The 57,671-nt window shown below is 42.0% G+C and carries 42 protein-coding genes (1 of these 42 cut by a window edge); 11 read left to right on the top strand and 31 right to left on the bottom strand.

The window, feature by feature from the left end:
• The 9 genes from HDC90_RS10400 to HDC90_RS10360 form a co-directional block, all read right to left on the bottom strand.
• A protein-coding gene (locus HDC90_RS10400; protein ID WP_184466040.1) for a hypothetical protein crosses the window boundary here: on the bottom strand, nt 1-201 show its 5' portion. 69 nt of this gene lie to the left of the window's left edge; only the first 201 of its 270 coding nucleotides appear in the window; its start codon is at nt 199-201; its stop codon lies off the left edge, out of view.
• 168 nt (nt 202-369) lie between these two features.
• The gene (locus HDC90_RS10395; RefSeq protein ID WP_184466038.1) at nt 370-984 is read right to left on the bottom strand and encodes a hypothetical protein; all 615 of its coding nucleotides are present in this window, start codon (nt 982-984) and stop codon (nt 370-372) included.
• The gene (locus tag HDC90_RS10390) at nt 978-7,616 is read right to left on the bottom strand and encodes a polymorphic toxin type 23 domain-containing protein (RefSeq protein ID WP_184466036.1); all 6,639 of its coding nucleotides are present in this window, start codon (nt 7,614-7,616) and stop codon (nt 978-980) included. The genes HDC90_RS10395 and HDC90_RS10390 overlap by 7 nt, the downstream gene beginning before the upstream one ends.
• 27 nt (nt 7,617-7,643) lie before the next feature.
• A complete protein-coding gene (locus tag HDC90_RS10385) occupies nt 7,644-7,961 on the bottom strand; it encodes a T9SS type A sorting domain-containing protein (RefSeq protein ID WP_184466034.1) in 318 nt (105 codons plus the stop codon).
• A 503-nt stretch (nt 7,962-8,464) separates the two neighbouring features.
• Nucleotides 8,465-8,980 carry a hypothetical protein gene (locus tag HDC90_RS10380; protein ID WP_184466032.1) on the bottom strand — a complete coding sequence of 172 codons (516 nt, stop codon included), beginning with the start codon at nt 8,978-8,980 and terminating at the stop codon, nt 8,465-8,467.
• Complete coding sequence (locus HDC90_RS10375; protein ID WP_255497585.1) at nt 8,937-9,500, bottom strand: peptidoglycan-binding protein; 564 nt, start codon at nt 9,498-9,500, stop codon at nt 8,937-8,939. Before HDC90_RS10375 ends, HDC90_RS10380 begins: the two co-directional genes overlap by 44 nt.
• Nucleotides 9,419-9,793, bottom strand: a complete 375-nt coding sequence (locus tag HDC90_RS10370) for a hypothetical protein (protein ID WP_184466030.1) — start codon at nt 9,791-9,793, stop codon at nt 9,419-9,421. The genes HDC90_RS10375 and HDC90_RS10370 overlap by 82 nt, the downstream gene beginning before the upstream one ends.
• A gap of 65 nt (nt 9,794-9,858) precedes the next feature.
• The gene (locus tag HDC90_RS10365; protein WP_184466028.1) at nt 9,859-10,497 is read right to left on the bottom strand and encodes a DUF6266 family protein; all 639 of its coding nucleotides are present in this window, start codon (nt 10,495-10,497) and stop codon (nt 9,859-9,861) included.
• Nucleotides 10,498-10,878: 381 nt separating this feature from the next.
• Nucleotides 10,879-11,157 carry a helix-turn-helix domain-containing protein gene (locus HDC90_RS10360; RefSeq protein WP_184466026.1) on the bottom strand — a complete coding sequence of 93 codons (279 nt, stop codon included), beginning with the start codon at nt 11,155-11,157 and terminating at the stop codon, nt 10,879-10,881.
• Between the two features lie 661 nt (nt 11,158-11,818).
• On the opposite strand from HDC90_RS10360, the gene HDC90_RS10355 reads away from it, so the two are divergent.
• From HDC90_RS10355 to HDC90_RS10345, 3 genes are all read left to right on the top strand, one after another.
• The gene (locus HDC90_RS10355) at nt 11,819-12,400 is read left to right on the top strand and encodes a Crp/Fnr family transcriptional regulator (protein ID WP_184466024.1); all 582 of its coding nucleotides are present in this window, start codon (nt 11,819-11,821) and stop codon (nt 12,398-12,400) included.
• Between the two features lie 102 nt (nt 12,401-12,502).
• Entirely contained in the window at nt 12,503-12,940 is a 438-nt protein-coding gene (locus tag HDC90_RS10350; protein ID WP_184466022.1) for a MauE/DoxX family redox-associated membrane protein, read from the top strand.
• 123 nt (nt 12,941-13,063) lie between these two features.
• Nucleotides 13,064-13,381, top strand: coding sequence for a hypothetical protein (locus tag HDC90_RS10345; RefSeq protein ID WP_184466020.1), 318 nt, complete (start codon nt 13,064-13,066; stop codon nt 13,379-13,381).
• 35 nt (nt 13,382-13,416) lie between these two features.
• Here the strand turns inward: HDC90_RS10345 and HDC90_RS10340 are convergent, their stop codons facing one another.
• The 7 genes from HDC90_RS10340 to HDC90_RS10310 all read right to left on the bottom strand — a co-directional run bounded on the left by HDC90_RS10340 (nt 13,417) and on the right by HDC90_RS10310 (nt 23,387).
• Nucleotides 13,417-14,772: a RagB/SusD family nutrient uptake outer membrane protein gene (locus tag HDC90_RS10340; protein ID WP_184466018.1), complete on the bottom strand. Its 1,356-nt coding sequence runs from the start codon at nt 14,770-14,772 to the stop codon at nt 13,417-13,419.
• A 15-nt stretch (nt 14,773-14,787) separates the two neighbouring features.
• The gene (locus HDC90_RS10335; protein WP_184466016.1) at nt 14,788-17,982 is read right to left on the bottom strand and encodes a SusC/RagA family TonB-linked outer membrane protein; all 3,195 of its coding nucleotides are present in this window, start codon (nt 17,980-17,982) and stop codon (nt 14,788-14,790) included.
• Nucleotide 17,983: 1 nt separating this feature from the next.
• The gene (locus HDC90_RS10330) at nt 17,984-19,237 is read right to left on the bottom strand and encodes a TlpA disulfide reductase family protein (protein ID WP_184466014.1); all 1,254 of its coding nucleotides are present in this window, start codon (nt 19,235-19,237) and stop codon (nt 17,984-17,986) included.
• Nucleotides 19,238-19,562: 325 nt separating this feature from the next.
• Nucleotides 19,563-19,862, bottom strand: a complete 300-nt coding sequence (locus HDC90_RS10325; RefSeq protein ID WP_184466012.1) for a hypothetical protein — start codon at nt 19,860-19,862, stop codon at nt 19,563-19,565.
• A gap of 1,279 nt (nt 19,863-21,141) precedes the next feature.
• Nucleotides 21,142-22,086 carry a nitrilase family protein gene (locus HDC90_RS10320; protein ID WP_184466010.1) on the bottom strand — a complete coding sequence of 315 codons (945 nt, stop codon included), beginning with the start codon at nt 22,084-22,086 and terminating at the stop codon, nt 21,142-21,144.
• Between the two features lie 100 nt (nt 22,087-22,186).
• Nucleotides 22,187-22,993, bottom strand: coding sequence for a helix-turn-helix domain-containing protein (locus HDC90_RS10315; protein ID WP_184466008.1), 807 nt, complete (start codon nt 22,991-22,993; stop codon nt 22,187-22,189).
• Between the two features lie 109 nt (nt 22,994-23,102).
• Nucleotides 23,103-23,387 carry a hypothetical protein gene (locus tag HDC90_RS10310; RefSeq protein WP_184466006.1) on the bottom strand — a complete coding sequence of 95 codons (285 nt, stop codon included), beginning with the start codon at nt 23,385-23,387 and terminating at the stop codon, nt 23,103-23,105.
• Between the two features lie 363 nt (nt 23,388-23,750).
• Between HDC90_RS10310 and HDC90_RS10305 the strand changes: the two genes are divergently transcribed.
• The gene (locus tag HDC90_RS10305) at nt 23,751-26,039 is read left to right on the top strand and encodes a glycoside hydrolase (RefSeq protein WP_184466004.1); all 2,289 of its coding nucleotides are present in this window, start codon (nt 23,751-23,753) and stop codon (nt 26,037-26,039) included.
• Between the two features lie 229 nt (nt 26,040-26,268).
• On the opposite strand, the gene HDC90_RS10300 is transcribed toward HDC90_RS10305, so the two are convergent.
• A complete protein-coding gene (locus tag HDC90_RS10300; RefSeq protein ID WP_221451829.1) occupies nt 26,269-26,670 on the bottom strand; it encodes a nuclear transport factor 2 family protein in 402 nt (133 codons plus the stop codon).
• Nucleotides 26,671-26,813: 143 nt separating this feature from the next.
• Here HDC90_RS10300 and HDC90_RS10295 point away from each other — a divergent pair, with 143 nt between their 5' ends.
• The 5 genes from HDC90_RS10295 to HDC90_RS10275 all read left to right on the top strand — a co-directional run bounded on the left by HDC90_RS10295 (nt 26,814) and on the right by HDC90_RS10275 (nt 32,909).
• Complete coding sequence (locus HDC90_RS10295; protein WP_184466002.1) at nt 26,814-27,827, top strand: AraC family transcriptional regulator; 1,014 nt, start codon at nt 26,814-26,816, stop codon at nt 27,825-27,827.
• A 364-nt stretch (nt 27,828-28,191) separates the two neighbouring features.
• Nucleotides 28,192-28,521, top strand: a complete 330-nt coding sequence (locus HDC90_RS10290; protein ID WP_184466000.1) for a hypothetical protein — start codon at nt 28,192-28,194, stop codon at nt 28,519-28,521.
• Between the two features lie 58 nt (nt 28,522-28,579).
• Nucleotides 28,580-29,419: a GLPGLI family protein gene (locus HDC90_RS10285; protein WP_184465999.1), complete on the top strand. Its 840-nt coding sequence runs from the start codon at nt 28,580-28,582 to the stop codon at nt 29,417-29,419.
• 9 nt (nt 29,420-29,428) lie between these two features.
• Nucleotides 29,429-32,089: a carboxypeptidase-like regulatory domain-containing protein gene (locus HDC90_RS10280; RefSeq protein WP_184465996.1), complete on the top strand. Its 2,661-nt coding sequence runs from the start codon at nt 29,429-29,431 to the stop codon at nt 32,087-32,089.
• A gap of 187 nt (nt 32,090-32,276) precedes the next feature.
• On the top strand, nt 32,277-32,909 hold the full coding sequence (locus HDC90_RS10275) for a TetR/AcrR family transcriptional regulator (RefSeq protein WP_184465994.1): 633 nt from the start codon (nt 32,277-32,279) through the stop codon (nt 32,907-32,909).
• Nucleotides 32,910-33,086: 177 nt separating this feature from the next.
• Here the strand turns inward: HDC90_RS10275 and HDC90_RS10270 are convergent, their stop codons facing one another.
• The 14 genes from HDC90_RS10270 to HDC90_RS10205 all read right to left on the bottom strand — a co-directional run bounded on the left by HDC90_RS10270 (nt 33,087) and on the right by HDC90_RS10205 (nt 56,692).
• Nucleotides 33,087-34,346, bottom strand: a complete 1,260-nt coding sequence (locus HDC90_RS10270; protein ID WP_184465992.1) for a DUF2264 domain-containing protein — start codon at nt 34,344-34,346, stop codon at nt 33,087-33,089.
• A gap of 8 nt (nt 34,347-34,354) precedes the next feature.
• Complete coding sequence (locus tag HDC90_RS10265) at nt 34,355-35,551, bottom strand: glycoside hydrolase family 88 protein (protein ID WP_221451828.1); 1,197 nt, start codon at nt 35,549-35,551, stop codon at nt 34,355-34,357.
• A gap of 325 nt (nt 35,552-35,876) precedes the next feature.
• Nucleotides 35,877-38,126, bottom strand: coding sequence for a hypothetical protein (locus HDC90_RS10260; RefSeq protein WP_184465989.1), 2,250 nt, complete (start codon nt 38,124-38,126; stop codon nt 35,877-35,879).
• A 94-nt stretch (nt 38,127-38,220) separates the two neighbouring features.
• Nucleotides 38,221-39,963 carry an alkaline phosphatase family protein gene (locus HDC90_RS10255; RefSeq protein WP_184465987.1) on the bottom strand — a complete coding sequence of 581 codons (1,743 nt, stop codon included), beginning with the start codon at nt 39,961-39,963 and terminating at the stop codon, nt 38,221-38,223.
• Between the two features lie 25 nt (nt 39,964-39,988).
• Complete coding sequence (locus tag HDC90_RS10250) at nt 39,989-41,488, bottom strand: M60 family metallopeptidase (RefSeq protein WP_184465986.1); 1,500 nt, start codon at nt 41,486-41,488, stop codon at nt 39,989-39,991.
• Between the two features lie 7 nt (nt 41,489-41,495).
• Nucleotides 41,496-43,223 (bottom strand): alkaline phosphatase family protein, encoded by a 1,728-nt coding sequence (locus tag HDC90_RS10245; protein ID WP_184465984.1) that lies wholly within the window; start codon nt 43,221-43,223, stop codon nt 41,496-41,498.
• A 26-nt stretch (nt 43,224-43,249) separates the two neighbouring features.
• Nucleotides 43,250-44,857: a DUF5008 domain-containing protein gene (locus HDC90_RS10240; RefSeq protein ID WP_184465982.1), complete on the bottom strand. Its 1,608-nt coding sequence runs from the start codon at nt 44,855-44,857 to the stop codon at nt 43,250-43,252.
• Between the two features lie 13 nt (nt 44,858-44,870).
• Nucleotides 44,871-45,611, bottom strand: a complete 741-nt coding sequence (locus HDC90_RS10235; RefSeq protein ID WP_184465980.1) for a fasciclin domain-containing protein — start codon at nt 45,609-45,611, stop codon at nt 44,871-44,873.
• Between the two features lie 22 nt (nt 45,612-45,633).
• Nucleotides 45,634-47,190, bottom strand: a complete 1,557-nt coding sequence (locus tag HDC90_RS10230; protein ID WP_184465978.1) for a RagB/SusD family nutrient uptake outer membrane protein — start codon at nt 47,188-47,190, stop codon at nt 45,634-45,636.
• Nucleotides 47,191-47,201: 11 nt separating this feature from the next.
• A complete protein-coding gene (locus tag HDC90_RS10225) occupies nt 47,202-50,396 on the bottom strand; it encodes a SusC/RagA family TonB-linked outer membrane protein (protein WP_184465976.1) in 3,195 nt (1,064 codons plus the stop codon).
• Nucleotides 50,397-50,417: 21 nt separating this feature from the next.
• Nucleotides 50,418-51,440 (bottom strand): DUF5007 domain-containing protein, encoded by a 1,023-nt coding sequence (locus HDC90_RS10220; protein ID WP_184465974.1) that lies wholly within the window; start codon nt 51,438-51,440, stop codon nt 50,418-50,420.
• 13 nt (nt 51,441-51,453) lie between these two features.
• Nucleotides 51,454-52,116 (bottom strand): hypothetical protein, encoded by a 663-nt coding sequence (locus tag HDC90_RS10215; protein WP_184465972.1) that lies wholly within the window; start codon nt 52,114-52,116, stop codon nt 51,454-51,456.
• A gap of 2 nt (nt 52,117-52,118) precedes the next feature.
• Complete coding sequence (locus tag HDC90_RS10210) at nt 52,119-53,657, bottom strand: RagB/SusD family nutrient uptake outer membrane protein (protein WP_255497583.1); 1,539 nt, start codon at nt 53,655-53,657, stop codon at nt 52,119-52,121.
• An 11-nt stretch (nt 53,658-53,668) separates the two neighbouring features.
• Nucleotides 53,669-56,692, bottom strand: coding sequence for a SusC/RagA family TonB-linked outer membrane protein (locus HDC90_RS10205; protein WP_184465970.1), 3,024 nt, complete (start codon nt 56,690-56,692; stop codon nt 53,669-53,671).
• A gap of 206 nt (nt 56,693-56,898) precedes the next feature.
• Here HDC90_RS10205 and HDC90_RS10200 point away from each other — a divergent pair, with 206 nt between their 5' ends.
• Entirely contained in the window at nt 56,899-57,102 is a 204-nt protein-coding gene (locus HDC90_RS10200) for a hypothetical protein (protein WP_184465968.1), read from the top strand.
• Between the two features lie 389 nt (nt 57,103-57,491).
• A partial coding sequence (locus tag HDC90_RS10195; protein ID WP_184465966.1) for a hypothetical protein occupies nt 57,492-57,671 on the top strand: 180 nt, incomplete at its 3' end.

The following is a 57,671-nucleotide window of genomic DNA, read 5'->3' as shown; positions in this document are numbered from 1 at the left end:
TAAACTCACCGCCTTAAGACGATAGTCAAACCTATAACAATCAGGTTCATCGTCTACAATTACCTTATAATGTTTAAGGTCAAATCCTCTTCTTTTCATTCGTTTATCAGCCAATATCTTTGCCTGATCTTTATTACAGTTTTCAATTTTTTTCTTATTCAGTGCGCAACCTTGAAAAAGAATTACATTGATAATCAACATTTTAATAAACCTCATAGCCTTAGAAAAAAAAGAAAGTAGTTAAACGATAAGGATTAAATAGCCTCGTGAAACGGCAGAAAATGCAACTCTTCCCACAGCGCTCAATGCAAATCTCCACCCCAAGCCTGCCAGGCGATCGTGTATCCTGCGCCAGGTCGTCAGTTATCTTCATCTTCTGAATACTTTGTTTTGCGGTACCTTATCTTGTATTAAATGGACATCGAAAATTTTAAAATTAAATATTCGGTTTACCTTTTCAACCTTATCCGTTCTATAATCCCGGATCTGAAGGATTCTGAAACTAGAAGGAGCCAGCCGTTCTCCCACCTCCTCCTTTAAATAGTAGTCCCCCTGGTGGTTGTAATATGTTTGTATTAAGATGGAGTCTTTTATTATTTTGTATTTTCCCCAGTTCCATATGTCCATGGTATTGATTTTTTTACTTTTGGGACTTTCAAGATAGGCTGTTAGCATTCTTTCGGACACGGAAATCTCACAGGATAAATCAACAACCTTTCCACACTCACTTCCATAACCATTCCGAACCGTGTATGTAAATCCATTTTCAAGGAAAATTTTCATATAAATTCCTTTACCCTGTTTACTATCCGTAATATTCGACCGATCATAGACAGAATAGTAATAGCCATTGCTGTTCAATATTTTTTCATCTCCATCATCCCAATTAGTCAGTCTCATTTTATTGTGTATAATTGGAGGAATGCAACTGTATGTTAATAGCAGTAACATTATCACAAGATGACCTTTTATGTATTTTACCATAACGTGTAGGGGTTAAATTTTCTATACTGGGCATAGGGAGCAACTGTTTTACTTAACATCCTGAAACCCGGCTGAGGAGAGACAATTTTATGAGCGAACCAGTTTTGAAATGCATCTCGTACGTATTCAGAATCTATGCCCATGTTAAAGCCTTTATGCCCGATTGATAAAATACCCAATCTGTATTTGTCTGCATCAGGATTGTTCCATAGCCCCAGCTTCGCTCCCTTTTTTGAGCGTCCGGCCTTATCATCAATACAATTCTCACAATTGCTACTTGAACCATTAGGCCCCGTAAACATATTTAGATTTAGGGTATAGTCGCCCACTCCGATAAAGGCGCCGTTTGTCCTGTACATATCGGTGTCGTTACTAAGTATTTTCTTAGGAAAATAACTAAATGGACTTCCATCATTTTCATATCCAAAAGAAAATTTCTTGTGTCCATAGACAAGCAAAGTTGAACGCTGATTGAACTCTTTCATATCATTTGTTCCTCTAAACCAGCTTGTACTTAAGCTGAATCGTGTAGTCCCGTCATTATAGCCTCCCATCAATGAGGCTCTTATTTCTTCGCCTGCTTTTCCAAATCCTTGGTAATTGCCGTAAGCCATAAAACCTAGCCCCCCACTAATGCTCCAATTACCAGTAGAATATCCAACACTAAAATTTGCACCAAAGCCAAATGATTTGCCAAAAGCTATCGACGGAGAAATACTGAAATTGAAATCACCTAGTGAAAAGTTTGCAGCAGGCATAAACCCGCCTACAAAAGCACTTGCAAACGTAGTCCCTAATGAACTGCTGACCAGTCCGGCGGGATTGACCCCACCCGTTACTCCTCCTATAACAGCTCCTGCAAGCATCGACATTCCGAGCCCACTCCAACTCCAGTCACCCGTCCTTATAGCCGATGCTACATAACTTACTCCGCCTGTCAATGCCCCAATTAAGGCTCCAACTGCAAAAAATGCCCAAATAAACTCCCCACTAGGATCCGTAAACATGAGCGGGTTGTTCATCGCATAACCATAGCGATTATAGTTCTGTGTATTGTAAAGATCCTGCACAAAATTATCGGGTGATAGGAACCGGTGCAGCTTAGGGTCATACAAACGTCCATTCATATGGATTAGTCCTACTCCAAGCAAATGCTCGTGGCTGGTATAACCTCTATCTAATACGACAAAGCCAGCCAAATCATTCCCGGCCCCATCTTGTATCTTTACAACATTGCCCCAGGCATCGAACTGGCGTTTCTCTACCACGGCACCTTGGTCATTGGTAATCATTACAATGCTGCCCAGATGGTCGCGGTGCAAGTAGTATAGGCTAGCGGCCTGGGCGGCTCCGCCCGAGTATTCTTCTTTCCATATTGCCGGCGCTGTATAGGCATCACCACCCAGGTAAAAAACAAAACAGGTTTTTCCGGTCTGCAAGTCATTGGTAATTTCCATCCCCCCATCCTCACTGTAATGCCGCCTGTAGCGGCGCAACAATTTATCAGCTTGCTCATCACCGTAGTACATGTGTGAGCGCCCAAGTGAAGCATTGTACTGAAAGCTGATGCGTTCCTTGCCTTGCTCTATAATCTCCACCGGACTTTTAAAAGCATTATAGCTGATCTGCTGTAGCGGGTGGTCATTTTGATAATATGGATTTGCGCCTACATTGAGCGTTAGTTCGCTTTGACGGTAAGTATTCCCGTCATAAGCGTAAGTTCCTAACTGGCTGTTGTCGGTTATCCTACCACGGTTATCATAGACCTGGCTATTATTGCCTGCATTATCATTAAAAGCCGTTAAGCGGTTCTGACTATCATAACTAAAGCTCTCGCTCCAGTTAAAGGCACTGTTACTTCGGCTGTTAAGTAAACCACGCTGTGCATCATAATTATACCCTAGGCTCATTAGAGTAGTAGGTGTAGCGGCTATATTTTCCAGAAGGTTTTGTTGTGGAAAACCATAGCCATCATACTGTATCGTGTTTTTTAACGCCGTTCCCTGCATCGCTTGTGTTAAATTCCCCTTACTATCAAGCGCATTCACCTTCCATAAGATTTGACCGGTACCTTGTAATGTAGTTTGCAGAAGCTCTCCATTCTGATATTGCATCTCTATAGTTTTAGTTGCAATGGTATTATTTGCTTTGTTTTTAGCTTCGTAACTTTGGGTATTAATGCGACCAAAGCCATCATAAGTATACCCTTTTACAAATCGGGCATGTACGTTATCTTCTACCGTGCTGCTGATTCTTTTGTCACCATCATAATTATAGGTATAAGTTGTATTATTGCCGTCGGCATTGCTCAAGGCCAAACTGGTCATTAATTTGGTCGTACCGTCATAAGTATAATCCAGCTGAATGTTGGTTTCATCACCAGTTAATTTTTTCTGCGTAATTTTTCCTGCATTATCATAGCTCATTTCTGTAACCCCTTTTGGTGTTATTTCTTTGATCAGTTGGCCCCAGCCATCATACTGGTACTCATATATCCCTGCAGATGGATCTGTCAGCTTCGTTTTCCGTCCCCAGCCATCCTGCTCAATACTCAGTATGATGCCCCCGTAATTCGCCATCTTCATATTCCCGTTAGCATAATAACTATAGTTGATCGTTCCTCCAGGGTCCTGCAAGCTTTCAATATGCCCCATCGCATTTTTAGTGGTAGTTACACTTTTAGTCCCATCGTTTACAGTAGTGCTTAAAGCACTATAAGTGATGTTAGTTACTTTGCCCGTGAAACTGGTAGTTTTCTTTACCCTCCCATATTCATCATAAGCCGTTTCGTTCCATTGACTGGCAGAACCTTGCGCGGCAGGTTCACTTTGGCGGAAGAGACGCCCATACACATCGTATTCTGTTTCGGTAGCCAGGTTGCCTCCCATAACGGTTTTAGTAACGTCACCGGTTTTCTGTCCCAAGGCATTATAGAAACTGGTTGTAATGTTTCCTTCATCATTGCTTCTGGTAATACTGGTACCACCTAGCGCTGTTGCAGCATATGTGGTAACGGTTGATTTGCCTAAATAATCAGTACTCGAAATTACCTTGCCCCAGGTGTCGTAACTATTGGTGGTTGTATGACCAAAAGGATTGGTATCAGTAAGCTGATTTCCTGTACTGTTATCATATGTACCTGAAGAAATCATCCCATCAATATCCGTCGAATTAATCATAAAGCGCCCGGTAGCATCATAACTCATTGCTACTGAATGTTGAGCACCTCCAGGTGCTGTGGTGGCTTTTTGGGTTACATTACCAAAACCGTCATAGGTCATATCTTCTATCGCCCAATCGGTACCGTTCCCTTTCTTTTTTAACCGGGTGAGTAGAAAACCATTATAAGTATATTCATCTTCTGTTATAAAAATCTCCGTTCCACTGCTCAAGGTTGCCTTACTGGATAATATTCTCCCGATGTAGTTACCCGAAGGATTGTTATCGTAAGTAATATCTGTTATTTTCGAGCCTTCGCCATTAAAATTCCCTGTGCTTTTGGTAACATTATAAAAACTGTCATATTCCATAGTCTGGGTACTGAAGGTTTCGGAGAGCATATCTTTGCTAACTATACCAACGGCTACATTGACAAAGACTTTGTTTGGCAGAAGCTGTGTATTGTAAACCTGGTCTGTTCTGCTAATATAATCGTTCAGCGAAGCACCGTCGCCAGTAACCAGCGGTGTTAGGCCCATATTTTTTATGCTGGGGTTGAGATAGGTAGATTTTGTATTAAAGCTTCTGATTGTAGCTCCTCGAAGCTGTGGATCAGAAATACTAATGCTGAAAATACGGTTGTTATCACTGCTGTTTACATGCCAGTTGCTCCGGATTACTTCGCCGAACCCCAAAAAACCAAGTCCCTGTGCATGGCTTACGGCTTTACCATAACCAAAGACCTGAATTACCACCCCAGATCCAAAATATCGATTGATCTTACTCACAAAGGACATACCAGGAATATTCTCCAAATCAACGTAGGGGTAGGTTTGCTCGTAACCGGCCTGGTAAATCGGAATATCAGTATATCCCTGGTTACCTACAAGTTGTTTGTACTCTATAGTATAAATTACACCATCCTGCTCAACTGCCTGTAACTGGGTTTCAGCCTTGACATCTCTATTGAATTTAAAGAGATTCACCGAGTTATCACTTAAAAACCCAAATTCAAGCCTGAAGTTTGGCCGGGTTGGATTAAGGAATATAGGAATAGCGTAATGCCTAAGATTTGCTCTCCTCCAATTCGAGGAAACGCTGAGGGTAAAATTTGGCTGTAGATCATACGATGCCCCAGAATTATTGTAAACAGAGACATAGAGCGTCCCCAGCGAACTTGAGTTATAGGTTGTAGTCTGCGCCGAGATGATATCGGTTTTTCCATCTCCATCAACATCATTGGCCAGTAGATAGTAAAGATTGAGTGTGCCAGGGCCGGTACCATCCCAGGTTGCCGGCGTATTAGTAAACGGCTGGTATTTCTCCTGTTTTTCAAATCCTTTTCCTGTAGACATAAAAGTGGTAAAAAGGGAATTATTTCCAGTAGAGAACATCACATCAGTCTTACCATCACCATTATAATCTCCCAACAGGATAACCTGGCCAAGAACGATTCTTGTATCAATTTTTTGCCAGAGCTGTTCCAGCATCTGATTGCTATTGAGGGTATAAACATACATTGCCCCATTCTTGATGTGGACAAAATCAGTTTTCCCATCCCCGTTAAAATCACCTGAATAAAGTTTTTCTCCAGTCTGATAGAATGGATACAGCCCGCCTAAAGGGGTAATATAATCTGAACTGAGCCTTCGGTCAAGATTCACAAAAGTAGCCTGTGAGCCAGATTCTGCATATTGTTGAATACAGCCCCCCATAGTACTCACAAGGAGTTCTTCCTCCCATGGAGCTGGCTGTCTCCAATCAGTATCGCCCCCACCATTTGGATCCATATACTCGTACACTACCACACTGGTTGACTTTCCAATGGCTATCACATCTGAAAGACCGTCACCGTTGAAATCCCCGGAAACGAAATCCATATCAGCAAACTCTCCCTCGTGGTATTGATTATCGCAGCCAGAATGGTAACCAGGATAACGAGGCAGGTCATTCCATATCTTATCGTACTGGTAATATACAGGTGCAGTAGTGCCAGATGAATAAACAGTGAACTTAACAGATCCCGGCCCGTTGTCTTTTGCGACGGCGATTCCCTGACCAGAAATTATCTTTTCATTATGTGTCAACCAAGTTACCGGGAAGATATCTTTAAAAACACCTGTGTTAATCTGATAGCCCATGTTAAAACTCTGGGGGTTTGTGTCCAGATCGAAGAATGTCCAAAACTTATCTTTTACTCCTTTGGGATAAACTAAAAAGTCCATCGACCCATCACCTGTAAAATCAGCGGTAACTATATCCGAGTTATTGCTTGCCAATCCAGAAAGCCCAAGATTGGAAACAAGCGTTGTAGACAGTATATCACCCGTAGCACCATATGTAAAGTTAATGGGCATAAAAGACTTGGTCTCATTGCCATCGAATTCCTGAACACTAGCGATACGTTGATAATTTAAGGGCGTAATAGCATTATGGGTAATTTTATAATTTCTGAAATTGTTCCCGTTGGCTATAACACTGACCTTCGTTAATATTTGGTCCCAATAAAAAGCCAGTCCCCCAACGTATGCCGTTTCGGCTCTGGTAGCATAAGCATAGCTAAAATTTACCTGGTTAATCGGACTGGCGTTACCTAGCGCCCCAAAAGACACCTGACTGATGTAAAGGACATTATTGGATTGGTTGTAGCTATAATTTATCCTCGCACCAATTGCGTTTTCACTATATGTTATCGAATACTGTGTTTGCGTTCTCGAATTGGTACTGCTCCCATAGAACGCTTTTGAACCATCAGGATATAATACCTCGAAATATTCAGGACCAAAAGAAGCGCCATATGGAGAAACCCCGCGTGAGAAGATTCTGATATTTGAGTAAACCTCTGTTTGGTACTCTGCACCATCTGCCCCATAGTTTCCACTTTTTAACAAAAGTCTTTGGCCATCAAGTGCAAAACGGTCATCTGCATCAAAGTTTATTCCCCTGATCTTGTTATCATGGAATATTGTGGTCGATAAGCGCGTTATAGATGATAGCCCTGTAATATTCCACCCAAATCCCGCGCTACCGTTTCCCGATTGCGCATTATACGATAGCCCGAGCTGGGGAACAGCATTGCCAAGACCTGGTGGGAGAAAAAATGGGATGTTGAAAACAGAGCCTCCACTTGGAGACACATCAATACTGGTAGTTGTCCGTCCCGCTTCGCTTGCTCCGGACGATCCCGGTCCTGTTGGTGGATCTCCCGGATCAACAGGATCCACAGGAGGTTTCTCAACTGGTGTTCCTAATGTATTGTTTTTTGCCACACCTGTTTTAGCCTCGCTTTTGGAAAACTGTGGAACTGCTTCTTTTACCACTTTAATCTCCCGGGAGATGATTGGTAATATCGTGCCAGTGGATTTGTTTAAGGTATCAGTCTGCTTGTTCGTACTATCTTTTTTATTCTGTGCCTCGCTTACTTGTATACCGAGTGCAAAAACTATTACGGAAAGAGTGGAAAGAATTTTCATTAGAGCGATATATTTCAGAATGTGAGGTTAATATTTAATAAGCTTTATAGTCTCAGTCTTTGAATCGGAGTACCGTCCAACCAGTAGATAAGTCCCGGGGGGTAGTTGCTGAAAAGTAATAGTAGCTTGCCGTTCGTCTGGCTTATAGGACATGCTAAAAACCCTGTTGCCACCAACACTATACACATCCAGGCTTTTGAGGAAGATTTTATCAGGCGAACCCCAGGAAACATTAAGCGTTTCCTTAAGCGGATTTGGATAGGCTTTGATACCACGTTCGGTAATAAGCCCATCAGTCCCCAGTTCACTCTGGGTAGTAATAAGGTTTTTGTTAGCCGTTGCCATCTGCCTCGCTGAAGGGCAATTTATACATATCCAACGTCGCTCTGTCTGATTCCCTGACGCGTCATAACTGAAGGCCAGTTTCTGCGCCGCAGAATTTTTTAAAAGGGCAAACGTAAATACGAAGAAGATAAGAGCGCATCTTTTCATTGTAGATAGTTTTTGTTTTCCGATAAAATCTGATGCTCAATATTACCTAAAAAATTAGGTTTACCAAACTTTTTTACATCAACCCTTTAATTTTCAGGACAAAACCTCTTTACTCTTACATGAATACTTTTTTATGACCGTACATTTTCTAAAGACATATATGGAAATCTACTGTGACGAAATGGTCTCTTTCGGCACCTCACCAGACAATCAGTTTTTGTTGTCTCGTTTTTTATTGATGTACTCACTATTAATTATTATTTACTCGATTACAATCGATGGGTGCAGGTAATGTTTTGAGCTGATTATGAAATAAATGCTCCCCTAACTTTGCTTAAAGGGAGCATTTTTAATCTTCAGGTAAATAGCCATTTCCGCGTTAACCAGCAGGCCAGGCCCAGTACCACTACCAGGCCTATACCTATCGTGCCAAAATTCGGCTTCCTGCTTTTATCCATGTGCAGCACCTCTGTTTTTAACGCGGTGCTTTCCACGCTATGCTTTTGGTATTGCAGCTGGTGGCCTATTTGCCTTTGCTGATGCATGACCTGCCTTTTACTGGCTTTTCCGCGTACCACAACCTTTTCGGCCATGCCTTCGAAACCATTTTCGGCGCTGTAGCGGAATTTCCCCACTGGAGTGATCTGCACCACATATTCGCTGTTACTGGTATCGAGCAGTAAGGTGTTTGCTGTTGCCCGGCTTTGCTCAAGGCGATGTGCCTGGCTAAGGCTGTTCGCCTGGAGGTTTTCCGTTTGCAGCGTCTTTTCGCTTTTTAAACTTCCGCAGGCCGAAATGATCAGGCAACAGGTGGTTAACAGGTTGAACTTATTTTTCATTACCCGCTCCTTTCCTATTGGTCCAATCGGCAAAATACCTGATGGCTTTTAGGGGCCGCCGTTTGCGGTATACCCCATCGCCTTCCCTGCTGCCCGCTATATTGGTATTCCCCTCAATGGTAATGAGCCAGTCGCCTTGCTGCCGCTCTACCAAACCACAATGGCCAATGCGTTTCAGGTGGCTAAAGTAAATGCCAAATACCGTTGCCGGATTGATCTGTGCGGTGCGTTTACCCTGTGGAAATAAAGCCGGGCTCCAGGGCGTACGTGGTGCGGCGTAGCCGGCCTGGCCAAAAACCCAGCTAACAAAAGCTGCACACCAGGGGCTGCCCTCTTCGGCACCTGCATAGTGCAGGTAGGCCACCACCCTTGGCCCATCGTTATGGCCCGAAACTTCGTGCACGCCAATTTCGTTTTTTGCAATTTGCAACAGCTTTTCCCTATCGGCCATTGCCCTACCCGGCCCCGGCTTTATAGTACTGTGGCCAGGCAGGCTATTCCTGCTAAAAAAAGCAAAGCAAACGATGCCCAAAAAAACCTTAACTGTTGCCATGAGTTTAGCTGTTTAAATTGTAAAACCATATCTGTTAATTTAAGCAGGCCCAGGCCAAGCCAGAAACGGTATAAAAGCCACCAGGCAATTTGTAACAGGGCCATATAACACAAAATGCCGAGCAAAAGCAGCTGCCAGATGCCTGCATCGAGCAGCGCTGCAGTAGGTTCGAACGTTTTTAATAAATTAGGTAGTGTAAGCCAGCCTAAAATCAAGATGGTGGCCAGCATTAATTTTTCGAGTAATTGCCTCGCGGGCATGAGCGCCGTTAAAGCCAGTTTTAAAGTTTTCATATCTTTTCTTTTTAAAAAGCCCAAACCTGCGGTTCTGCAAGGCTTGGGCGGGGTTAAATAATAAACTAAGGAATGGTAAAACTGCCCAGGTACTGGCTGCCAGATACTGAAGTGGCATCGCGCTTAACTGCAAAGGCCCATCCATGAAAAACATCGCCCGTAAAGCCCGGGCCGATTACCGCAGTGTAGGTAAGTGCACCACGCTGTGCTTCTTCGTATATCAGGTACATCTTTTTGGTATCGTTAAAAAGTACTACCGTAAGCAGGTCATCGGTAAAGGCATTGTAGCGGTTTAAAACACCCTGCCAGTTCAGTACTATATCGGCACCCTGCAGGCTGGCGTTAAGGCCATGAAAAACCGAGAGCGAACCTTTGCTCAGTAGCACCTGCGAAAAATCGATTACGAAATCGGGATAATCGCCGCTGATCGCCTGGTTTAAAAAGATTTTTACGGCTGCATTGTAGCCTGTAAGTTTATTGAGCTGTTTATCTTTAAAGCCAATATTTAAAATATCTTTAATGGGGCTCAGGTAGAGCGGCGCCAGGGCAAATTTGCTGCGCTGTGCCAGCTGTGGTTCTGTACTAGGCTTACTGCTTTTTTTGGGCAGGCCCTTCAGGTAATCGATGCTGCGCCAGTTGCTGCCAATTACACTGCCTACTTTGCCAGAGAATGCGCCGTTTGCGCCTTTTGAATACGTTGCCATAATTTTTGTTTCTTTAAGTGAAAAAATGTTTGTTTAAAAAAAGGATCTCTATTTATACCGGTATGTTTAAATCCATGCTCAAACCTAGCAGCCTGGCCGCACAGCACCGCATTTTGAGCTAAAATGGACTAAATTGGACCAATTTGGGCGGTAAATGAGCTAAAATGAACCATCATTACTGGCCCGCAGTGCCAGGGAGCCTGGGCTTTTGTTGCAGCCTGCTTTAGGGCAGCTTAACCATAACAAGAGTGGCCAATTAGCCAAAGCAAGCCCTGGCTTTACCTTTTAGGTAACCAAAGGGTACAGCCAGGGTAACCCTGAGGTAAGCTTGGGGTTAACCTGGTAGCAGGAAAGGGTAAACAACAGGTAACAGATGGGTAATCAGATCCGGCCTTTTTGCTTGCTTTCGAGGTAGGCAGCCAGCAAATCTTTCAGGTAAAAACGATCGCCCCCAGGTAGTTTTACAGGCCTTAAAGTGCCGTCTTTTACCTTACGTTTGTAAGTGCTCTCGCTTATTTTAAGGTAGTCTTTTACCTGTTGGCGGGTGAGCTGCGTGTTAGGATCGCCGAAGAGATCGATAAAAGTAAAGGTGAGTTGTTCTTTATTGAGTACAAGGTAAATGTTGTACATTACCTGTACCAGTGCTTCAAGGTTATTCATGTGGCGTTAAGTTTAAAACATGAAACGAATCGGTTAGAAAATGGGGTACTTATCTGTAAAATTTGGCGCTAAACAACATTAAAAGTGGTTTAACAAGCCCAATAAAATTTAAATTAATTGCGGCGTGTATGTTGTAATTTGTTATGCAGGCCAGTTGCCCTAAATTTATGGGGAACCCCTGCCGCGGCAGATAAGCCCTGGGTTAAAGGAGATACAAGCCACCCGCTGGGGGCGCTTTTGCCGTGCATAAACAAGAAAGCTATGCACCGGAGTAAATAATTCAATTAATAGGGATGAAAAAGTAACTGCTGTTAGTTTTTCCATCATATGTATACTTAATCAGTAATTAAAGACGTAATTTAATTACACCTCATTCCCTGTATAACGACAACTTGTTTCTAATCGTATATTGAAAACAGTTATCTGTTGCAAAAGCATATTTTCTGGCAAATAAAACCATTTCACCAATACCTGTCAAGCTGTTAAGGGATTACCGATCAGGAAATCTGACATTTTTTATCCATAAAAAACTGAAATACAGACAGTTGAAATACATCCACAATTTCATCAACAGTAATCATCTGCCAGGGTTGCCCGGGGTTGCTACACCAGCAACTTGACAAAGGCAAAAAAGCTTTTTTCTTTATGCCAAAAAAAGATCGTGGAAGAAGAAAACTACTTTAAAAAAATTACAGACCATTTAAAACCCTCGGTGGGGTTAAAAAATTACCTGCGTTACGTACTACAGAAACGTGCATTCAAAAAGAAACAAACCATAGCAGTAACCGATCCGTACTTCTCTACCCTGCTCTTTATTGGTACAGGTACATTAAGGCTATATGCTATCCGCGAGGAGGAAGAAACAACCATCCTGTTCTGGCAGAAAAACCAGTTTCTTACGCCGATGTTCATGCTGGGTAATTACCTGGAAAAAGAAGTTTATGTAGAATTTCTGGAAGATACCACCCTGATCGGATACCGACAAACACATACCGCTAACCTGTACAAACTATTCCCCGAGTATCGCGAAATTATTAACCGGCTGTACCAGCAGCAGCTTGCTGCATTGATGAGGCATGCAGAAGCCCTTGCATATCTGAATACCAGCACCCGTTTCGAAAACCTGATGAAAGCAAAACCAGAGCTGTTTACACTCTGCAGACTTAAAATAATTGCAGATTATTTAGGCATCCATCCAAAAGTTTTAAGCCTGTTACGTTCAAAAGCAGTAAAAAAGCAATAATTATTGCTTCAGTTTTTCTTCCAATTGCCTATTTGGCAATATATATAGCCTCCGTTTCGAAGAGTTTGCACCGAGCTTTATCATAAAACTAATAAAGCCAGTATGCAAGCAATTTCAATTAAGACAGTATATAAAGCGGGTTATATCTTATTGATTATTTTATGGGGCACCACTGCCGCCAGTAAATTAGGCAACCTCGGCGCATTTGAAGCGGAACTGGCCAAACAGATTTTCTCTACATCTTTTGCTGCATTTCTATTGATTGCCGTACCCGTATCAGAATTGGGTGCCGCTACCCTGCTTGCCTTTACCAAAACCAGGTTATACGGCCTTATCGTATCGCTCTTGTTAATTACTGCTTTTACCGTATATATCGCACTGGTACTGGCAGGCTATTTCAACAAAGTACCCTGTAGTTGCGGCGGTGTATTAAAATGGCTCGGCTGGAAAGCGCACCTCGTTTTTAACCTCATCTTCACCGCAATAACCATAACTACCCTATCTATTCACCTAAAGCGGGAGGCAGGTGACAAAGAGTGATAAGCACTATGGATACCGGTCCTATCCGATACAGAAAAATTAACCGATCGCCAGACCACCGAACCAGATCAGACCTTTAACCCTCCCTAAAACAGATAAGGGAGAAAACTTAAAAAAAATACCATGTTAAAAAAAATCAATTTAGGCCTTGTAGCCCTTGTACTGGGGTTCGGCCTAACCATTACCACAAGTGCGTTTACGGCTAAAACAAGTACTTTCTGGGCTTACCAGCCCAATGCCGACAATAATTTAAGGGATTATACCAAGTATACCCACACCTCTACACCTTCGGCCCAGTGCACAGAAGATAATGAGCCGTTACCTTGCGTTATTGAGGTGCCGGAAACTGTTACCTCCCCAACCGATCTGCAAGCTTTTTTTGTTGGAAAAACCAACAGCGATATCCTTGCCTTATCTGCACAGCGCACACCAGAACAATAGTTCAAATGTAGTGGGGAATATATTCCCCACTACTGTTATCTCGGGTTTTGCCGGATACCGCTTATGGCGATTACATCCTGCGGAATTTCCAGCGCATACCTTTTATCATTGGGCTTAAGCTCATAATCGGTACCGTTTGCCGTTCTTCGCAAGGTGATATTTGCCCCCTCCAGGTTAAGCCGCTTTAAATCAGACCACCTCAGGCCCCGCATTAAAAGCTCCTTTCTGCGTTCTTTTAAAACCGTCCCTAAAATATCCACCGAATTTACGGTGTAAGGGACATATGTACCACTTTTGAAACGTTTAATCAGCAGCGTATTTAAATCATCTACCGCAGTTTGGAAATTACCCAACCGGGCATTACATTCGGCCCTGATCAGGTACTGTTCATCAACGGTAACACCAGGAAACACCCCCTGCCCTGCCCGGTAACTCCCCCTCCAGCCAAAGGTGCCATTATTGTTATTTTTGAAGTAAAGAATTTTTCTCAGGTCGTTATCCGCATATTGGGTAATAAGTTCCCCAATAATTTTGGCCCGGCTATTATTCAAAATTTGGGGATTTGTGGCAGAAGATTCGTAAATAACCTCCGCATTAAACCTGGCAAAAGGAAACGCCGGGGCATTGCTAACCAGATTATAATCCATTAAAACAGCTTTTACTTTTATACACGAATCGGAATACAAAGCGGCTTTTCCATATTCCCGCATACTGAGATACACACGCGCAAGAAAGCCGAACGACGCCTGCCTGCCGGGGCGGAGTGCATGTACCGGTAATTTCGGCAGCAAACGCGTAGCTTCAAGAAGATCAGCAAGCACATAACCGTAGCCTTTTGCAACCGATGACCGAACCGAAGCCTTGTTAAAATCGGTAGACTCCCTGATCACCGGCCCTAAATCGCTATCGGCGGTATTGCTGTTATAACCTACTGACCAAAGTTGCAGGATGTTGTAATAGGCACGGGCACGGTTAAAATAAGCCTGCCCTTTTATATTGTCGTATTGGCTGGCATTAGTAAAATTCCTTTCAATTTTCTCCAGGTTCTCGAGCACTGTATTTGCGGTATAAATTAAGGTATACAGGTTCTCCCAATCATTAGGGAAGTTTACACTGGTAAACAAGTTGTCTTTCTCCCAGGTATAGAGTCTTTTATTCTGCTCGGCGGATAAACTGTTCAGGTCTGCATCGGTAACAAAATAATCATCGGCACTCACTTCGGCCGCACCTGGATCTACCGCATTGTTTAAATTTTCATTATTCAACAGCGCCTGCAAATCATCCAGTCGTGCCGGCACCGCCAGCTTCCTATCAGATTTTTCATCCAGGAATTTTTTACAGCCAGGCAGCAACATGGTGAGCACAATGGCTATCAGATATAATATTTTCATATAATTTATTTTAAATTAAAGGCTGGTCCTTAAGCCGAGTGAAACTGTTTTAGCAGGAATGATCCCATTTAAGCCGATCTCATAATCAGGATCAAGGCCCTGTTTATTGGCCCGCCAAAGCAGGCCTAAATTAGAAACCGTGGCATAAACAGTTACACTCCTAAAAACCTTCGACCTGATTTTCGGGCTATAACCCAGGTTAATGTATTGCAGGCGGATATGGTCGCCTTTTGTAACCAGTACCCCAGCACCCCTGTAAAAATTATCCCTGGCACTCACCGTGGGATATATCTGCGAGGGCACATCTGTAGACTGCTCATCGCCGGGTTGTTGCCAGCGCAATGCATAATCGGCATGGCCCTGCCCGGTGGCGTTCAGGTTGGCATATTGAATGGAATTTCTCCTAAAAAAATAATCGAGCTTAAAGCTACACTGCACATTAAGCTCAAAATTGCCATATTTAAAAGCATTCCCTAAACCGCCAAATACCCTTGGTATGGCAGAGCCATAATACACCAGGTCGGCAAGTTGTGTACCTACACCGGTAATCAGGTTATAATCCTTACTTAGCTTTTCGCCTACATAACCAATAGGATCGCCATTGGCAGGGTCTAAACCGCCCCACCGGTAACCATACACCGAATAAACCGGGCTCCCCACTATACCCGAAACCGATGGCGCCCCGGCAAGGCCCAAAAAAGTACTGCCCTGGTAATTAGACAGTAAATATTTATCTATCCTGTCCCTATAACCGCTTATATTAAAACTGCTTTTCCAAATTAACCTGCCTTGGGTATTAACAGAATTCAACTGAAGCTCCCAACCGTTCCCGCTCATTTCGGCCACATTTTTCACAATAGATTCGCCTACACCGCCAGAATAATCAAGGCTTGCAATACCGAACAGGTCTTTTCCTTTTTTATGGAAATACTCCAGCGAACCTGAGAGGCGGTTGTTCAGCATAGAAAAATCGATACCCAGATTGGTCATTGCAGAGGTTTCCCACTTTAAGGAAGGATTTGCATAGGTATTGAACCTGGCATAGGGCAGCCCGGTATTGGAAGAATTGCCCACATAGGCAATTGTTGAAATGGAGGTCATCGCAGGATCGATATTACCGGTAAGGCCATAGGTTGCCCTAACTTTCAGCGTGCCGAACAGGTTTTTGCTAAAAAAAGGTTCGTTCGATATATCCCATAATAACCCGGCAGACCAAAGCAGGTTCCATTTATCATTTGTATTTACCCCAAAAAGGTTTGAAGCATCCCTTCTGCCGCTCAGTGTAAAGGTATACCTGGCTTTATAGGAATAGGAAAAGTTTGAAAAAACAGAAACAAATCTTGTTGCTGTGGCCACTATGCCATTCCGGTCTGGTATAAACGCATTGTTTCCGGTGGTGAGTGAGGGAAAAGCGCTCGTATAATCTACCGCCCCGGCAGAGATAATATCATCCCTGAAACCATACAGCCTCGAAGAAAGCCCGTTAACAGCGGCCTGCCTCGTTTCGGCCCCAATAAAACCCGCTATAACATGTACCGGCATATTCAGGCTATAATTAAGCTGACCCCTTAAATTGTGCACCTGTAAAGAATTGTAAGTATTATCCAGTATGCCCCCCTTTGGTATTTTATAGCTGACCACATTGTTTGCATACTGGGCAAAATCATTAACCAGGTTCCTGGCAAAATAACTCTGCCCATCGCTCATTACGGTATTTTTCCGTTCCTGGTTTTCGTACTGGTATTTTATGGTTACAGAAAATCCATAGGGCAGTTTTTGCAACAGCGAAGCGTCAAGAATCAGATCACCTGTTTTTGTTCCGTTTTTAACATGCTGATCGTCTGTGAGCGGATAATACAACCAATCGCCTAAAAGGCCGCCCGCCAATCCGTTCAAATAAGATGCACGCCTGTCTTTCGGAATGGCCAGGGCGTTACCATTGGCATCGGCAAATTCTGCATAAGGGTAAAGATTGCCCGATATGGAACTGATACTCCCGTAATCGGGCCTTCCGGTACGGGCACTGCTATTGGTATAATAAAACCCTGCGCTTACCTCCAGGTTTTTATATGGCCGGTAACTGAGGCTCATTTTTGAGTTTATCTTTCTAAAAACAGCATCCGTTACCGATCTGTTATCATCAAGGCCAACAGAAGCATACCATTTAAACAGCTCCTGCCCGCCCGAAATATTTAGGGCTGCCTGGTTGTTCAGCGCCGCCGAGTAAAAATATTTCTGGTACTGGTCCCTTACATCCAGCAGTTTTAACCGCGCTATCTCTGCCTGCGCCGCCGTAGCCGATACCGATCCGTTTTCTTTTTTCAGCAACAGTTCTACAATGGGGCTTAATGCCGGCTGTTGCGCATTGTTTATCTGCGATTGATAAAAACCCTTGGAATAAAGAAAGATTTCATTATCAATATAATCTGCCGAAGTGATCTGCTTTAACCTGGAAAGGTTGGGGCTTTGGGCAACACTGGTATTAATGTTTGCATCGACTTTTACTTTCGAATTGAAGCGCCCGTTTTTCGAGGTGATCACTACCACCCCGTTCCCTGCCCGCGCCCCCCAGATACTCGCAGCCGATGCATCTTTCAGGATCGTGATGTTTTCCACATCATTCGGGTTGATGTTGCTGATATCGCCCTCGTAAGGAAAATTATCCAAAATAACCAGCGGCGCCTTAGGTCCCTGTATCGAGCTCAGCCCCCTGATCATCAGCCTGCCACCGCCGTTGGTAGATCTGTCTACAATTAGCCCCGAAGAAATGGCTTCGAGCCTGGAGATAATGTTGGGGCCTACCTGTTGCGCCAATAGCTTATTATCTAAAGTGGTAAACGAGCCCGTTGAACGCTCTTTTGGCAAAACCTGGTAACCGGTATGTACCTGTACCTCATCAAGAAGATGCACTGCCGGCTGCAGGTAAATTTTTATACTGGCTTTTAAAGGTAAACTTACTTTAACAACCGCCTTTTCGTAACCCATATGGCCTGCTTCAACCGTGTATGCTCCGGTATACCCGGGCATTAAAACTTTACCCGCGCTATCTGTAAGCAGTATTTTATTGATCCCTAAAAATTTCAGCACCACGCCTTCCAGCGGCCTTCCGGTTTCGGCATTCAAAACCCTGATCTCAAATTTATCCTGGCTAAAAGCAGTAAGGGAGAGGAATAAATGCATTAAAAATGATATAAATAAAAAGTATCTCATGTTAGTTTAGCTTAGCGGTTTTACTAATTACAAACATTTCAAGATCCTGGTAATCGGCCACCAGCGATAATCCGTAGGTACCTAACAACGCATTTAAACTTTCCATATCCTTTACCTCAGCAAGTTCCAGATCGACATTAAAAAGCAGGTTGGTATCGTCTAAAACAGGTTTTTTAACAAATGCACAATCCTGTATATCGTTTACCAGGCTCGCTATTGGCTGGTTGATAAATGTTGAACCTTTATGAAAGCCCAGGCTGGCTGCTTTTCCGCCCCTGGTTCTCAGTTCTCGCGTAGCCCTTGTGGCAGTGTACCGCAATTTATATACAGCGGTATGGATTACTTTTGCGCTTGCCGAGTATCCTGAATTTTCGTTCAGGTACTGCATGGCCAGTTTTTTCAGCGATGCCGATTTCGCGGTTGGTGCCCAAAAATCAACCGTCCAGAGATCTTCCGGCCTTAAAGATGGATTATTGAACCCATCCCCATCAGGAAAATCGAGCCTGATCCGCTGATCGGAAAACCACCCGAACTCTGCCCTGGCCAGCACACTGTAAATCCACCTCAGCGGACGGTTAAAAATAATCAGGCCGGTATTTGATCCGTTCGATCGGATCATGGTATTCGATATCCCCGGTATTTTACCTTTAACCAGCAGGTTAAAAGATTGCATGCCCCTGGGGTTCTCATCCATCATCAGTACCGTATTGGGATAAATGTAGTTAATCGGCGGTAAGCTTAAGTTTTCTGACAAAGCCGCCTGTATGTTTTGTTCTGAAAGTGCATCGCCTTCTGTAACGTTCCTTACAATGCCTTCTTTATCGATCCAAACCAGGTGCGGAATTTTGTTATGCAGAAAAAGACCATTCAATTCCCTGTCATCCACAATAGATGTAAAAGCCTTGCCAATAGGGTTTCTGTCAGCAGCATAAAAAGCCGAAACCAGTTTCGCACCCTCAGGTGTTACACTCACAATATTTAGCTCATTTGCGAAAAGCTTGGCAAGCCTTTCCTGCCCGGGCATACCTTTAATACAGGGAATACAAAAGGTTGCCCAAAAATCAATAATCAGCAGTTTCCCCTTAAACTTTAACATGTTGCCTGTAACTACCTTACCCTCTACCATAAAATTTCGGGGGGTAGTCCAGAATACATCAGGCACCTTATCGCCCACATGCAAAGCCCTAACAGGCGCCTGGGCGAATAAAAAAACAGAAAAAACAAGTGTAAAAGCGGTTAAAATAATTGGTTTCATATGGTTTGGTTTAATCAGCCTAAAGGGAATATTAAAAACTTTAGCCCGTATTAAAATTGGGCTAAAGCCTGCCGAACCTGCTTTGCGGACCAGGTTGGTACCGGCATTGGTTAATTTTAAACCGTTTAAATTTTTGGCATAAACTGGCCATACCAAAAAATTAGCTGATGGTTAGTATTGGTTAAGTTGAAAATAAATAAGAAAGCCTGCCAGGTGCCCTATTATTAAAGAAGCTGTTTCGGTAAAAAGCCAGCAAAGCAGGGCTTAAACACACTATACCGGGTTTTTAGGCTTTAGTGCGTACAGCCTGTCGAAATGATAACCATTATTTGGTGCCATAGCCAGCCTGGGGATTATCTGTTAAACAAAAAGGAACAGTAAAATTTTGGCCGCAATTCCAAACACCGGGAGCAGGCCCATACACAGAAACGAAGCAACCAAAATTATTTGTCTTCAGCTCCTCCTCACCTAAACTCCCCGATACCTGCGCGGCACAAGGTTTCTCTACGGCAACTAAATCCGGCCCGCTACCGCCCACAGCAGAAACCGTTAGCAAAGCCAAAGGACTGTACAGCAAAGCCCAGCACAGAAAAAAAAGTGGCAGATAACTATTATTATTCTTCATCGCTAAGCAAAAATTTTGGTAAAACATTCATTAACTAAAGCAAAGACCATCCAGAAATAACGTTCTGGAACAGCCAAGCTGCCATTGCATCCAGTTGCGGAAAAGGCAAAGCCAGCGAAAAAAGTTTTAGTCACATCTAAAAATCAGGACATACGATTCCCGTTACGGCAAAGCCGTTTATTTTTTCAAAACACAAAAAACTAGATGAAAGGCGAAAAAAACACCTAAGAAAGCAGGTCCCCAAATCCTAAAACAACAAAAATGAGGTAGGCTATCATCATTAAGAAACTATTTTATCTTTAACCCTATAGGCCAACCTACCCCATCTCAAAAATCACTCAGGATTCCTCGGTTTCAGGGCATAAAGCCGATCAAATGAACAAGTTAATAAATACTGATACCGAAATGCTTGAAAATGGCAAACCATTAAAACAAAATACTGGAACATAGCCGCCTCGGGCAACATCAACCAGTTAATCGAATTTATTTTTTGTTTGCTCATAATCGTATGTTATGAGTCTTGATGGAGAGAGAAAAAGTGGGCTTCCCAAACCATAACCTCATAATGTTTCTCACGCCTTACGTTGAAATGGAATTACAGCAGAAGCCCACTCTTATTTTGGAAAGCTAAAAATAGCCATTCCGCTATAAGAAATGGGATAAAACCTGCTGTCCTGCTCCAACGGCGTGAGATTTGAGGTTGCAAGACTCTTAATTTTACCTTTACTGGTTTTTTTATTATGTAAATGTAAATAAAAAAAAGCTAAACGTCAAGTAATTACATGACAATATTAAATAAAACATCAAAAAACACAGCCAACCATATTTTTCAGCAAAAAATGAGAAATGAGAAAATGTAAGAGCTGGGCGCTCTGCATGAAAATTAAGAGATCAATTTCTAACCGGTTGCCCTTTTAGCTATTACCTGAAAATCCCACGAAACCATTAAAACGACTATTTATTCTTACTCCTACTGACTAAAAGTGCCCATTAATGGGTATTGATTGCGCAATTGCATATCGTTAGTGTTTCCATTTTTTTGCCAATAAAATTCTGAAGCATGCATCTTTACAATATCAATAGATAATGTTCGACTTTGGTTCAAAAACTTAACGAACCGTATTTAACTGGGCTTGAAGGGTTTGAAAACAGCGTAAAAACAAAAAAGCAGCTCTTTTAAGCGCTGCTTTAAATTCATTGATTCCTAACGGGGCAACTCTCGACCTATAACATTGCCTCTTTAACCAAATTAACTAATCATATTTACCTGAAATATGATTTATTTTAGCCATGAAACTTTATGCTCACTTTTATGGTTTTTACCTATAATAGCTGCATATAAGGCTGGTTTTCTGGCCATGATGTATCTTGAGCCGCCCGCATTGCTAAGTTTTTGAGGATCTAGTTCTGCAATTGCCGTTTCATTATCTAAAGAGGTGCATTCTGCTATCACCTCGCCAAAGGGATCTAAAATCATGGAGCAACCATTTTTCAACTGATCGTCATCCATGCCGATAGGGTTTGAAAAAACGGCGTAAATAGCATTATCGTATGCTCTTGCGGGCAACCACTTCATTAACCATTTCCTGCCTTTATCGCCATTAAATTCTGCCCTCAACAATTGGGCGTTCGCATTTTTATCTTTCCACAGGCGCGCATCAACAAAGCCTGCCCCGGGCCTGCTCGATGGTGTACACATGGTTACGTGTGGCATAAAAATTACCTGTGCGCCTAAAAGTCTTGTTGCTCTTACATTCTCGATAATATTGTTATCGTAGCAAATTAAAATCCCACATTTCCAGCCTAGCAATTCGAATACGGTATAGGCAGCCCCTGGTTTAATATAGGGGTTAATAAAGGGGTGTAACTTACGGTGACTGGAGATTAAGCCATTCCCATCTACACATACGTATGCCTTATAAATTTCGTCATTTTCATCCTTCTCAAACAAACCGGCAAGAATAACAATTCTATGTTTCTTTGCAAACCCGATTAGCGCAGCTACGCTTGGCCCGTTGGGTATGCGCTCGCTAAGCGCTAACAGCTGCTCGTAGTTAAGGTGCCTTGCAAAGGTATATCCTGTAATGGAACATTCATGGAAACTGATTACATCGGCACCGGCCTTTGCAGCCTGCCCGGAAAGCTGATCGATTATTTTAAGGTTATATTCCTTGTTGCCGCTTCTGTTTTCAAACTGTGCGGTAGCTATTTTTATTTTTCTCATCGCACAAAATTATGCCCTGGCCATTAACCAGGATTGGAAAATTCCGACAACCGCGTACATATGACTAAAAAGCGATAAAATTGGAAATGAACATTCGTTCTTAAAACTGCATAAAATTAATGGCCAGTTTATTTACTTTTAATTGGTAATCCATAGGTGTAATACCAGTTATTGCCTTGAAATAATTTTGAAGGTGAGCTTGGTCATAATAACCGGCCTGATAAACCGCAGCAGTGAGTTTGTGCGCTGGAGAAAGATCCCTAAAGATTTTTAAAAAGTGCTGGAACCGGATTACATTCATGAACTTTTTTGGTGAAACACCAATCTGCCTACGATAGTGCCTTTCCAGTTGCCGTTCACTCACGTGCACTTCTTTCAACAAGTTTTCCATACTGATAAGCCCCTGGTGCCTGTTGATGAGTTCGAGGCTCAGAAGTAGATCATGATTTAAACCGCTGCTCTTTTGGAAACGTTCAAAGAGAAAGCTTTCGATGGTGTTTATTACTTCTTGAAGGCTTTTGCTTTTAGCCATCTTTCGTTCAAACGGAATTACATCGGCCCCGAAGAGATCAGTGGGAAGAAATATCCCATCATTTAGCGCATCAGCAGGTATCCCAAATAGCAAATGGAGTGCAAATGGACGTAATACCACAACCAACAAAGCCATTTGACCCTGAATTTTAAGATCTCTATAAACAGACATTTGGCCATAGATAAACATTGATGGCAATTGTTGCCCAAATGGATAATTACTGGTGCTGATCTGCATATTTTTGGTTAGTGGAACCACTATGCCTGGTTGCCCATCAGAAAACAAACGATAGGTGATCCCGACCGCCTCATGGGCATCTAATAATAAATAATGCCTGATAAATGGCATTAACTTTTTACCCGGTTCGAACTGCATTTGACTTATAATCTACCCCCATAAGTTTATTCTACCCATTTTGTAAAGGTAACGGGATTGTACCATATTATTTATAATAATTTATATTACCTAAGCGCTTTACCTGGCTTTATTGATAGAAAAGTTCACTCAATATCCTACAGTCGCCTTTAGCAATTTTTATTGTACCACCACCGCCTAAGCTTACCGTTTTAAGACGATATTCAAACCTGTAGCAATCGGATTCATTGGCTACCATTACCTTATAATATTTAAGGTTAAATCCTCTTCTTTTCATCCGTTTATCAGCCAATATCTTTGCCTGATCTTTATTACAGTTTTCAATTTTTTTCTTATTCAGGGCACAACCTTGAAAAAGAATTACATTGATGATCAATATTTTAATAAATTTCATAAACTTATAAAAAAAAGAAAGTGGTTAAACGATAAGGATTAAATAGCTTATTATCGGAAAGCGTAAAAGGATTACCGAAAGTATGAAAATTGCCGTAAATATTTTGGCGGCCATAAACCCAGGCCATTGTTTTCCAGATATATTTCATCAGAACTACGTGAGAAGCCAGTTGATGCCGGTGCCCAAGTATGTATGAAGGCTTGGTTAAAAGGAACATTTTGTAACCTCAATTCCCTTCAGGCTGGTCTCGGCCACCAAAAATATTGAAGAACTATTATTACCGAATACCCAAATGATTTTAACGGCTTTTCTATACCTTTAAAAGTACATATGGCGGGCAAATTCGATCAAAAAAAAATATAAATGTTAAAGAAATGGATCTTAATTAGTGCCAGCCTTATAGCCTGCACCTTTACATACGGACAACCAACGTCATTTCAACAGGTTGCACCGTTATCTGTTAATCAAATAATACCTGCAGATTTTACATTCGATGTAGTGCCCGAGACTTTTGAGTTGAATATTTACCACAAGGGAATAAAAGAGCAGGCGGGCAACCCTCTGCCGCAAATGCGGATAGCGAATTTAAAAAAAGAGACTAATTTGGTATCATGGCAATACCCTGATCTTCTTGTTTCGGTAAGCATTGCAAAAAAAGAGAATTATTTGGATATCAGTATCCGATCGGAAGGTGCGAGTAACTTTGTATGGCCGCATGTAGATGCAGAAAGTTATATGCTGCCTTTATGGGAAGGGAAGTATATTCCGGCAAAGGATAATTATTGGAAGTCGTTTTTAAAAGATCAAACACTAGACTTTCCCGGAAGTTTTTCAATGGGATTTTTTGCTTTAAACAAAGCGAACTATTCTATTGTTTATGTACTCAAAAATATCTTCAATAGCGACTTACATTTCGATACAAAGCCCGATATCAGTTTTTCATTCGCTCATGAGTTTCTTTCCATTAATAAAGACAAAACGTATGGCTTCAGAATTTATGTTACCGCAACCGATCCTTTAGCAGTAAGCACGGTATATAAAAATTACATTCGGGAAAAAGGCACATTTAAAACACTCGAAGAAAAAGCGGCCGGCAACCCTAATATCAGGAAATTATATGGCGCACCACATATCTATTTTTGGCCACACGGGCTCATTTCAGAAAAAAATATCCATTGGAAACAACTTCAGGCTTCCTGGCCTAAGAAAGAGAAGTTTTTTTCGTGGCTGATACAATTGTTAAAAGATAATGAAGCGCACGATGCCGCAAATGCACTTAACCAAGCGTGGGCAGCATGCAAAAAACAAAGCCCAATTAATAGCGATCAGAAAAAAATCATTCTCGATGCACTAAATAAGGCTTTCAGATCAAATGAGTTATATAATCGTGATGTAATTGGAAGCCTCCCCGATAATGCACCTACCAAGCCACTGAACGAACAACAATTGTATGCCCGAAATAAACAATTATTAAAAAAAGAATTCGGGGAAATTATTGACAATCCGGATGAATGGGGAAAAGAGAGTATTAACCTACTAAATGATATGTACCGATCGGGAATAAAAAAGGCATGGGTGGGTTTTGCCGATTGGGCTGATGGGTTAAAGAACCCGCTCCTGGTTGAAGATGCCAATAAATTAGGCTATCTCATTGGTCCGTACGATAGCTATCATTCCATCCATCCAAAAGAAGACAAAGAATGGCGTACATGTTGGTTTCCCGATTCCTCTTTATACACTAATGCTTCTGTAACCGATGCCTCCGGGAAAAAAATAGCTGGTTTTATAGGGGTTGGGCGAAAATTGAATCCTACGCTTGCATTCCCTTTTGTAAAGCAACGGGTAGCGGCTATTCTAAGCGGTGGCATTCTATATAATACGTGGTTTGTAGATTGCGATGCCACTGGTGAGGTATTTGATGATTATTCGCCTGATCATATCACTACAAAAGAAGAAGATTTTAAAGCCCGTCTTCATCGGATGGAATATATCGGTAATGAAGTTGGAATGGTAGTAGGTTCTGAAGGCGGAAATGATTTTACAGCTAAATCGCTGGCCTTTGCACAGGGACTGGAAATGCCTGTTTTATATTGGGGCGACCCCGATTTAAGGCAAAATAAAAATAGCCCGTACTATGTTGGGAGCTACTGGGGCCAATCTGGCACTATTCCTTCTATATATACTAAGGTTATCCCGATAAAAGAAATCTATGAAAAAATATATGTTGACCCCACCTATTCACTTCCATTATTCCGTCTTGTTTACAATAATGCGGTAATAACTACGGCACATTGGGAAAATGGTTCTCTGAAATTAAGGGATGAAGTAGGCACACGGATGCTATCGGAACTTTTGTATAATACACCACCTTTATACCATATTGATCAGGCGGAATGGAAGCGCAACAAAGCACAGATTATAAGCCATATAAAAGTATGGAGCCCATTGCATGAAAAAGCGGTAGTTTTGCCAATAACCGCCTTCAATATTCTTTCTGGTGACCGTAAGGTACAACAAACCGTATTCGGCAACCAGATAAAGGTTACCGTAAATTTTTCCAGTCGAAATGTGCAAATCGGCAATGAGCTGATGATGGGCCGATCAGCAATAATTGACTATGGTTTTAAAAAAGTAAATTATAAGGTAAAGTGATCATATTTATCCCCACCAGGAGGTTTCTGCGGGGTTCAAAATCCCTTGCTTAATTTTCTGTTTAAAGAAACAGGCACGGCATTCTTTTCGATGTTACGTTTACCCAATGCAGAATAATAGCTCAAAACTACATCAAAGGCATGGTAATATTCAGTCTATTTCATGTATTTTAGTATTACAATATCACAGGCCGGACAGTACGAAATAGGCTGTCCGGCATTTAAGTTATTTAGTTTCTCCAGAAACCATCCTCCTGCATCAGGTCAGCAGAAAAAATCTCTACATTACAGATTTTACCATGCTCCACTGTGTAAACATCTATATTATAAACGTCGAGCTTTTCTCCAGTGGGTTTCTCTGCAATCCAGTGCAAAAGGCATGCAACCCGGTTACCATTTAAGCTAATAGAATGATAAGCATTTAACTGTAAGGTGTTGCCTGAAAGCTCGAACATTTTACCTACCATTCCGAATACCTCCTGCTGTGAACGCTTTAGGCCCGAAATCTCGTTGTTGCCCGGCTGCAACCAGTTTACCCCGGGCGACAGCAACTGGCCAATTTTTTCTAGATCGATTGTTTTGACCGAGGTCAAAAATTCTATCACTGTTTGTTTTGACTGATTTTCCATCATATTTTTTTATTAGTTTCTGAACCAAAGTTCGCAGGTTAAACTGAAGTTAAGGTTACCATTAAACGACATTGAGTTATCTTTTTCCGTCAAATTACTTTTATTCTCTACGATATTGATATTTTAGCTTTAAGTATTTACCTATTATGGAAGACCAGGTTAAAAATTTCATTTTAAGACTGATTGGTTATGCAGTTCAAAGAGACATACCGGCAGAAAAACTTCTCCGCGTATCAAACATCACCTTAGATGAACTCACAGTATCAAAAAATCCGCTTACGGCTAAACAGATCGATGATGTTTGGTTTAATGCTGTAGCTATAAGCAGAGATAACTTGTTTGGTCTTCATTTAGGTGAATCTTTACAGATACAGGCATTGGGAATTGTTGGAGAAATAATAAAAACAAGCAGAACAGTGGGCGAAGCGGTAACTAATGCTGCCCCCTTGGCCCACATCATCTCGGCATCGATAGCACTTAGAATTTTTAGGGATGACCATCATTTTTCGGTAACATTTGTACCCGCCAGCCGGGATTGGGCCCAACATACAGCAGAAATACAGGCCGTTGATCTTTTAATGGTTCTGGTAATACACGAACTTGATGGATTATTGTTTAAGAAACTCTCCCCAAGTTCGGTCAGCTTTGCCAGATCGCTGGATAAGCCTGAGGAATATGAGCGCGTTCTGCGCTGCAGGCCAGAGGCAAATGCAAAAACCACTCAAATTTCATTTGATATTGCTTATTGGGACGAAAGAATTATAAGATCAAAACATGAACATCAACAGGTTTTGCTTTTGGAAGAAGGCCTCTGGCAAAATAAGCATGTATCTGACCGGGCCTTAAAAAGGCGCATCTACAATTACATACGGTCTAATTCCTATCTAAAAATGGTTACCCTCGAAGATATTGCAGGTAACTTTAATCTCAGTCCACGCACACTCCAGCGTAAATTAAAAAATGAAGCGATCAATTTTCAGCAGCTAGCTGATGAAGCCCGTAAAAACCTTGCTTTAATGTATTTGAAAGATGATTCTCTTCAGATAAAAGAAATATCTACCATGCTTGGTTACAATGAAGTAAGCGCATTTATACGTGCTTTTAAGCGATGGACAGGAACGGCGCCCACTGATTTTCAAAAAAAAATGCATCACCTGTAGTAAAAAAAACCAGCAATAAATGGATTTTCACCCAGCACTTCTGATAAATGCTGTAGGGTAGATTTTTTGTCTAAAATATAGCGCTTCATCTTCAAGGCTTACTGATATGATGATTCCTTTTATACCACGGTGAGCAGTTTTACCAGGCATTATCTCTTGTTTCGGTTAATGTGTTAAATCTTTTCTATAGGAGTGATTACGGATATTAACTCAAATACTACAAATGATGGCTAACAAGTTACAGATATAAACTCACACTTGTGAGAGTTTGTATTTATCCTAAACTTTATTCCATAAACAAGATAACCAAAACCATCCTCTGCGCCAATTTATTATTAAACATTTATCACTAAAGAAAAAAATTATGAAACATTTATTTTTCGCATTAATATGCTCAGTTATTGGGTTTAGTGCTGTTGCCAATGGCCTAACTCCAAAAAACACTCCTTTTATTACAAAGAACATAGAAGTAAAAACAATTGTAAAAGAACATAAAATAACATTAAAAATTAAAGGAAATAAAACCGAAAAAGCGAGCCGTTTCCGTAGGGTACGTACTGATTTTTATGTTGACAATTGCGGCCAGGGATGGTGGATTACCGTTACTGCCCCTGATGGTTATTCAAATTATCAGATGACACAATTAGGTGCTGCTTACGTAAGCTCTCATATGGACAGCCACGGTTGTCTTTAAGCTTAACCGTAACCTAAAGGCCAGAGGATGGTTTTGATCTCAAATTAATTAAGAAAGGATGCACAGATATTTATTTTTTTGGGTAACGGCATTGGTTTTATGCCTTTTATATTCGTTCAACTATAAAAAAACCGGGGCAACAGAACCGCCTACAGGCATTGCCTATTACCAATTTTATCATATAAAAGATACTACCCAACTTGGCAAGGTGATGTCAGAAGATTTTATGCTGGTTTTTAAAGGAGACAAATCTGTTTATACAAGTTTAACCAGAGCAAAGCAGGATTCGACCATGCAGGCAAAATTAAAGGAGGCAGAAAAAACGAATAGCAATGGCATTAATATGGGTTTGTTTTTGCCTACAACCGAGGATGACCTTTACATAAACAATGGGACGTTAAGCGTAGTAAAAAACTATAATGACCAAAGTTATCTGATTGAAGAGCCGCTAAAAAAAACCGACTGGAGTATAGGTACAGAAACCAAACAGTTGCTGGGCTATACCTGCCAAATGGCTACGGGGATGGTTAAGGGGCGAAGGTATACTGTATGGTTTACCACAGACATACCGGCAAGCTTTGGTCCGTGGAAACTGCAAGGGCTGCCGGGAATTATTTTGGAAGCCTACGATGACCACTATTACATTAAATTTACCTGTACTAAAATAGTAACAGACGGCAGTTTTCAAAAAACGGCATCAGTGGATTTGCCAGCGAAGCTGATCCCGACTACAAAACCCGAATATGAGCGCATGAAACAGGCCTATTTGGAGGGTTTTGGCATAGAAAATTTTGGTGATGGGGTTAGCGTAGACAAAGTAGCCGTTAAAGGTAGTGGCGCGGCTAAAACAGCCCCAAAAAAAACTTCGATAAACTATCCTCTGGAGTTAATTCCCTAAATCAGCAGCTTGTACTTAAAAGGTTTATATTTATACCTATGCCTATCGTTATTAGTATACGAGGCGACGGCACAGCAGCATGTAACAGTGCATGGTTTTGTAAAGGATAGCCTTGCCAACCCCATCACAGCAGCTTCAATTTCTGTTATTGCTAAAAATGGAGCAGGTATAGCTTTTTCCAGAAGCGACGGGCGTGGTTATTTTAGCTGTGTTGCACCTCATGATAGCTTGGCCATAAAAGTTACCGCTTTGGGTTACGAACAATTGGTATTGCCTATACCTGGCAATAAGGACCAGCCATTTAACATTATCCTTAAAAAGAAGGTGACCCTGTTAAAAGAGGTGAATATAACCAGTAAGAAAAAGATATCGTTGGAGAGCGATACTTTAAAGTATAATGTAAAAGCTTTTCAGGATCAGAATGATAGGACGATCGGTGACCTGATTGAGCGGTTGCCGGGCATAAAGGTTGATGAAAAAGGCGTTATCAGCTACAATGGTAAACCGATATCGAAAGTTTACCTGGATGGGGATAACCTATTGGAAGGGAGATACAGGCTTGCCACGGCTAATGTGCCGGTAAATGCGGTTATGCAGGTACAGGTTATTGAAAGAGACCAGCCTATAAAAGCCTTGAATGGCTATGTGGTTACCAATAATGTTTCCTTAAACCTTAAACTTACTGATAGCGCCCGGGCAATTACCATTAATACTGGCCAGGTGGCTTTGGGGAATAAGGCTTACAGCGCTGAACTGAGCAACCTGATCCTTAAAGCAAACATTAAAAGTATTAACAGCTTCAAGACAAACAATACCGGCGAAAATCTGGAGCACGAAAATGCAGAAATAGGCGTATCATTTAATAGGGAAACGAGTTTAAAAACCCCTGTTTCCCTGCTTGCACTAACGGGCGCCGGGGCACCAATGCTTGCTGAGAAATATTACCTAAAAAACAATGACAATTCAATTAATACCAACGCTTTATTGAAACTTAAATCAGACTGGTCACTTCGGTTGAATATGGCCACTCTTCAACTGAAAAGAAAGTACGATTTTAATAATACGGCCGATTATTTTATAGGTACAGATACCATTAGTTACAACGAAATACAAAACCACTTACATAGGCTGAACCAGTGGCAGGTTGAGGGGCAGCTGGAAAAAAACAGTAAACGGATATATATAAAATCGCTGACCAGGCTTGCGCTACCTGATTGGAAAAAAAAGGGCAGCACAATCCAAAACGGGCAGGAACTTACACAGCAGCTGGCTAACGGCTACTCATCATTAAGTAATGAAACCGACATGGTGAAAGCGTTTGGGCCCAATAAGGTACTACAATACAATAGCCTGGTTCAGTATTATAATTCCAATGAAGACCTGCAGATTTTTCCGGGAGTTCAGGCAAATATGGTGAACAACAACGTTGCTTACCTCAAGCTTAACCAGCAGGTACAGACTAAAAGTTTTTTCATGAACCAAATGGCAACTGTAAAAACAAAATTCAACAAAGTAATCCTTTCTGTATCAATGGGAGCTTCTTTCGAGCGCAATAAATTAAACAGCGGAATATATAAAACAGACAGTACAAATTTGGTGATGCAGATTGGTGAAGGGTTTAAAAATGCATTAACATTTAATAATCTGGGCCTGTTTGCGAAAGCTGCAGCAATTTATCCTTTAGAAAAGGGTTCTATTAGTATGGAGGCAATGCCAACCTTTAATTTTATTACTTATGATGGCATAATAAAAACAGTAAACAGAAACAGGTATTTTTCGCCCAACCCGGTAATTGATATCCGAAAAGGTGTGGGCCGCTATAGCGAATTTAATCTCAGGTTTGTTAAACGAACCGCATTTGGAGAATTGGCAGATATTTATGCGGGTAATATCTTGGTGAATTACAGGGAATTTAATTCGAATAAATCGCCCTTACCCAAAACCGATTTAAATACACTTACACTCAGATATAACTATCGAAGACCGATAGCAATGCTTTTTTATAATTTAAATTTCAACTACGAAAGAACCAAAAAGAACTTTATTAATGCCTTTGAAATTGACAAGGGATTAACTAAATCTACAGCGATTGGTTATGAAAACAGATCTCATAAATATACCTTGAGTAGTTATGCTTCAAAATATTTATTCTTTGCGGGGCTAAGTCTTTCTTTAAATGCTGAGGCCACGCTGGAAAAAGGTTATACCTTTTATAACAATGCAATATCACCTATCAGCGTTAAAAACATCAACGTTGCAACAACTTTGCGAAAAAAAATATCGACAGCAGTAACGGTTTCTGTATCTGCAGAAACAGGCAAATTCATAAATGACCAAAACACCATCAACCAAAATATCAGAAATACTACTCAGGTGCAAAAGTTTAAGGCCATTTGGGAGCATAATATCAACACTCAGTTATCGTATCATTTTACTTATAACTTTAGTTTGTACAAAGAGCTGCAGCAACAGGCAGTGCCCAATCATTTTCTGGATTTTAATTTGAAATATACACCTGCAAAATGGAAGAGCTACTTTGAACTTCAGGGCATTAATGTAACTGGCGAAAACTTATATAAGCAGATCAGTATAAGTACAAATCAGCTGTCGGTAGTTCAGGTTCCACTACGAATGCGGACAATTCTATTGAAATATTATTTTACTTTTTGAGCTGCATTAGCTTTAAACGAACCGGTGTGAGCGAATTTTGATCAGATAGACTAATAATCTCGGGGAATATGACAGCATAGAATCGTTTCAATCTGGTTATGCTGAAAAGATAGCACAATTAAATCTGCATTATATATATTTGGATAATCTCCAGAGATCATGAAATTGTTGTAACCCAAAAAAACCAATGACAAGAAAACCTACCAATGGCCCCATCAGAAATAAAGAATGGACAAAACAAAAACTTCTGGCTGCTGTAGGTAAAATATTAAAAAATGACGGTTTTACAGGTCTTAACATTAGCAAGGTAGCATTACAGGCAGAAGTAGACCGAAAATTGGTTTATGATTATTTTGGCAGTATGGAAGGCCTGGTTAAGGAATACTTGAACAGTAGCGATTTTTATACGCTAAACATCGATCAATCAAAAGAAATAATTGAGCAGAACAGAGGCGACTTTGGCAAAGAAGTGTTGTATCATTTATTGCAAGATCAGCTCGATTCTTTAATTGCAAATGAAGAAATGCGGAGGATCATCAGCTGGGGCGTGTGCGAAAGTTCAAAAACGTTGGAAGAATTGAATGAGCGGCGCGAGTATCTGGGTGAGCTGTTTTTTAGTGAACTTACTGACGAATACTTTAAAGACAAAGACAAAAATATTAGGCCGGTTGCTGCCCTTATAATAGGGGGTATATATTATATGACCTTGATTGCCCATACCAATAACGGTATGATGTGTGGGATTGATATTAGGAAAGCAGAAGCACAGGCTGAAGTAAAGAACACTATTAAACAAATTATTGAATGGGCATATCTGTAACCACTCTTTAATAAGATCGCATTAAAAAGGTTTTAAATTAAAAATACTAAATCAGTTATTGATAAGCCTGTTGAAGGTCAAATATTTTGCTTTAGCAATAAAAGGTTTTCAACAGGCTCATACAAGCGAGGGATCGAATTTAAATGCTGATGCGCCCTTTTTATTAAGATATTAAGGTTAAAAATCTACGTGATAATCTTTAGCAAAGGGTTTTGCTGCCCAGGCTTTTTTCGATGTCCATTCTGCCGAAGGTGCAGCCCAAAATTCGTCGGTAGCGGGTAAGCCCAAAGGAAGGAAGGATAGCGTAGCCATATACAAACTACCTGTAGAGGTATAATAATCGGCTATTTCCGGATCGTGTCCGCAAAAACCAAGCTGCAACCATCCTTTTGCATCAAAAGTGCCAGGTATTTCATATATATTCTGTTTAACTTTAGTTAAGGCAGAACGTACCTGGGCTGGTTGAATAGTGGCTGGTAACTTATGCATTAAGGCAATTTGGCTTAATGCCTGGAAAGCACCTGTTCTGTAGGTAATTGAACGCCCAATTGGCGGATAGGTTCCTTCAGGAGAGATCATACGCTCCTGCCCTACTACATAACGCTGCATCCTTTTTACAGCCAGATCATACCGTTCTTTTTTAATCAGCTTTTTATCCAGCATCACGGCAAGTGTATCTACCATCATCGGGTGGATCACAAATGAGTTATAATAATCAAAAGCCATGTTAACGCCATCGCCATACCAGCCATCTCCTTTATACCAGGCGTTTAGTGTATCTACCCCCTCATTTAGGCGGCTTTCATCATGCTGTTCGCCAATCGATAATAAAAAGGCTTCGGTAATAGAACCAAATAACAACCAGTTATTTTTAAAGGGTTTTCTGTTTCTTAATGATTTAAAAGATGCAATAATTTCGCGTTTTGTTTCTGGCTTTAAAGGCTCCCACAAAGCTTTAGGGGCCCTTAAAAAAGTTTGTGCCAGATAAGCTGAATCAACAATCGGCTGATAATCTTTGGTAAAATTTAATTTATCAGGACTGTTTATTGCAAAACAGCTATCCAAGCCCTGGATGGCCTGTAATTTCAGTTTGTTTCTTAAAACGCCTTCAGTAGTGGTATCATCAGGTAACGAAAGCCAGGGTGCAATACCGGCATAGGTACGGCCAACGGCTTCTAAATACGATACCGCAGGTGTTCTGGAGTCGAATTTAGGTGCTGTAACCACCGGCATATTTTTAATGAGTGTTCCGTTGGCTAAATTGGAAACCACGGGGCTTGCAATTTTATATAGCAGTTTATACCAATATTCTCTGTCGTTTTTTGGCGGAGTGCCTGTGTTGCTCTTAACTTTTGCAGCAGATAAAACTTCATTAGGATTAAACAGCCCAAATACCCCAGTTAATGACAAGGCTCCTATAAATTTTCTTCTTTCCATTTTGTGTGTTATAAATACCAGTTTTTGTAGCGTGTTAGCGCCTCTAGATAGTAATAATCGGCGTAGCTCAGTGGAACGTCGACTTCTGATTTGAGGGGTAAGGCCCCCGTGCTGTGCATGAGCAAAAACCCGCCGTTTTCGCCCGGCTTTGCTGTATATGACTCAGATGAAAGTGAAACAATCATTTTCTTGGCTTCGGCTACATATAATTTTCGTTCGCTTTTTGTTGCGTACTGCCCTAATTCCAACAAAGCAGAGGCAATAACCGCGGCGGCAGAGGCATCGCGGTAAGTATCTGGAATGTTCGGTGCGTTAAAATCCCAGTATGGAACCTGATCGGCAGGCATATTCGGATGATTAAGGATAAATTTAGCAATGTTCTTTGCCTGATTTAAATATTGTTTGTTTTTGGTAAAGCGGTACATCATGGTATAACCATATAATCCCCAGCCCTGGCCACGGCTCCAGGCCGATTCGTCTGATGCGCCTTGAGCGGTACCTCTTTTAAGTACTTTACCAGTAGTCATATCGTAATCTACTACATGGTAAGAGCTATAGTTGGCTCTGAAATGGTTTTTAAGTGATGTATTGGCATGATTGATAGCAATTTCCCTGTATTTAGGATCGCCGCCATGATCTGATACCCACGCCAGTAATTCAAGATTCATCATATTATCAATAATAACAGGGCCTTTCCACTGTTTACTACTATTCCACGATTGGATTACTTTAGCAGCCGGACGGTAACGTGTGGCAAGAGCGGCCGCTGCAGTATCGATAGTTGGCTTATATAATTTATTACCTGTAATGCGGTAGGCATTGCCAAAACTACAGAACATCATAAAACCTAAATCGTGGTTTCCGGTATAATGTTTTTCCTTCTCTAATATAGCCAGGCGTTTTTCTGCTTCTTTTAAAGTGGCAGAATCTCTGGTATATTCGTAAATATAAAGTAGCGAACCTGGATAAAAACCACTGCACCACCATTTGGTATCGCTCGTTTCCAGCTTATTATTTTTCGAATAATAGGTTTTCGGCATGCGCTCTGCCGGTGTGTTTTTGGCCAGTAATTGATATTGTTTCTGAGCAAATGCAAACTGCTTGTCGAGCAGGTCTTTCATTGCCTTTTTTTCATCAGCTGCCTGTTGTGCATGAGCAAATACTGCTGTAGCCAGAAAACATATGGCGCACAATAATTTCTTCATCGTTTAGGTAAATTTGTATAATTCATTTGGTGTTAAGCCTGGGCTTTTGACATTGGTTGTGGCAAATTTGTGCTTTTACAAGTTTAAAAGGGGTGAAAATCGGAAATGATATGGTAGAAAATCTGTAATCAAACGCCTTTCTAGCGCTAATTTTACATCAATCTATTTTACTTCTCGCTTTTTATGCAATCGATCATTCTTTTAAAAAATAATACCCAATGCATTGCTATAGGATTTTTAAAATTTGTAAAAAGGACTGCCTCCTATCGGAGAGCAGCCTTTTTTGCAATCTCATCAGTGGCCGATAATCAACAGCTTGTATTTACTAATTAATAGTACTGGATTTCATTATCCTGATTTTGTTGTTTCCTTGATCAGCGATGAGGAAGTTGCCACCGTAAGTATCGTACTTTATACTCCAGGGCTTATTAAACCTGGCATTGGTAGCCGTTCCATCAATGTTTCCTGCAGTACCAGTTACAACATTAAATGCTGTAATGGAGTCATCGGTAGCTGAGCCAGCCACCAAATCAAACGTTGAGGTATTAGCTATTTCACTTGTTAATTTTGATATAGAATTTGCCTTCTCATTACTAATAAGAACAATACCTCCATTGCTAATAAATATTCCAGAAGGATCATTATAATTAGTAGTTTTAGTTCCTCTTAAAATCAACTTTGCATTATTGGAAAGTGTGATTTTAAATAGTTGGCTTTCGGTAGAGCTAAATCCAGTATTCCCCATACCGCTTACATAAAGATATTTTTTATCGGGGGTTAAGGCAATTGCCGTGGCCTGATAATATGCAGATACAGCAATTGTGGTAACGGTATTACTGCTTAAAACTATTTTGCGAATGCTACCAGTTGATGTACTGGCAGAAATATCAGTTAGATATAACGCACCAGCCGTTTCATCTAGTGTAATGCCACAAGGATTGGTAAAGGTTGCTGCTGTTCCAACGCCATTTGCAGTGCCAGCTGTTCCGCTGCCTGCAATGGTTGTTACCGTACCTACCATATTAGCTGGATTAATGGATATTTTTCTCACTTTATTACCGGAGTATTCTGTAACATATAGTTCAGTGCCGGCATCGCTCAACACCATGCCCTTTGGCTTGTTAAATGTTGCTGCTGTTCCAACGCCATCAACACTACTTGCCGTACCACTTCCGGCCAATACCGTGGTATTTCCACTCCTGCTTACGCGTACAATACGGTTGTTGTTTTGATCGCAAATGTAAATATTGCCCCGTTTATCGTTGGCCACATCAGTTGGCGCATTTAAGGTAATTCCGTTATTCAAAGTAAGCGAACTTATCATCAAAGTGGTGAGTATTGGCTCTGGGTATGGTGCGGTTTTAACCGTTAATGGCAAGCTAACCTGTTTAGCTGTTGATCCCGTATTTGCTACAGTAATTGATTTCGAACCAAAATAAGTGTCATTTACGACTTCAAATTTCATATCACCAGAGAAACGTACACGTATACTCATTTTTCCATTTTCGTCGGTAACCGCAGTTGTATCTAATTTAAATGCGGTCTCGCCAGTAACTTTCGAACTTACGTTAACCTTAACGCCAGGTAAGATCTGATTGTTTGCCTGATCGTAAACCGTTAAGTCTACAGGAGCTTTTGGAGTAAGTTTCTTTGATTTTAATGTTACTTTCCGATTTTTATCATAAGCCAGACGGGTAATTACAGAATCGGGATAAAAGAACACCGGATCGGTTGTTTTAATTTTTACCTCACCTTCAAATGGAGCATTCAAAATCAATTTCCCATCGCTGCCAGTTGTGCCAACAAGTCCAATATCTTTAAAATCAGTTTGGCCAGTCAGTTTTTGTAAAACAGCTACATCAATACCTTGCAAGAATGCGCTATTATCCTTATCCAATACGGTAATCTCTAAAGGCACAGTTAAAGGCTTAAGTTTTGCAACAAGACTAACAGCGGCTCCTTTTATATTTTTAAGGGTTGCAGTAAGGGTATCAGGGAAGTATTTCATGGTATCGCCCACCATTACCCTTACCAAATTTGGATAAGGCAGGGATACAATTAACTGTCCATCAGCTCCCGCATGTTCCAGCCCTCCGGTAGAGGTATAGCTATCAGTTCCCGGTGCTCTGGTATCTATCAATAAAGGGAAATTAGGAATACTCACATTACCCTGATCTTTCACATCAATATTCAACGGGCCCATGCCATACTTAGGTGTGGTATGCAAAACCAGATTTGCTGTACTATTAAAATAAACGGCTTGTTCTCCTTTGTGGTAGTATGTGGTATCTACTTCTACTTTTATATTATTGGGATAAGGTAATCTGGTTGTTATCTGACCGTTTTTATCAGTTCTGATGGTATCTACCTGGGTATATATTCCAGAAGCACTGGTTTGGCGGCTGATGATTACTTTAACCCCGGCAACAGGCAACTGGTCGTCGTCATTAATTACCTTAACGGCTAAAGTTTCTTTGTTGGTGGTGGTATCGTTAAAGGCTTCGGTTGCAAACTTTTTGCAGGCGGCCAGAGCTAAGGTTAGCCCCAATATGAGGATGTAGTAAGATTTTTTCATGCTGTTTGGTTTGGGTTCAAAATGGTGATGGATGGGTTTGCGGGCTAGCTTTGCCAATCCATCACCATTTGTTTTTTGTTATTGAACGGGCTGTTTATTTATAAAACTCTACTTCATACAGTTTCAGCCACGATTTTCCGTTCAGTTTCCAGGAGTCGTTTATGTTTACACCAAACCAATAGATAATCTGCGAGGCGATATCGGAATTGGAAACCGCCATAATGGTATTGCCTGATGGTGCTGTAGCATTGCATACTGTTTTTTCGAGTGGAGTCCAGGATCCGCCATTGCCGCCTAAAATAAGGTCTTTGCCTATGGCTCCAGGTGCCTGATTGAGTAATTTGGTGCCATTTACTTGTTTACATGGCCAGTAGCCAATTAAATTGGCATAGCTCGGATCAGTTGTTTTTATACCATCACTACAGGTGAAACTTTTAATTTCATCATCAGAAAGGGCTTTGTTGTAAATAGCAATATCGTTTACGGCATACGAAGAAGTACTTACCGCAGAGTTGATGTTGCCCAGGATCAAATCGTAAGGTACCGTACCAATATTACGGCCAGTAATATCAACTGCAGCTCCTGGTACACCATCTACATAAAGAACAGCCATTCTTTTACCGGCATCGGTATAGATTTTTAAAGTTATAGCATACCATTTATTTAAGTCGAAATTAGCGGGTGCATATACATAAATGAGTGTTGAACTGTTGTAGCCCATCACCACTCTAAATCTCCGGGTTGCTGTTGCACTCAGCTCTACCATAAACTCCCAACCATTAACAGTACCATATGAAGCATTTAATTTAGATAAGATTACCGCATGGGCACTTGCGCCACCTGTCGATTTTACCTGTACTTTTAGCTGCATGGTTTTATCGCCCGTAGTTCCTATATCGTAAAGAGCTGCATTGGCAGAAGCCAGTACTGCTTTTACATCTGTAACGGCTTTAGCTGCCGGAAATAAAAAGCCATCGGTTAAAGGCATATTATCGATTTCTACTTTCTTAAAGGCAGGGTTGTAATATAGATTAAATGAGTTGCGCTCGCGCTCAGTCTGGCTGGTAAAGCCTTTGTTAATACCGCCGTGGTTAGAGGTAATAACTACCAGCCATTCTTCGTTGGCATAGGTTTTACGGGCTTTAAGGGCATCGAGCAGTTTGCCAATGTAGGTATCTACCTGCGTTACGGCAGTTTTGTATTCGGGTACATCGGCCGAGTAACCGTATTTTAATCCGGCCTGGTTTACCTGGTTAAAGTTTACCACCACTAAATCGGCTTTGCTAATGCCAATTTTCTTTACCGCGGTATCGGCAGCGGCCGCATCGTTGTTTACGGCAATGGGCTCATCAGCATAAAGCAGTAGGCGATCGACAAGGCTTTGCCAGGGCGAAATGGCTACCGAATAGCGCATTTTAGGTGTAGCTTGCAGGCGCTCGATAAACGAAGGATACTCTACCACCGCATCGTGCTCACTGGCACTTTCCGGAACGATAAAGGTACTGTCCTGTATATTATGAATGGTAGCAATACCCGTCATGATATTCTTCCAGGTACCTGCATCGCTTACAGGTGCGTCGCTCCTGCTCTGCCACGAATATTTACTGTTGGGCAGTATAGAACTGATAACCGGCGGCATAATTTTTTTCATATCTTCGCCCGTTGCCCCATCGATACCGATCAGCAAAACCTTTCTTTTCTTTACCGAAACAATTTCCTGTTTCTCGAAAACTGCCGGTGGATCGTAATATTTTTTACAACCAAAAATAAGGGCACACAATAGCAGTATGGTTAATACGCTGTATTCTTTTTTACAAAGTGAATAATTCTTCATCATTGGTTTAGTTTATATTATTATAATATTATTTACTCGGATCAAACAACCAGACCGTTTCGGTAAGCAATGGGTATTTGAAGCTACCATCGGCGTTCTTAGCCTGCGAGATTTTTGTTTTGGAAACGATACTTACCTTGACACCCCATTTCGCTAAAAATGGCTGCATATCTGTACGGGTATATTCTGATAAACGTTCATAAAAGAAATCGATCTTATCCTGATTGCTGTTGGAAGTAAACCGGGCATGCCTGGCCTCTGTTACTAAATAAGTAATAAAGCCATAACCGTAACGTTCCAGCAATTGGGCGTACATGCCTAGTCTTACGTCGTTAGCATCCAGAGTAGCAGGAATCGCGGCATAATTCTTAGTGGAATCTGGCGACATCTTTACATAGGTTAGTGCAGGTGGCATAATTCGCTGGTAAATACTGTGTTTTTGCCCTGAATAATTCATTACTTTAAAGGAGAAGATATTGTTCGAAACCTCGCCATTACCCTCAAAGTTCCAGGTATTATTCATTTGCATATTGTGGCCCAGCTCGTGGTAGGTACCCCAGTTCTGGCCAATTATGCCACTAAGGGTTACCGCTTGCTGAAAATAGTTGTCGTTGGCGGTAGCCACCACCGGATAGCCGCTATGCTGTGCCCCCACCGATGGCTGGATATCGTGCACAATGCGCCATGGCAACATCGGGTTTAAATCGCGGGCATCGGCAGCATTTTCTGATAAGCCATACCATTCCCAGTAACCGTGCAGGATCTGCTCATCCCAGGTTTGCATTAAAGCTGTTGGGCTGGCAATAGGGAATTTGGCTAAACGTGATACGGGCAAGGTAAAGATGATCCGTTTGCCACGCAGTTCGAAAAAGGGTACGGTAGTTTTAGCCATCATGGCCTTCCATTCTTCGTCGGTAGTTTGGCCCAGTACAAAATCAGGCGATTTAACCGTACCGGTAAAAGTGAATTCAACCTTATGGCCCAGCGCCCTTGGCGGGATAATGTACACCTGCCCACCATACAGATTGCGGATGAGGTTTTTACCTGGTGCCAGGGTATGGCGACTGTAAATAACCGGTGCCCTAAGTTTGGTCTGCAGGTTAGTCAAGTCATCATCCCAGGCGCCAATCTGTGCCGTCATACCATATTCGCCAGCGGGTACATCTACCTGGATCAGCTCGCCAGCTGGTGCATACATACCGGTACTGAACCAGCCTTGTGGCGGTACCGAAATGCGTAAATTGGCATTGTTGGCGTATACAAAATCGAAATCGAGTGTTACTTTGCTGCTTTTAAGCCGTGGCTCCGTAATGGATACCAAACCCGGAAAAACCCTGGCCAGGTTAAACTGCGAGCGGTCTATTTTGTATTTGGAGGTATCGAGCTCCTGATTGCCAAAGGTATCTTTTACCTCGGTTTTGCTGTATCCATCTTCAAAAGCGTAGCCGTAATCTTTTCTACACGCTTGTGTAAGCAGTAAAAGCATGGCGAATGCTGAAGTTAAGCCGATTATTTTTCTACTTTTCATCGCTCGGTTATTTTAAAATATTGTTGTAAATAGGCGTCCAAACTTTTCCATCGAGGTTAAAGCCGGTTGCATTGATGTTTAGCCAACCCAGAATAAACCGGGGCAAATCAATACCTCTCGGAACTTTTTCATAGAGTGCCGGGGTTGGCTTGATACAGAATTTACTGTCGTAATCTTCAAAGCTTGTCCACTGCGGACTTTTCTGAAAAACAAAATCGTTTTTAGATTTACTGTAATCTTTAACTAAAGTACCGGCGCCGTTTATTGATGGCCAATAGCCGATTAGGTTATTATAGTATGGGTGTCTGTTATCCAGTTCTACCTGGCAAGCAAAATCTTTAATAGTAGCATCGGGAACGGCAACGTTAAAAATCCTGATATCGGTGATAAACTGTGCTGCGCTATTGCCATAACCAGAGCGGTAGCCAGCTATTAAAGGCTCGCTGTTGTTTGCATTTCTACCGGTTATTACTGTAGCTGGCCCCACCGGATCGCCATCCTGATAGAGTTGTACATACCTGACTGTACCCACAAAATAAACCTTAAACCCAATGTTATACCAGGTATTAAGTTCCATAGCTTTGCTGGTTGGGGTAGCGATGGCGGCTGATGCTAAACCACCCAGGCGCCAGGTACCGTTTGATCCGTTGTGGATGATCCACCAACCGGTTGTACTGTTGGCCGGACTCGATGTTTTAAAGAAAATAGGTGCATTGAGTGTACCAAGGGCCTGTACTTTTAGCTTAAGTTCTACGGTATACTCTCCTGTAGTGCCAAAATTGTAGATATTTGATTTGGCAGCATCGGTACTGGCCAGGGTATCGCCATTCAGTTTTCCATAAGTTCCGTAGTAAGGAAGGGAATTTAGATTAGTTGGTTTATTGTAAATGGTCGATTTAAAGTTGGGATTATATAAAATGACAAAGCTGTTTAACAATGGCTTACTGTACAGGGTTTGATCCATTAAAGCCGGAATAACCGGATAAGCGCCGCCTTTGTTGGATGCGATTACAATAAGCCAGTTTTCTTTGCTATAGCTGGCCCGTGCCTTAATGGCATTGTTGAGCTCGCCAATGTAGGTATCGATGGTACTGATGGCAGCTGCATATTGGGGTATGCTGGCATCGTAGCCATATTGCGCTCCTGCCTTATCTACCCCCTGAAATTCAGTCAATATCACTGCCGCATCGTTATTGGCGAGCTCTGTTAAGGCGGCTGTTTTTACCGCCTCGTCTGTAGCAAAAGTGCTGTTTACATCGGCATTGCTAATGAGCTTACTGCTTAAGCTTTGCGAAATACCAAATGCGGCGGTTCTTAACGTGGTATTATCTTTAACACGCTTAAAAAACATAGGGTAATCGGCCAGTTTATTGTTTGCAAAATCTTCGCTAACCACCTTATGTTTGGTTTTATCATAACCAGTAAGCATATCGGCCCATGAGGTGGCGTTTAAACCATTTTCGTCTGATACGGAATTGATGGTAAACATACCATTCTTAATCATGCGAGAAAGAACAGGCGTAGGCGATTTGAAAATAGATTCGCCACGGGCACCATCAACAATTATATACAATACTTTTTGCTTTTGGGCATCGGCCACTTCACCTCCGGTATTATTCGAGAAATCTTTTTTATCGGCCAGTTCTTTATTGCAAGAAAAAACGGCCACCAAGGCCACTATTAAAAGGACTGCCAGTGGGTAACTAAATGCCGGCTTTTTTATTTTATTTTTCATTGTAAGCTTTTTGGTTAACAACATGATTATGGTTTGAGGGAAATGCGTACCGCACCCGATACCTGCTGGTTATCGAAAAGGAAAATGCTGCCGGCAATGAGCGCAGTAGGGTTGCCAAAAATGTCGGTGCTTTCGTAAACATCGTTTACGATACCCTGAAATTTGCCGGTATTGTTGTATCCTGCGGCCAGGCTCCCATTGGGGTTTAACACCATAAAACCCTGACGGATAATGCCATCATATTTGGTAAAAGAGCCAAATACAAGGATTTTACCACTCTTTAACTGATAAGCTTTACTGATACTGCCCCCTTCTATGGTTTTAAGTACCAAACTCCTATCAACAGTACCATCGGTATTTAACATCACCAGGCCTTTGGTGGCGAAACCATTGTAATTGTTAAACACTCCGGTTACCAAATATTTGCCCGTAGTAGCGCTGTAGGTAATGGCAGTAATGGCATCGTCGGCCCCGGTACCTGAAGGGTAAGTTGGGTCTACCAATCCGTTGGCACCAATACGTGTAATGCGGTTGCTGTTTAAGCCCTGGTAAGTAGTAAAAGAACCTACCAATATAATTTTACCGTCGCTTTGCATTAAGACATCGCTAATGGGACCGTTACCGGCAACTAAAGGCAAATTGGTAGCTACATTGAAATTATAACTCGAATCCATTTTACCATTCATGCTCATTTTTAGCAGGTTGTTGAGTTTGGTAAAACCCACTACTTTATTATCGCGGGTAGAGCGTTCGTAAAAAAATTCGGCATAGTTAGTAAAGCTGCCTACCACATAAATGTTATTGTTATAATTAAAAACCTTGTTTACTACTCCATTTACGCCGCCATTAAAGGTGGCCACGGTATCGTACGATCGATCGGAGGTTTTGCCTACTACTTCCACTACCGTCGAATCGACAGAACCATTACTATTTAACCGGGTTACACTGTTCATACCAATAACATTGTTGTAATTGGTTAGTGTACCACCTACCATAAACTGACCGTTGGCTAATCTGAGGATAGAAGATATGGGGCCATTTGCACCCTTACCAGTTGAAAAACCTGGAGTAATAAAACCATTTGCATCGGTTAATACAATGTTGTTGATTGGCTTTTTAGTTGTGGCCGCAGCCATGTAATTTGCAAATGAGCCTACCATAACCAGGTTACCATTGGGTAATGGTAAAACCTGCCTGATACTGCCCAGGCTGGTATTGGCGGCAAATGTAGCATCTACCTCCACCTTACCTTCAACCCGGTAAAGCGGGCCAAAAAAGATCTGGTCGCCCACAATGAGTGTGGTACCTCCGGTACTGGCCCCTGCCGGGAAAAGTACGGTAATGGTTTTATCAGTTATTTTGGTAATGCTGGCCTCAGTATTGTTAATGTAGAATTTAACCTGATCTTTAAAAGGCATCAGGCCGGTTACCTCGAAGGTAATTTGCGTAGCGCCGTTTATCTGCTCAGTATCTGAAACATCTGAAGAGAATTTAATGCCCAGCGCAACCTTACCGCCTGCATAGGGGTCTTCACTTATGGGGTTTTCTTTTTTACAAGAAGTGAAAGAAAGGGCCAGCAGAAGCAGACAGGCCAGACCCATATTTTTTCCTAAGAATTGTTTATTTCTTAACATAATACTGTTTTTATTAATTCCCAATTCCATTTTCTATCGCAATTGAGTTAAAATAGGCGCTGTTAAAACCAAAAGAGTGCTTTTCCATCTTGAGTGCATGCACAATCCCATTGGTGGGGTTAATATCTGATGATGCTACGGGTGCGTTAATCCACAAGGCTTGCGGGCGGGAAAGATCTGGAATATACGAAATCATCAGCTGCCTGTAACCAGCATATTTTACCCTTACCTCATTGGCAGTGCCAGCGTTGGTTACGGCATCGTTATACACCACACCAATATTCATGGGGGCACCGTTATACGAAATATAGCCCTGTCCTCTATAGGTATTCAGGGCCAGTGTATCTACCTGGCTGTAATCTTTAAGGCGGTTGGTACCTTTAAAGATGTAAAGTGACAATGCTGTTTTCCATACTGCAGGTTTAACATCCGAAAGTTTGGTTACTGTATCTTTTCCGGTTGAGCGGAGCTCTTTATTAAGTGTGCGGATGGCCCTGTTGATGGTTGGATCGGTAGGCGCAAAAAAAGTAATGTTATCACTGCTGAAGGTACTTTCCATGCCAGCGAGTTTAATTACCTGTGTTAGTGTATCGAAATGCAGGGGTTTGGCCTGAAGGTACTGTAAAATGGTACCATCAAATTTAGCCTCTTTTAGCCCCCCGTCAATGTAGTGCTCGTATTTTTTACAGCTAAATGCTAAACCGGTTACAAGGCCCAGACTTAGCAATAGTATATTTTTGTTAAACTTATTCATGTTGAATGTATGCTTTAATGGGTTAACGCCAGTAGTTGTTCAAAGTCATATAAGGGTTGTTGAGGGTTGCGCTCGGATCAATAGGCCAGGTCCAAGCACCAGCCTGAAACGCTGAAAACGAAAGCGGGTTAGGCGTAAACTTGGGATCCAGGATTCTTCTGGTACGTACCAGATCGTAAAAGTGGTGTCCTTCGCCCATCAGTTCTTTACCTCTTTCTAAAAAGATCGCATCTTTAATTTTTCCTTCGCCCGGGTTTGCCGGGAAAAGATCGGCACCGGCACGGGCCCTGATTATATTAAGCAAAGTAGCAGCTTCGCCATCCCTGCCCAGTTCGGCCAGTGCTTCAGCGTGCAGTAAAATGGCATCGGCCAGGCGGAAAATAATCGGGTTATCATCAAGCGATTGAACCAGTGCTGCCCGGTTAAAAAACTTATAAAACTGCCACAGGCCTGATTCGTCATAGATGTTCTCATCAAACCAGATTGTCTTTCTTTTATCGGTACCATCTTCGGGATAGATTCTTTTCATATAATCACTTTTATAAGCCATTTCCGAATAAGGCCTGTCGCTGGGAAAGAAAGGAATATGCACTACCGAAAAGGAATATTTGTACCTCGCATCCGCAACCGATTCGCCTGTGTTATCGCTCAATTGAACTTCGAATAAACCTTCCTGCGATTTACCAAACATGATGAGATAGGTTTGTTCGATCGGGATTAAGCGATAGGCTTTTTGCTGATCTACGCCTATATCCTGCAATTCGTTGCCCAGTTGGTCTACCGCGTTGTAATAGTTTGTGGCATTGGCCGGATCAAAACCCGCACACCACATGTTCATGTGCATCATTAAATCGATAGCGCCACCACGCATAGCCCTGATCCCTCTAAAAGTAGGATCGCTATAGGTCCAAGGCAAATCGTTCTTTACAGCACCTAAATCGGCCAGGCAATTTTGAAAAACCTTAACCATGTTGGTTCGTGGCAAAGCTTCCTGGTTATAGGCATCGGTATAATAAGGTACATCGCCAAACAGCCTGGTTAAAAAGAAATAAGAGATGCAACGCATAAAAACAGCCTCGGCGATATACTGTTTCTTTTTCTCGCTGGTAAGAACGTTAGCGGGCATTTCCCCAACCTCTTTTACCATAATGTTAGCCGCCTGGATAACTTTATAAAAGGGTGTCCATTTTTGGATCAGATCGTATCTCGATCTTAACTGAAACCACTCATTAATGGCGTTGGCCTCATAACCTGGCAAAGAACGGTCGGCACGGGCAGCAATAGCCATTTTAAGGTTGTTGGTGGCCATATAATCAAAATCAATCCTACCTGGGTAATTTTTGACAGAAGACCTTACCCATCCACAACGGGTATCGCCTATTTCAAAAAGTACATTTTTCATCGATGCCTCTCTAAACAAACGGTACAAACCCAAGTCGTAGCTCTCCACGTCGGCTTCATTTTTCCAGTAATTGTTACCCGATAGCTTGCTTAGGGGCTCTACGTTTAAGAACTTTTTACAGCTAAAGTTTACACTCAACAGCAGCAGTGCTGATAGTAGATATATTATTTTTTTCATCGTTATCCTGTTTATAATTGAATGTTTAAGCCCAAAGCATAGGTTCTTCGTACGGGGTAACCGCCAGAGTTATCCCTGCCCAGCGAACTCACATTTTCTGGATCGGCACCCGAGTAAAAACTAAATGTGTGAATGTTGTTGGCCGTGGCAAACACCCTTAAACTGGTAATGCCCAGGCGCTTGGTTAATTGCGGCTTAAAGTTATAACCCAGTGTTACTGTGGCCAGTTTCAGGTACGAACCATCTTCCTGGAATAGCGTCTGGTTATAACGGAAAGGCAAAAACTGTGTCGATTTATCCGTAGCCCCATAGTTCCCATACCTTAAATAATCATAAGGATTAGGGTAGTTGGCAATATCGCCTGATTGACGCCAGATGTTATAGGCGCCTATGGGTACCAGGTTGTTTGCCGAAAATGGCGAAGCAAAATTCTGGAAGCTCGAAGCCAGCGGGTTGTTCAGAATATCGCGGTGCCAGGTGTAAGCCATAATTACGTTAAGCGAAAAACCCTGGTATGAGATAAAATTGCTGATACCGCCATTGATTAAAGGCTGGGAGTTACCAGCACCAACCATATCTTTCGAGTCGAGCACGTAATCGCCGTTGATATCGGCGTAATACGGATCGCCTGCTTTGAAATACACGGGTACTGCACCGTTAAAAGTATGGTAACGGGTACCATTTGCAGGGTTAACCGGTACATCATCATCAGTAGCAAACACGCCTTTAAAATTGTAAAGGATATTGGTTAATGAGTTGCGGCCCAGGCGGTACAATATGGCCTGTCCGGTAGCGCCACCATCTAGTAAAAGCTGACGGGTAGCATCGGGCAGGGCGGTTATTTTTTCCTTGTTGTAAGCCCCGTTAATGCTCAGGGTCCAGTTTACCTTGCTGGTAGCTGGTAATGGCCTGAAGCTTAGTGCCAGCTCATAACCATAGTTTACATTGCTAACCTCGTTGGTTTTAAGTTTGGTAAAAGCATTGTGTGTGGTAATGTTCTTTTCCCAAAGCTGGTTATCTACCATTTTGTAATAAGTATCGAAGGTTAGTGTAATGCGGTTTTTAAAGAGGTTTAAATCTAAACCGGCATTGTACTGGGTGGTAGATGTTGGTAATAATTTAATGTTGGGCAGGTTATTAAAATCGATAGCCGTAGTGGGCATACCGTTATAGTTGCCATAATAATCGTAAGTACCATTGGCATCGAATACACTACCCACAGGGGCAATATTTCTACCCCATGAGAGGCGGAGCATACCTACATCGAGCCATTTGGAGTTGGCGAGGAAATTTTCTTTGTTGAAGTTCCATTTTACGGCCAGCGAAGGGTTGCGCGCCCATGGCGCATTCAAACCCGTACTCGAGGTACCATCTAAGCGGAAAGTAGCCTCGATGAGGTATTTGGTTTTGTAGTTGTAAGATAAACTTCCGGCCAGCGATGCTGCTCTCGAATCAGAATAGTTATCTAATACCCCTCCGCCCGAGCTTGCTGCTGAAGTACCAAACGGACCTTGATACTGATCATTGGTGTACTGATTTTGTTTAATGGCATGTGCCTGGAAATTTCGCACATACACCTCTGAGAAAACATAGGCACCGAGGTTATGTACATCTTTTTGGAACGATTTGTTAAAACTCAACATGGCCCTGTTATAAAGCGTGCTGCGCTTATCATTGTACGAGTAAACACCTGCCACATTGTTGTTTAGTATGGCGGGGTTAAAGGTTTCGGTGGTTCCCATCGAATAATCGTAACTGGTGATGTTTGAAAGTGCCAAACCGGTAAGAAACTCGTAACGGGCTTCTACGCTGGTTTTAATATTCCCGGCCTTATTGTCATTATCAACAATTAAAGCGCCTAAAGCCGCACTGCTGTTAATTAAGCTGGGGCCTGGTAGTAAAGATGAAGAACCTGCTCCTGATGCAACACCGGTTTGGAGCAAACCATTGCCACTCCCTTTCTGGGTGTTACCCAAACTGCTGGAGAGGATGAGGTTGACATTAAATTTAGGGCTGGGTTTGTAACGGGTGTTCATACTCAGCGAGTAACGGGTAAAGCCGGTATTTTCCTGAATCCCCTTCTCATCGTAATAACCCACGTTAATTTTGTAGTTAAAAGAATCGTCGCCACCGCTGGCATTTACGTTATGCTGCTGGTTATAGGTAGAGCGGTAAAAAATGCTCTGCCAATCGGTAGAGTTGTTGTAAAAGGTATTTAAACTATCGGCCAGCATCGGGGTATTATCAATACTCTGGCGTGCCGAATATACATTGGCGCCATATGTGTAAATTTCCCAAAGTCTTAAATTGCTTTCGGCGGCACCACCAATTACCTGACGGAGCTTAGGTGGAGTATTAAAGAAAAAGTTGGTGGAGTACTGGATAATCGGCGTTTTCGATTTACCCCTGCGTGTATTGATTAAAATTACCCCGTAAGCGCCTTGTGCGCCATATAAGGCTGTTGCACTGGCATCTTTCAGGAAGTTAATTTCCTCAATATCTTCTGGTGGGATTAACGATAAAGGACTAATACCGGGGCCATTGCTAGAGAAGCCATATTGGTAATCGGTATTTAAATCAACCGGTACGCCATCAATTACGAACAAAGGCGAAGTAGGCGTTAAAAAGGCATTATCACCCGATCCGGTTACACTGATACCTGATAAACCACGCATATTAATGGTTGGTGCAGCACCCGGGCTACCAGTATTGATCTGAATGTTTAAACCCGGTACTTTGGCTTGAAACAGTTCGGCTACGTTACTTACCGGAACATCCTGGATATCTTTACCTTTTAGCGAAGTTACCGCGCCCATTACGGTTTCTTTTGTTTTTTGGGCATATCCCACTACCACAATGTCTTCCAATGAGGTGCGGTCTTCGGCCATTACCACCTTGAGGTCGTTTTTGCCGTTTAGCTTAATCGAAACATCTTTGTAGTTGAGGTATTTAAAGGTTAGTGTGGCATTATCGGGTACGCTTACCGTAAATGAACCATCATCTCTAGTCATTCCTATTGCCCTGGTGGAGGTACTGGCCATAATGGTTACGGCCGGTATGCCATTGCCATCACTTTTATCTACGACCTTGCCTTTTACGCTAATGAGGGTTTGGGCCGATACTGCACCGCCCCATACTGCCAGCGTTACCAAAAGCAATAAATTTAGGATGTATTTTTTAGTCATATCTGTATTGTAAAAACTCATGTTCAACTTATTTTTCTGAGGCTAGTCGTTTGTAAACCGCGGGTTATCTTTATTAAACCAGAAGATGACTTCCCAATCGCCCTTTTCGAAAATGGCGAAATCTAAGCCCAGGCTTGCCTCTACCCTGAAGCCACCAAAGCCAATGCGATCGTAAGCGAAAGCTACACGGGCACGTGTGCCCGTTGTGTTGGTGTAAGGCGTTGGGATAGCTACCAGCGGGATAGGATAAGCCGCATCGTATTTTACCGAGGTAGTGGTCATTTTCATGTTAAAACCGTGTACGAGTTTGCTCCAGTTGGTGAGTTTAAATTTGGCCGGATCGATGGGTTTAAGCAACGTATCTAAAAACTTAAAGGAAATGGAATTGCCTTCGCCCACTTTACTAAACAGGACAGTAATATCGCTGGCTGCCAGGGGCTGGCCCGATTTATCGCCTACAATCCCGGTCAGTACCGATGGATTAATGCTACCGCCCGTATTGGCCCCGGTTAGCGGGTTAATACGGTTGGGCTCGTAAGGCAGTTCTCTCTGCGGCTGCAACACCAGGTTGTTAAAATATTTACGCCCGCCATTGTTCGATACTTCTACATCGAAAACATAACCCGAATCGGGCAGTGCTTTTACAATGTTACTTTTGGCTTCGGCCCACATGATAAATTCGCCAGAGTGCTCGCCTACTTCGAACAGGGTATGTTGTTCGGTAGTCCGCTTGGCTTCAATTTCCTGAATCGATTTCTCGCTTCCATCGTAGGCTTTTTTCCACACCAGTACCGGAAAGGGCTTTAACAACTCCGGGCTGGTAATACCATCGCTGTTGCGCATGGATACGATTTTGAAGGTAAGCGGCAGCGATGAACTTTCGATATTGAAGTTATCGCCCATTAAGGTAGTGCGGCCCAGTATGGGCTTGTAAACGGTTTGTTTAAATCCGGCGTCTTTATTAAAGGCATCGGTATCGCTCGGCAATAATTTTTTACAACCCAGTATGGCGAGTGCGCCAATGGCTGCAAAAAATAAGGCAATTGATTTATTTCTTGGTATCATATAACTGGATGATTTATTTATTTAATCGGATGAGAAATTCGCCGAAACCAAATTCGTGCGAGGCCGAAAGCACATGGATAATGGCATTATTGGTTGCTATATTTACCGCCTGGGTAGTGGCCGATTTCCATTCTTTGGTGTACTGCGAGTTTTTAACGTCGCTATAAACTACCCCTTTGGGGCCGCCAAAAACATAACCGCTGGCGTTCGAGTTTAGCTCCTGCGCATTCATGCCATATTTAAAATGGGTGCTGGTTAAAAAAGCACCATCGGCAAAGTGCAGGCTATCGGTAGTTATTTTGGTACTTACAATGTAGCGGTCTAATAAAATACCCAGTTGGTCGGCATCCAGATTGGCAATACCCAGTGCTTTTTTGTTCTGGCTTAACCTGAGGTTATTCAGCGCATTTAGTGCCACCGAAAAATTGCGGTTGGTAAGCGAAAACAGGGTAATGGCTTTACTGTTGGTTAAGGTATCTTTTGCCCAGCTTACCCGTTCGCATACCTTAAGCAACGAATCGTATTTGCCGGTTTGCGATTTGAGGTAGGCATAAGCATTACCATCAAATACATTGGCTTCGTTTTCGTAATTGTAGGCACCGTCATCTTTTTTGCAGGCAAGTGCAAACAGGGCAATGGCCATACAGCAGGCTATGTTTTTAATACTTTTTATCATCGTTACCTCCAATATTCGTTTTGTGTTATTTTTGCATTTGTGCTCAGCACTTCTTCATCAATAGGCCAGTAAATGCCGCCTTTTTTAATCAGGTCGGTAAATTTGGGATCGTTGTTTTTCAATTTGTTGTAGCGTACCAGATCGTACCAGCGCCAGCCTTCGCCCATTAATTCTCTGCGGCGCTCGGCAAAAATGGCATCGATTAATCCGGCGTTTGTACCTTTGTACAGGCCAATACCACGGCTGTTGCGCACAATATCTAAAGCATCGGTTGCATCTTCCATACTACCTATAGCCGCCAGCGATTCGGCATAAAGCAATGTAATTTCTTCTATTCGGGTAAAAATTAAGGCCGAGCTGTAAATGGCCAGTGTGCCATCAGTAGAAGCATTGCGGATGCACTTAACTTTGCTGAATACAGTATTTGAGGTACCGTAGCCGCTGAAATAATCAGATACGGGTAAGCCGGTAAGCGGATCGAACCTGAACCTGAGGTCGTTTGCTTCGTTAAAGATGTTGGCAATTACATCATCAGGCATTTTAATTTGCGGTACCGCTTTTGAAATGATGGGAGCAGCCAGGGCCAGGTCCTCGATATGGCCTACAGCACTCATTTCGGCAGTGTTATAATTAAAAGGGAAACCTACCAGTTGCGAAGCGTTATTGCCATAAAACAAGCCATCAACCTTAGTGAGGTTTGGTGTGGTGGTATAAATGGCGCCGCTTAAACCGAAGTTGGTCATTACAAACTTCGAATAAGCCACAGCATCGAGGTATTTACCCTGCCAGGCTGCAATATGTGCCAGAATAGCATAGGCCGAAATGCGGTTCAGTAAGATACCATCCCAGTAAGGGGCTACTTTGCCATAATAGTTTTGCTGGTTTAAGCCATTTTGCAAAGCCCCGTAGCGGTAAGGCAGGGCGTTTACGGCGGCTAGCAATTCGCTGGTAGCAAATTGCAATACAATTTCTGATGCTACTTTAGGGCGTTCAATGAAATTACCATCTGTAGAGGCAGTAATGAGCGGAATATCGCCCCAGATCCGAGCCATATAAAAGTAGGTAAAGGCCCTGAGTGCCCGCATTTGGGCAACATCAATTTTATAATTTTCTTCGGTGTATTGTTTGTCGTTTTTTAAAATTTCGCCGGCACGATCAATAAAAACCGTACAACTGTTAATTACCGCGTAGAATTTACGCCAGTTGCTCAACGATTTTACTACTGGATAGGGCGCATTTAAATTGTTTTCGATAATGGCCTTTAAATCCAGGCGCGAGGTGGCTTTAAAATCGCCCATGCGCAAGTCGCCATACAGCCAGTGGGCATTGTTATCGGCAAGTGCAGCCCTAAGCAAACCGTACGAACCCAACAGGGCTGAGCGGGCATCGGCTAAACTTTTCCAGTTATTGTTTTCGTTTACCAGGTGGGTAGAATTGATGTCGAGTTCTTTGTTACAGCCCGATAGCAGTACCGTACCGAACAACATCAACATCCCAATCTTTTTGATTACGTTTCTGGATGGTTTTATTTTGTTATACATTGTAAATGTGCTTATAAATCAATTTTTAAACCTAATGTGAATGTTCTCGGTATTGGCAGGCCGTAACCGGTATCTTCTCCTGTATAACTCACCAGTTCCGGATCGCCACCAGTATAACTTTTCAGCGTATACAGGTTAAGTGCAGCCGCGTAGACATAAATTTTACGGAAGCTTTTGTTGAAATACTTCAACCGTGAGATATCGTAACCCAGCGAAACCGACCTTAACTTAGCATATGAGCCATTTTCGATAAAAATATCCTGATCAGCACGGTACGATTGTACAGCACTCCAGGGGTTGTAAATCGGATAATCAGTTACGTTAATGCCTTTTTGCCAAAAAGTAATTTCGTTTACCGAGTTGATGTTGTTATTGCCTGTTTTGTTAATGAAATCGAGCTGATTGGCTGCCGATTGGTTGATGATGCTTCGTTTTAAGGCGAAGTAGATATTAAAATCGAGATTAAAACCTTTGTAGCTAAAGTTGCTGGTAAAATTGCCAACAACGCGTGGCATATAACCGCCCATGGCTACTTTATCGTTTTCATCGATAATGTAATCGCCGTTCTGGTCTTTCCATTTTGGGTCGCCGCCATGTAGTTTCAAGCCTTTGTAAGTCATGATCTGGAAGTTGGACGGATTTACTGGAACATCTACATCGGTTTGGTAAACACCCTGGCTTTGCAATACCAAAATCTGATCGACAGGTTTGCCTACGGTTAATTTTTGGTTGCCAATGGTAATCTCCTGCAGGTTATTGGGCAGGGCTTTTAAGGTATTTTGGTTAAAGGCAATGTTGAAATCCGCATTCCAGCCCAGTTCGCCAGTTTTGGCTTTAAGTATCTCGCCCGAAATGGCTACCTCGATGCCTTTATTATTTACATCCATGCCGCTTTTATACTCTTTCGTGTAACCCGATTCGGCATTTACCGGAATGCCTAAAAGCATACGTTTGTTGGTTTTTGAATAGAACGACAAGCGGGTTTGCAACCTGTTATTTAGGAATGCAGCATCGGTACCCAGTTCTAATGCCTGTACATAGGCCCATGGAATATCGTAACCAATCCAGCCCGAGCCGTAAGGGCGCGATAGTGTACCAATACCCCCATAAGAACCTACTGATTTATTGGAGCTCCAACCTAAATCGCTTACGTATTGTGGGCCTGCGCCGTATAAATCGGTAATGTTAAGCGTGCCCAAGCGACCATAAGAGGCATTTAAACTTAAATTATTGAGTACAGCACTTTTAAGGTATCTGGTAATATCCCATTTGGTATTTAACGATGGCGAAAAAAACCATCTGTTATTGGTCTGCATGTTCGAGGCCCCATCGGTACGGGCTACCAGGGTAGCAAAAAACTCGTTGTTCAGCGTATAATCAAAACTGCCGTATAAAGAGCTGATGTTGATTTTTTGTTTATCGGTAAATTTCTTGGTAAAAAAGCCTTGTGCCTGTAAATAGTCACCTTGGTTTACGTCGCCGTCAACGCTGTTAATCCTGATGTAATCACTGGTACCTTTGTAACCTTGCAGGTAATTGTATTTATTTACATCGCGCGAAAGCGTATGACCAAACAAAGCTTTAAATACATGTGTTTTGTTTATTTTGAAATTGTAGGCAATGGAGTTATCGATGTTTAAACGCTGGTTGTAGGCGTAAAAATTCGACACGTAATTGTTCCCATCCATTAAAGTGGTTGGATAGAACAAATCGCGCATGCCCTCATTATAATCAAACGATATGCGGGTAATGAAATCGAAGTTTTTATACTTAGCATTGGCAGAGAACGAGCCCTGTATTACGTTATTGATGTTGTTATCGATAGTTTTGTTTTCGTACTCGCTTAAATAGTTGCCATAAATGCTTTTGTTGGGCGCTATCGGGCTAATGAGGTCGGGTACGTATTGCATTTCGGCAAAACGATCACGTAGCGAGCGGTTGCGGTCGCGGTTAAGGCGCGTAGCATTAACCATGGTTGAGATGGTAAGCCATTTCAATGGCAGCACATTGATAAAGAAAGCGGCATTATAACGGTTTAGGCGCGTATCATCAGCATTGCCGGCATTAGCCGTATTGCCAGCAAAAAACCTGAAATTAGAGCGCGAGGTTCCGCCGGTTATGCTGGCGTTAATGGTATGCAGGGCTTCATTTTTATAATAAAAGTCGGTCCAGTCCGATCGGCCGTAGTAGTTTTCATTGGTGGCATCGGCCAGATAAGCCGGATACTTGTCGAAATCTTCGGCTGTAGCATATTTATTATAAAAAATGCTGCGTAACTGGCTTTCGTCGTGGCCATTGGTGGTGGTTACCTTGTTTTTAGTGGCAAAACCGAAATAACTGTTAACTGAAATTTCGCGGTTACCCTGGTGTGCATTTTTGGTAGTAATTAAAATGGCGCCATTGGCTGCACGCGGACCATAAATAGAAACGGCTGCCAGGTTGCTGATGACGTTTATAGATTGGATGTTATCCAGATCGATAGCCGATAACAGGTTGGTGGCGGGCCCTATTGGCGAAAAATCGTACTCCTGTACATTATAAACAAAAGGATTATCGCCAATTAAAGGAATCCCGTTAATATAAACTGCAGGCTGCGATTCTGCAACATTGGTTTTTGATAGTAAAGGACGACTTAAGCCCCTCAATAACATTGATTGGCTGGCACTACCCGGTTCGCCAGTTATTTCCTGCACGTACAAGCCTTTGGTATTACTTTTTAAGGCTTGCTGCAGGGAGATAAAAGGATACTTGCTTATCTGGTTGAGCTTTACGGTATCGGTATTTCTTTTGGATACATAGCTTACCAGTACTACCGAATCGATAGCCACCGGCTGCTTTGCCTTTTTGGTGGTATCCTGTAAGCAGGTGCCGCCTAAGTTAGCTGCGCCTTTAGCATACGACTGAAGGTTAACCGCGCAGCTAATCATGGTGGATAGCACTAAAAATAAACCCATCTTTTTGGGGATGTTTTTAAATAAACATACCGGCTGAAGCTGGTTTAGGTATGGATCCAATGCTTGATTTTTTTTGTTCATTTTATATCATGTTTGTTGGCTTGTCTATTTAAAAACAGCAATACAGATCTCACCTGCACCTTTCGGCAGGACAAAGAAATTCCCGGGCTACTACTGTAGTCAATACGTTAACATCAGCATGAAATAGCCTTACAGCTGCACTTCATGGTGCTGTTTATGCGACGGGTAGAAACTGTTTAGCTGTTTTATCTTTAAAACTTGGGGATTTGCTTAATTCGATTGTAAATTTTGGCCTGGAACTGAAAACATTAGGATTTTGGCATTACCGCATATTGGTACTCTTGCAATGGTTTTGTAATGGGATTGCGCTGGCAACATTGTACCTGGTAACAAAAGGCCGAAAGGAATTGGGATCGGAGCCTGGTAAACTTTCAGAAAGCCTTGCTTGTGAAGTAATGGTTTTTTCATAATTAATAGTTTTGGTTAATTTGTTTTATAAGTATGCCTTTGGGGATGGCAACCTATTAACGTTTTCATATCTTTCCTAAGCTGGTAATGATATGGGTTTGGTTAACTCAAAACTGGTGCATTATCTCTTAAAAAAGGATGAAAATCATTAAATAAAGGGTAGAAAATTGGACATAATTAACTAAAAATCGACTATTTAGCTTAAAAAATGCCCTCAGCCCTTTATATTGAATCCAGGTAGTTTAAACTTTCACTTTGTCTTCACTTTTGTAATATGGTTACCAATGATGGCGCCGTACCAACAGCTGTATGAATTTAGACGCCATCAATATCATAACAATGAGACCGAAACAAACAGGTGAAAACACAGGTGGCTATGTCCTATTTAAGAATGAAAAAAATTTCGATCGATTATTTTTTAGCCGCAATCGGTTTAAACGCTGCAACCCAGGCTAAATGGCTAAAACAGCCTTTCATTTTTAGGGCATTGCAACGTGCAGCTCCACTGTTCGTAAACCTGATGGCAGCGGCAGCCCCGAAGTATGAGGGCTACAGCGAACAGCAGGACCAA

Source organism: Pedobacter sp. AK013 (assembly GCF_014205835.1).
Lineage (GTDB): Bacteria > Bacteroidota > Bacteroidia > Sphingobacteriales > Sphingobacteriaceae > Pedobacter.
This window is presented reverse-complemented; position numbering and strand designations above follow the sequence as displayed.

Coding starts and splice junctions, on each gene's coding strand:
- HDC90_RS10250 (WP_184465986.1), bottom strand. CDS start 41,488: ATGAAAAGTAGAAAAATAATCGGCTTAACTTCAGCATTCGCCATGCTT.
- HDC90_RS10395 (WP_184466038.1), bottom strand. CDS start 984: ATGGTAAAATACATAAAAGGTCATCTTGTGATAATGTTACTGCTATTA.
- HDC90_RS10215 (WP_184465972.1), bottom strand. CDS start 52,116: ATGATAAAAAGTATTAAAAACATAGCCTGCTGTATGGCCATTGCCCTG.
- HDC90_RS10330 (WP_184466014.1), bottom strand. CDS start 19,237: ATGAAACCAATTATTTTAACCGCTTTTACACTTGTTTTTTCTGTTTTT.
- HDC90_RS10300 (WP_221451829.1), bottom strand. CDS start 26,670: ATGATGGAAAATCAGTCAAAACAAACAGTGATAGAATTTTTGACCTCG.
- HDC90_RS10360 (WP_184466026.1), bottom strand. CDS start 11,157: ATGAATAACCTTGAAGCACTGGTACAGGTAATGTACAACATTTACCTT.
- HDC90_RS10205 (WP_184465970.1), bottom strand. CDS start 56,692: ATGAACAAAAAAAATCAAGCATTGGATCCATACCTAAACCAGCTTCAG.
- HDC90_RS10285 (WP_184465999.1), top strand. CDS start 28,580: ATGCACAGATATTTATTTTTTTGGGTAACGGCATTGGTTTTATGCCTT.
- HDC90_RS10240 (WP_184465982.1), bottom strand. CDS start 44,857: ATGTTAAGAAATAAACAATTCTTAGGAAAAAATATGGGTCTGGCCTGT.
- HDC90_RS10275 (WP_184465994.1), top strand. CDS start 32,277: ATGACAAGAAAACCTACCAATGGCCCCATCAGAAATAAAGAATGGACA.
- HDC90_RS10385 (WP_184466034.1), bottom strand. CDS start 7,961: ATGGCAACGGCTAACAAAAACCTTATTACTACCCAGAGTGAACTGGGG.
- HDC90_RS10365 (WP_184466028.1), bottom strand. CDS start 10,497: ATGGCAACGTATTCAAAAGGCGCAAACGGCGCATTCTCTGGCAAAGTA.
- HDC90_RS10270 (WP_184465992.1), bottom strand. CDS start 34,346: ATGGAAAGAAGAAAATTTATAGGAGCCTTGTCATTAACTGGGGTATTT.
- HDC90_RS10370 (WP_184466030.1), bottom strand. CDS start 9,793: ATGAAAACTTTAAAACTGGCTTTAACGGCGCTCATGCCCGCGAGGCAA.
- HDC90_RS10210 (WP_255497583.1), bottom strand. CDS start 53,657: ATGTATAACAAAATAAAACCATCCAGAAACGTAATCAAAAAGATTGGG.
- HDC90_RS10265 (WP_221451828.1), bottom strand. CDS start 35,551: ATGAAGAAATTATTGTGCGCCATATGTTTTCTGGCTACAGCAGTATTT.
- HDC90_RS10350 (WP_184466022.1), top strand. CDS start 12,503: ATGCAAGCAATTTCAATTAAGACAGTATATAAAGCGGGTTATATCTTA.
- HDC90_RS10320 (WP_184466010.1), bottom strand. CDS start 22,086: ATGAGAAAAATAAAAATAGCTACCGCACAGTTTGAAAACAGAAGCGGC.
- HDC90_RS10235 (WP_184465980.1), bottom strand. CDS start 45,611: ATGAATAAGTTTAACAAAAATATACTATTGCTAAGTCTGGGCCTTGTA.
- HDC90_RS10335 (WP_184466016.1), bottom strand. CDS start 17,982: ATGAGATACTTTTTATTTATATCATTTTTAATGCATTTATTCCTCTCC.
- HDC90_RS10220 (WP_184465974.1), bottom strand. CDS start 51,440: ATGATACCAAGAAATAAATCAATTGCCTTATTTTTTGCAGCCATTGGC.
- HDC90_RS10225 (WP_184465976.1), bottom strand. CDS start 50,396: ATGAGTTTTTACAATACAGATATGACTAAAAAATACATCCTAAATTTA.
- HDC90_RS10230 (WP_184465978.1), bottom strand. CDS start 47,190: ATGAAAAAAATAATATATCTACTATCAGCACTGCTGCTGTTGAGTGTA.
- HDC90_RS10260 (WP_184465989.1), bottom strand. CDS start 38,126: ATGAAAAAATCTTACTACATCCTCATATTGGGGCTAACCTTAGCTCTG.
- HDC90_RS10390 (WP_184466036.1), bottom strand. CDS start 7,616: ATGAAAATTCTTTCCACTCTTTCCGTAATAGTTTTTGCACTCGGTATA.
- HDC90_RS10315 (WP_184466008.1), bottom strand. CDS start 22,993: ATGCAGTTCGAACCGGGTAAAAAGTTAATGCCATTTATCAGGCATTAT.
- HDC90_RS10245 (WP_184465984.1), bottom strand. CDS start 43,223: ATGAAAAATAAAATAAAAAAGCCGGCATTTAGTTACCCACTGGCAGTC.
- HDC90_RS10255 (WP_184465987.1), bottom strand. CDS start 39,963: ATGATGAAGAATTATTCACTTTGTAAAAAAGAATACAGCGTATTAACC.
- HDC90_RS10325 (WP_184466012.1), bottom strand. CDS start 19,862: ATGAAGAATAATAATAGTTATCTGCCACTTTTTTTTCTGTGCTGGGCT.
- HDC90_RS10345 (WP_184466020.1), top strand. CDS start 13,064: ATGTTAAAAAAAATCAATTTAGGCCTTGTAGCCCTTGTACTGGGGTTC.
- HDC90_RS10295 (WP_184466002.1), top strand. CDS start 26,814: ATGGAAGACCAGGTTAAAAATTTCATTTTAAGACTGATTGGTTATGCA.
- HDC90_RS10340 (WP_184466018.1), bottom strand. CDS start 14,772: ATGAAAATATTATATCTGATAGCCATTGTGCTCACCATGTTGCTGCCT.
- HDC90_RS10375 (WP_255497585.1), bottom strand. CDS start 9,500: ATGGCAACAGTTAAGGTTTTTTTGGGCATCGTTTGCTTTGCTTTTTTT.
- HDC90_RS10310 (WP_184466006.1), bottom strand. CDS start 23,387: ATGAAATTTATTAAAATATTGATCATCAATGTAATTCTTTTTCAAGGT.
- HDC90_RS10290 (WP_184466000.1), top strand. CDS start 28,192: ATGAAACATTTATTTTTCGCATTAATATGCTCAGTTATTGGGTTTAGT.
- HDC90_RS10305 (WP_184466004.1), top strand. CDS start 23,751: ATGTTAAAGAAATGGATCTTAATTAGTGCCAGCCTTATAGCCTGCACC.